Source organism: uncultured Pseudoteredinibacter sp. (assembly GCF_947500695.1).
In the GTDB taxonomy this organism is placed as follows: domain Bacteria; phylum Pseudomonadota; class Gammaproteobacteria; order Pseudomonadales; family Cellvibrionaceae; genus Pseudoteredinibacter.
The window spans coordinates 115,344-173,014 of the sequence record NZ_CANMSS010000002.1 but is presented as its reverse complement, the minus strand read 5'-3'; the positions used below and the strand labels follow the sequence as shown (position 1 = coordinate 173,014).

Genomic DNA, 57,671 nt, shown 5'->3' with positions numbered 1-57,671 from the left:
ATTGTGACCCAGTAAGCCAATGCGACTGCTAGGCAAAATGGTGAGATTGATATTCTCTACAATACTTGTTTCGCCATAGCCCAATTGTACTTTCTGCAGATTAACTAAAGTCTGTGGGAGTTTGTCCGCTACCGGAATTTGAAAGTTAAAGGGAGAATCAATGTGAGCTGGCGCAATAGCTTCCATGCGCTCTAGCTCTTTCAGGCGGCTTTGGGCTTGTTTGGCCTTAGTGGCTTTGGCGCGAAAACGGCGAACAAAATTTTCAATTTCCGCGATGCGAGTCTGTTGTTTCTCGAATGCCGCTTGTTGTTGTGCTAATCGCTCAGCTTTTTGTTTTTCATAGCTACTATAATTACCGTTGTATAGTTCCAGCTTTTGATTGTGCAAATTAACAGTGTATTGGATGACGTTGTCTAAAAAATCTCTATCGTGCGAGATTATTAGCAGTGTACCGGGGTACATCTGCAGCCATTGTTCTAGCCAAACGGTAGCATCTAGATCAAGGTGGTTTGTCGGCTCATCAAGCAATAAGAAGTCGGATGGACACATTAAAGCTTGAGCCAGATTCAAACGAATGCGCCAGCCACCAGAAAACTCATGTACTTGCTTTTGGCTGTCAGCCTGGGTGAAGCCAAGCCCGTTTAATAAAGCTTGCGCTCTAGATTCGGCACTATAGCCCTGGTGTTGCTCAATTTCGCCGTACAGTTTAGCAAGAGTTTCACCGCAGGCGGCTTCTCCCTTGGCGTTTTCTTGCTCCAGTTTAACTTCGAGCTTACGCAGGGCTTGATCGCCATCGATCACGTAGTCGATGGCTTTTCGTTCGCTATGGGCGACTTCCTGAGCCATATGGGCTAAGCGCCAATTGCTGGGTATGGAGCAGCTGCCGGTATCGGCTTGCAGCTGGCCTAGTAGTAATTTGAATAGGCTGGATTTGCCGCTGCCATTTGCTCCGATTAGGCCAATTTTTTGCCCTGGATGAACGCGCAAAGCACAATGGTCTAGCAGAAGCTTATGGCCACGCTGTAAACTTAAATCTTGTATCTCAATCATGGCGGCTATTGTACTGCTGCGGGTATTAAATGACAGACCATACTGAAAATTTGTTGTGGCAGTTTAGTCTTGCTTACTATCAGCAACCCAAAGCTGCGAAATGCTTGTTGCTGCTTCAGGACGAATATGGGGCCCAGGTCAATATTCTGCTTTGGTGCCTTTGGCAGGGCGTTGATGGGTGCCTTATCTCAGCAGAAGATTTAGAGCGTGCTTTGGCTTTAATTGATAAGCACCAAAATAACTATCTTTTACCCACGCGTGAATTGCGAAGGGCGCTCAAAAATCATCCATTTGATACGGTTTATAAGCAGGCAAAGTCTCTCGAGTTGGAGCTAGAGCGCTGGGAGCAGCAGACATTGTTTGAGCTGAAGATATCATCGGGTCGTGGCCCGGATGCTGCGCAGCAAAACCTATTAATGTATGGTGAGCATCTAATGCACCAAGAAGAGCCGGGTCAGAGCTATAGTTCAGGCCTGAATTCACAGCTAGAACAACTACTAAAGTATTTATAGCTAGACCTTGGAGGTCCTATGCGTTTGTTTCTTACCCTTATGGCTCTGATCATTGTGCTTGCTTTGGCGGCGCCATTTGTACTGAAAAGGCCGGATGGTTTGCCTTGGATGGATGCCTCGGAACTGTCCCCCGATATTGAGGTCAATGGAAGCTATGAAAAGGCTAAGTTGGAGCTGTATCGCTGGTGGCATGGCTTGCGTCGAGATATTTTAGGCGACAAGCAGTCTGGGAAAACCAAGGCTTATCGCTGGCAAGACAGTGCCGGTAACTGGCATTTATCGGATACGCCCAACCCTGCTGGAACAGCGCAAGAGCTTTGGGTAGACCCAAATGCTAACTTGATGCAGTCGGTTCCCGTGCCGGAGCCCACAGAAGAAGCTGAAAATACTACTCAAGCTGATGCAAAGGCTGTACCCTTGCCGATGACTGTAAGTCCAGGACAGGCTCAGAAGTTGATGCAAGATGCTCAGCAAATTCAAGAGCTGGTGGATAAGCGCTATCAAGAGATAGACGCTCAGACAAATAAACGAAGTCAATAAAGTTAACGATATAGTTTAATGGGGCCAAGCCCCTCACGGACCAATTAGGAAGCAATAATGAAAAAGTTCGCGATTGCCGGTGTTGCTGCCGCTGTAATGCTTGTTGCAGGTTGTAATGAGCAGGCTAAAAAAGCACCAGAACAAGAGCTGGTGCTAGACACCATGGAAAAGAAGATCAGTTATATTCTGGGCTACGATGTTGCCGGTCGCTTTAAGCAGGATGAGATGAACCTAGATGCCGCCGCTATTTCTGCGGCGGTTAAAGACATCGCTGAAGGCAAAGAGTCTCGTTTGACTCCTGAAGAGATGCAGTCAGTAATGACTCAGTACCAGGAAAAGCAAATGGCTAAACAGCAAGAAGCCATTGAGAAAGCTCGTGTTGAGAGTGAAAAAGCGGGCGAAGAAAACCTAGCTGCCGGCCAAGCTTTCCTAGCCGAAAATGCTAAGAAAGAAGGTATACAAAGCACTGAAAGTGGTTTGCAATATGAAGTGATCACCGAAGGCAGTGGCCCTAAGCCGACCACCGATGATGCCGTACAGGTACATTATGTAGGTACTTTGATTGACGGCACTGAGTTTGATAGCTCGGTTGCACGTGGCGAGCCGGCGACCTTTAAAGTGACTCAGGTAATCCCAGGCTGGACCGAAGTTCTACAGTTAATGCCAGAGGGCTCAAAGTGGAAGGTTTATATCCCATCTAACCTAGCCTATGGCCCTGGTGGTACCGGTGGTATTATTGGGCCGAACGCCACTTTGGTTTTTGAAGTTGAGTTGCTAAAAGTTAACCCTTAATGAGTTAGCTATTTGCCTCACAATAAAAAACGCCGCAGATTGCGGCGTTTTTTATGGGTAGCTGTTTTGCAATGTAGTTACACCGCCCCATTCCAAAATATCAATTTTGAAAATGACTAGGTTTTCAAAGCCTCTTCAATATTGTCATGGAAGTAGCGCAACCCCTGTTCAAATCGTCCATGAAGAAACTCCTGGCAGGCGCCTGAATACAGGCCTTGCTGGACGTCGCTGGCCATACTGAAATCTTCTTCTAAAGCTCGATACAGAATTTCATTGTTTTTGCAAAAATAGGCAATCCCTTTTTCATTAGGCGCTTTGGCTAGCAGGGTAAAGTTAATCAGTTGTGTGTGTCCGATACCATCGGGATAAACAATAGAAACGTTTATATGATCGGGCTCTATTAACAGCAATGTATTTGGGAAGAGTAGGTAGAGAAAGTTGCCGTGCTCACGAACATGCCACTCGGATTCATCTTTTTCACGTAGGCTGGTAATGGTTTTTTTAGGGTAGAGATTACGCTGCTGCAGGCCAAACTTTTTGTAACTACCAACCGTGTCTAAAAACATAAAGTCGATGGTTTCTTTATGGGTTTTTTTGACATGGTAATTTTCCATAAAAGTATCAACCGCCAGCTTCCAATTTATCGGGCGATGGAAATCTTTTGGATCAAAAACGACATGGCTGTCTAATTGATAACCTTCTAAGTCTTGAATAATGCTGTCACCCAGTAGCTTGTCGAGCTCGGTTTCAAAGCCGCCATCTTTATCGCCCACCTTAATGGGGCTTAGTCGCAACCAAATAAAACCAAAGCGCTCGGTTAAGGGGAGCTCTGTGAGACTCTTGCAGCCTTCGGGCATATTGCTGAAACCATCGCGATGGGGAATGCCGCGTAGATTGCCATTGGTTTCATAAGTCCAGGCGTGATATTGACATACTAGGGAGCGTAAGCCTTTGCCACTAGCTTCGCGGGCGAGGCGTCCGCCGCGATGTTTGCAGACATTAATAAATGCTTTCAGGCTGCCATCTTTTTGGCGTAAAACAATGAGGGGAACTTTGCAGATTTCGCGGGTAAAGTAATCACCAGCTTCCGGCAGTTGGCTGCTATGCCCTACGATGATGGGCATCTCTTTGAAGAGTTGTTCTTCTTTGGCAAATTGATCTTTTCGAGTGTAGCAGTCAACATTGATACTGGAGCACTCGCTCTGCATATCAGTACTTTTATTTTCTTCGTAAGCCAGTATTTTTTTTATTAAGTCTATTTCAGCGTGTCTTTGCATTATCAGGCGTCTCTCTTATTGTATTTGTTAGATCACTATTTTTTAAAGCCCCATAGCTCTTGCCATAAAGGCCATAGTTTGATCGAGCATCTTGTTGGGGTCCTTGTTGAGTTGTGGGCTGTCAGATAGCAACTGCACAAGGAGCTCACGAATTCCGCCCATGATCATCGGGCAGGCAACATAGGCATTGATGTTGCTGTCGATTTCGCCACGCTCTTGGGCGAGTAGGACGTTCTCAATGGCAAGCTGAAGGTGAGCGGCTAAGCGCCGGCTTTCTACGGCGGCAACGAGAGGTTCTTTTTGGCGATTTAGGAACACCACTTTGGCGAGCGGATGTTTACGAATAAAGCTGATGCTGCGTTCCACCCTCGCTCTTTCGCGACTAATCCAATCGGCGCCCGGCAGTGGGTTGATATCTATTACCCATTGATCGTATTGATCGTAGAAGTCCTCAACGGTGGCGGCAATTAGATCTGTGCGGGAGTCGAAGTAACGGTAAATCAAGCCGCTGGACACTTGTGCAGTATGGGCGACATTTGCTATCTCCAAATCGCCACCGCGCGAAGCGAGTTCTTGGGCGGCAGCCACTAAAATCCGTTGCCGTGTCTGTTTGGCTTTTTGCCCAAATGTTTTGGTTTTTGCGTCGCTGCTCATGCTATTTCCGTCAATACCATTGATCTAGTGCATCTTAAGATGATGGAATATTGCTCAAAAGTAAAGTGAATTCACTTTATTTTTGACGTTTGGTGCATGCTGGACTTTCATTGCGGGCTTGTTTATTTAGAGTTTTTGCCGGAAATGGCGTCGTTCAACTTGGTCCATTGCCCCGTAAGGGTAGTTGTACTCATAGAAATTAAACTGATTCTGGCTCATTAGCACCACACTGGAACTGCGAGTGCCATAGTGTTCGCTACGAATAAACAGTGGACTTAATAAGACTTCGAGCTCCTCTCCGACACCAGTGTCCGGTAAGTTCTCATGATGCGCCTGATCGTCGAGTAGAAGTTGGCGCAAAGATTCCTCCTCGCTGCCCTGCTCTATGCAGCTTTTCAATTTTGCTAGGCCGTTGGTCGATTTAGGCCAGGGAGCATTAAAGGGGCCATTGCTTAATCCGTAGTACCCGGCACTCAACTGACCGGCGCTTTGGCCACGATTACTGATGTGCCATAACTCAGTTTTTTTGCCAATCAGCAGATTAAAGCCGGCGTAGTCTTGTGCTTCGCCTTCTAGTTCAGAGATAAATTCTGCTGGGCTTTGTTGGCCGCTAAGAAAACGACTTACCAATTGGCCGCGTGAGGGCCCCTCATGCGGGCTTGCCACGGATTCCCGGTAATTAGTTAGTGCGGCGAAACGGCCTTGGCGGCTCAGCCCCAGCCAGCTGCCCCCCGCCTCTAAATCTCGGCCCGCCAGAATGTCGGTATGATCTTCCCAGAAATCGGCGCGCGCAGTAGCTCTTTGATAGGCTTCATCGCGATTGGCCGCTAGTATCAGAGTTTGATCGGCACTTGGGTCAAAACGAAATAGGATCAGGCACATATTAAAAGTCGTAAATTAGAAATTGCTGGTGGAGTCTAGCAGAACTAGGCACCATAATGCCCTGCATCTGCTCCTAGGGAGCATTTTCAGTCTTGGGGGTGGCATGCTGTTTTTGATTTATGCGGTTCTAGGTGTTTTCGCGGGCATCATAGCGGGCTTATTTGGTGTCGGCGGCGGCATCATTATTGTACCGGTACTTATTTATAGCTTTGGCCTGTTGGGTTTCCCTGCTGAGCATATGGTCCATATGGCAATTGCCACCTCATTAGCATGTATTGTTACCACCTCGGTTAGCTCAATTTACGCCCATCACAAAAAAGGTGCAGTTGATTGGGCCTTGGTGTCCTTGATGGTTCCTGGTATTGCCGTTGGCAGTTGGCTAGGCGGTATGACCGCTGTGGGTATCAAAGGTGAGCACTTGCAAATAATAATCGGCGTTTTTGCTCTCTATACGGCCTGGAAAATGTGGAACAAATCAAAACAGGAGCAGGTCGAAAAGTCACTTCGATGGCCTTTGCTGGTACCTGTTTCAACTGGAGTAGGCTGGGCTTCAGCAATTTTTGGCATTGGTGGCGGCTCTTTAACCGTACCTTTTTTAAGCTCTCGGGGTGTGCAGGCTCAAAAGGCTGTGGCTTGCGGAGCTGCCTTGGGCTTTCCCATCGCCTTGGTGGGAACCTTAAGCTTTATATACAGCGGTTTGGCCATTGAAGGCTTGCCTGATCAAAGCTTTGGCCTGGTGTATTGGCCGGCGTGGATAGGAATTGCTGTATTTAGCACTTTGTCGGCTCGCTTTGGTGCCCAGTTAGCCCATAAATTATCCCCGCAGTTGCTGCAACGCTGCTTTGCTGGCTTTCTTTGTCTGGTAGGGCTCAACTTTATGCTTAGTGGTATTATGGCATCCCTCTGAAACGAGTGAATGAATTTTATGCAATATCCCGATATAGACCCGGTAGCGATTAACCTATTTGGCCTCAAGGTGCACTGGTACGGCATTATGTACCTGTTAGCCTTTGCGATGGCTTGGTATCTAGGTATGCGCCGTGCCCGTAAACCTTTTTCCCCGATTGCACCAAATCAAGTGGAAGACTTGATTATGTTTGGCGCCTTCGGGGTCATTTTGGGCGGCCGTTTTGGTTACGTTTTGTTTTATCATTTTGATAAGTTTTTGGTTGACCCTTTGTGGCTGTTTCGAGTTTGGGAAGGCGGCATGTCTTTCCATGGTGGCTTGCTTGGGGTTTGTGTGGCGATTTTCTTTTACTCGCGCAAAACCAACACAACCCTGTTGCAGTTGGGCGATTTTGTCGCGCCATTGGTGCCCTTAGGTTTGGGCTTTGGCAGGATTGGTAATTTTATCGGTCAGGAATTATGGGGAAGGGTTACTGATCCCGATGCGCCATGGGCGATGTATTTTCCAAATGACCCAATGAATGCGCGCCACCCTTCCCAGTTGTACCAAGCTTTCCTTGAGGGCTTGGTTTTATTTTTGCTGCTGTTTTGGTTTTCTAAAAACCCGCGCCCAAGAGGTGCTGTCAGCGGCTTATTTTTAGTGTTGTACGGCAGCTTCCGCTTTTTGGTTGAATTTGTTCGTGAACCTGATTCTCATTTGCAGGATCAACTGTGGCTAGGATGGGTAACACGTGGCCAGCTGTTGTCGTTGCCAATGATAGCAGCTGGAATTTTGCTTATGATTTGGGCTTACAGCTGGGCCAAGAAAAAAGACCAACAACAAACAGCGCAAGTAGAAGGTTAAGCTAGAGCGCGGGAAGCTTAGATTTGTGTTTTGCTCGCAGAAGTGGGCAACAGTACTTCGTATATAGAGAACAAACTTTAATGAAACAATATCTTGATTTAATGCGCCACGTGCGTGATCACGGTACAGAAAAGAGTGATCGTACAGGGACGGGTACGAAGAGTGTATTTGGTTACCAAATGCGCTTTGATTTAAGCCAAGGTTTTCCCTTAGTTACCACCAAAAAATGCCATCTTAAATCCATCGTGCATGAGCTGCTGTGGTTTCTAAATGGCGATACTAATACAGCCTACCTAAAAGAAAATGGGGTGAGCATCTGGGATGAGTGGGCAAGCCCAGAAGGCGATTTAGGGCCTGTATATGGCTACCAATGGCGTAACTGGCCTGCCCCTAACAGCAAGAGTATTGATCAAATAAGCCAGCTAATTGACATGATTAAAAGCAAGCCAGATTCTCGCCGTCTAATCATCTCCGCTTGGAATCCGGCGGATTTGCCGGACGAAACAATGTCTCCGCAGGCCAATGTTGCTGAGGGGAGAATGGCCTTGGCCCCCTGTCATACTATGTTTCAATTTTATGTGGCTGAAGGGAAGCTTTCCTGCCAGTTATATCAACGCAGTGCCGACATCTTTTTAGGTGTGCCTTTTAACATTGCATCTTATGCTTTGTTAACCATGATGATAGCTCAGGTTTGTGATTTAAAGCCTGGTGATTTTATCCATACCTTTGGTGATGCGCATCTCTATTCGAACCATGCTGAGCAAGTTGAGCTGCAATTACAGCGCAATCCTAAAGCGCTACCTACGATTAAAATTAATTCACAGGTAAAGGATATTTTTGCGTTTAAGTTTGAAGACTTTGAGTTGCAAAACTATGATCCTGATCCTCATATTCCAGCGCCAGTTGCTATTTAAAAAGGCGCCAGTTGCTAATTAAAAAATGTGTATTAAACACTGAGATTTATTAAGGGTAATTTTCGTGAGTATTTGTTTGGTGGTCGCAGCTGCTGAAAACAATGTTATCGGCATTGATAATAAAATGCCTTGGCATCTGCCAAAGGACTTGCAGTATTTTAAACAAGTGACCATGTCGAAACCGATTATTATGGGGCGTAAAACCTTTGACTCAATCGGTCGTCCGCTACCTGGTCGAGAAAATATCGTTATCACTCGCCAGCAAGAATGGCAGCATGACGGGGTGCGTGTAGTAAATAATATTGGCGCTGCGATTGAGCTAGCTGAGCAACTTTCTCCGCACAGCGATGTCATGATTATTGGTGGTGCTGAGATATATCGTCAGTCACTGGAGCGCGCGGATAAAATTTTCCTCACTAGGGTTTACACAGAGCTTGAGGGAGATGCTTTTTTTCCGGCGTTAAATGCCGCTCAATGGCGTGAAATTTCTTGCGAAAAACATGCGGCCTGTGAGCGTAATCCGTATCCATATGCCTTCTGCGTATTGGAGCGTGTTACTTCTGGAGACAAAAATACCTAGTAACATTTTCTGAGTATTCATTCGAGATTGCTTGAAAAGTGTTCAATTGTGTTGATTTTAACCGCCCTGTGACAGGTTTAATTTATATGTTACCTTAGTGCCCGATTGCAGTTGGGTAATGTGTTACCAGGCTGATACTTAATTACACAATTTTCAGGGGAGCCGGATTAACCGTTGAATCTTGCTCCAGCCTGTTATTACAATGGCGCACTCTTGACCTCGGCAAATGGATAATTTTTATAAACCATTTGCCAGTTAGAGAACGTCGCAAACTTAGTAGACAGAAGCACCCGAGTTGGGGGAAATATGAAGAAGCAGCGATTGAAAGCCGTGGCTTTAACCACAGTGCTTTCTGCCGGCGCGCTCATGGGGAGTGTAGCCCAAGCAGATCAAACTATTGATGCCATCCTTAAGGTTGGTCAGACTAAGGCCCAATCAGGGGCACAGTCTCAACAGAAAATCGATAAAATTGCCGAGCAAACTGGCAGTTTGTTACAAGATTTCAAAACCGTAAACAAGCAAATCGAAGGTTTGCGTGTTTATAACAAGCAGTTGGAAAAGCAAATTGCTAGCCAGTTGAAGGTTATCGACAATCTGACTAACTCCATCGATCAAGTAACAGTAATGGAACGTCAGATCCAGCCACTTATCCTGCGTATGCTGGAAGGTCTAGAGCAGTTCGTTGCTTTGGATATGCCTTTCCACACCGCTGAGCGTGAAGAGCGTCTAGAGATGCTACGCAATAACCAGGAACGTGCTGATATCCCTGTATCTGAGAAGTTCCGTCAGGTTCTAGAAGCCTACAAAATCGAGTCTGAGTACGGTCGTAAAATCGATACTTACAAAGATACTCTAGAAATCGACGGTCAAGAGCGTGAAGTTAATATTCTACGCGTTGGTCGTATCGCCCTAATGTACCAAACTACTGACACCCAAAAGTCTGGCGCTTATAACGCTAGCAGCCGTCAGTGGGAAGCGATTGATTCTGGTGAATATCGTGCTGCCATCCTAAAAGGCATCAAGATCGCTAAGAAACAAGCAACAATCGACATTATGGATCTACCAATTTTGGCTCCGGAGGCTGCACAATGAAAATGACCTTCGCCAAGCGCGTTATTGCTATTGCCGCAGCGGGCATGCTGTCTGCAGGCACTGCTATGGCCCAGGACAAAGCGGCATCTTTGGATGAACTGCTGAAAATGGTTAAAGATGCCAAAGTGGCAGAAACTGCTGATCAGCGTAAGCGTGAAGCCGATTTCCGTCGCCAAAAGGCTAACCAGCAGGCTTTGTTAAATCAAGCTAGGCAGACTAAAGCCAACGAAGAAGCTCGTTCTGTTCGTTTAGAGAAAAACTACGAAGAAAACGAAGCGGCTGTTGACCAGAAACGCCAGCAGTTGCAAGAGCGTCTAGGTTCTTTGAAAGAGCTATTCGGTCATCTGACTTCTGCAGCGGGTGATTTACGTGCAAACGTTGATAACTCTCTAGTAAGTGCTCAGTACGGTGAGCGTGCTGAATTTCTTGATAATCTGATCGAGAAAATGAACAGCGCTGACCAGCTGCCTACTATCGAAGAGATTGAGCAGCTATGGTACGAAATCCAGCGTGAAACCATTGAAGGCGGTAAAGTGGCTAAGTTCACTGGTACCGTAATCAAGCCAAATGGTGATAAGGCCGACCAAGACGTTATTCGTATTGGTACTTACAACCTGCTATCTGATGGTAACTACCTAACTTTCAAAGAAGGCAAGCTAGAAGAGCTGCTGCGTCAGCCTACTGCTTTCCAAGCTGCTGCTAAAGATCTAGAGTCTGCTGCCCCTGGTACCTTTACCAAGGTTGGTGTTGACCCTACTGGTCCTTCCGGCGGTACTTACCTGGGTGCATTAATTAACAGCCCATCTATCGTTGAACGCTGGCATCAGGGTGACCTAGTTGGTTACATCATTACCGGTGTTGGTGTATTCGCAATGCTATTGGCTATCTTCCGCTTGATCGTTCTAACTGGCATGTCTGCCAAGGTTAGTGCTCAGTTGAAGTCTGACAAGGCCAACACTAACAACCCTCTGGGTCGTGTGTTGAAAGTTGCAGAAGACAATCCTGGTCTAGATGGCGAAACTTTGGAACTGAAGCTAGAAGAGGCGGTTCTAAAAGAAAAGCCTGCTATCGAATCTGGCTTGCAGCTATTGAAGATTATCTCTGCTGTGGCGCCGCTATTGGGTCTATTGGGTACCGTAACCGGTATGATCGTGACCTTCCAGGCGATTACTATCTTCGGTGCTGGTGATCCTAAGGCAATGGCCGGCGGTATCTCTGGTGCTCTAGTAACCACAGTACTAGGTCTGGTTGTAGCTATTCCTACTGTATTGATGCACACCTTGGTTAACGGTCGTGCGCAGCGTGTACTGCACATCTTAGATGAGCAAAGCGCTGGTCTAGTAGCTGAAAACGTAGAAGCTAAGTAGGAGATTGCTCATGACGGCATTAATGGATCAATTAGAAGCCATTAAGGCCTTTGTGGAGTCGGGTGGTGAGGTTCTTATCTTGATCGCCATCCTGACTTTTGTCATGTGGACACTGATTTTCGAACGTTTGTGGTATTTCAAGGGTAATCTAAAGCGCGACGTGCAAGGTGCTTTAGATACTTGGGAAGCTCGTCCAGAGCGCCAGTCTTGGAATGCCCACCAAATTCGTTATGCACTGATCTCTCGTGTTAGTGAGAATGTACGCATTAATATGAGCATGATCGAAACCCTAGTATCCCTAGCACCATTATTTGGTCTATTGGGTACGGTTTGGGGGATGATCGAAGTGTTTAACGTATTGGCCATTACTGGTGGTGGTGATGCGAAGTCCATGGCTAGTGGTGTATCCAAAGCAACAATCCCGACAATGGCGGGTATGGTTGCGGCGCTTTCGGGCGTATTTGGTAACACTCTAGTGACTCGTATTGCCGAACGCGAAAATCAGTTACTTGCCGATCACCTGACGATGGACCACTAAGCAGCCAGCCTGCTTAGTGCCCACAAGGCAGACGCTAAGTATTAATCGGTTATGTTAAGAGAGTAACCATGGCCAAAAAAAGAAAAGTTGAAGAGGAAGGCGGCATCGATTTAACACCCATGCTAGACGTGGTGTTCATCATGTTGATCTTCTTTATCGTAACGGCTTCTTTTATTAAGGAAACCGGTATCGAGATTAATCGACCTGATGCGACGACTGCAGAGCAGAAGTACAAGTCGAATATCTTGATTGCGATTAGCGACAACAATGAAATCTGGATCGACAAGAGCCGCATTGATGAGCGCCAGGTGCGTAACCGCATCGAGCAATTACGTGCGGAGAACCCGAAAGGGGGAATTGTGGTTCAGGCGGATGACAAAGCAAGCATTGAAACCCTAACGTTGGTAGTGGATGCTGCCCGTGATCTGGGTGTCACTGACGTTGCTGTGGCGACAGAGAAGAACTAGGGCAAGCTATGAATCCAATACGACTCATAATAGCCGGAGCCATTGCATTGGCAGTGACTTTTGGCTTGTTCGTTTTGATGCATACTTTGATCGCGGCGAATATGACAGAACCTGAAGAAGGTGAGGCGACTAAAATTGCCGATATTCATATGCCGGAAACTAAGATCGAGACCCGCTTCGAAACCGAAAAACCTGAGAAACCCGAAGAGCCGGACGAGCCACCACCAGAGATGCCTCAACCTGAATTCGATACCCCTGATGTTAGCCCAGACGCTATCAACATGGGTGCGCCGAAGGTACAAGCAAATCTAAATGTGGCTGGTGTTGGTGGCTTCTCTTCCGATGGTGAATACTTGCCTATCGTGAAGGTTCAGCCCCAGTATCCTCGCCGAGCGCTAAGCCGTGGTATTGAAGGTTATGTAATTGTTGAGTTTACCGTGACCAAGAGTGGTGCGGTTGCTAATCCGGTAGTTGTAGAGCATGTACCTGAAGGCTCCACCATCTTTGCTAAAGCAGCAATGAAGGCGGCCTTGAAGTTTAAGTACAAGCCACGGGTTGTTGACGGTGAGCCAATCGAGGTTCCAGGTGTACGCAACAAGATATCCTTCGCCATTGCACAATAGAATGGGTAACAACATGAAAATGACGGCTGCGGCAACAAAGCTCGTCAAACACACTCTGCTGGCGGCACCGCTTATGCTTGCCCCAGCAGTATCAAGTGTGGTGATGAAAGCTTTTAATCAAGACGCGACTTTCGGTGCGGCTTACGCTCAAGAAGCGAAGAAAAAGCCTGCCCAAAAAACGCGCAAAACACCGGCTCTTAGTCAGAAGGTGTTTAAGAAGCTAGAAGCTCCTAACCAGTTGATTAACCCTGAAAAGGGTGAACCTGACTACCGTGGTGCTATCAAGCTTTTAAATGATATCAATATCACCAAGTTTAACCGTTACGAGAAGGCTCAGGTATATAACCTGAAAGGCTATGCTTACTACAGCATGGAAGACTATCGTAATGCGATTAAAGAGTACAAATTGCTACTCTCAATGAGCCCGGATATCCCTCTAGGCCTTGAAGTGCAAACTCTTTATATCGTTGGTCAGCTTCAATTTGTATTGGAAGATACTATTGAAGCAGAGAAAACCCTTGAAAAATGGATGGCAATTGCTCCGATTATTGGTGCCGACGCCCACGCGATGCTGGGTCAGGTTTACTACACCAATAAAAAGACCAAGAAGGCCATCGGGTCCATCAATACTGCGGTAGAGATGTACGACAAAAAGGGTAGGACGCCTAAAGAGAACTGGTTCCAGATCCTAAGTGCCCTGCACTACGATGACAATAACACTAAGAAAGTTATTGAAATCCTAGAGCGTATGGTTCGCTTGTATCCGAAGAAGACTTACTGGCGCCGTTTGGCTGGTATGTACGGCTTGGATAACCGCGAAAAGGATCAGTTGTTCGCCTATGATGCTGTGTATCAAATGGGTGGCTTGACCAAAGAAAAAGAGCTGATGAACTTAGCTTATCTATATATGGGTGAAGATGTTCCCTATATGGCTGCTAAAATCATGAAAAAAGGCTTGGCGAATAAGATTATTGAGCCAACTTCTAAAAACCTAGAGGTTTATGCGACGGCATTGCGCATGTCTCAGGAGATTAAGAAGTCTATTCCAGTAATGGAACAGGCGGCGTCAAAATCTGACGGTGGTGATTTGTATGCTCGTCTGGCTGGTATTTACCTAGACAGCGACAATAACAAGAAGGCCGTTGAGGTTGGTGAGAAGGCTTTGAAGAAAGGTGGTGTGAAGCGTAAAGATCAGCTTTATATTACTTTGGGCATGGCCAATGCTAATCAAAAACGCTATGGCGCAGCTATCAAGCACTTTAAAGAGGCGGCTAAAGACAAGCGTAGCAAGAAATTTGCGAACGGTTGGATTAAGTACTGTCAAAATGAGCTTGAGCGTGAGCGTAAGCTAGCGGCTTCTTAAGCTGTTAGTTAAAGCCACAAAAAAAGCCGCTATATGCGGCTTTTTTTGTGGCTGTTACATCGTTGAATGTCAGAAACAATTCGGCACCGGATCAATAAAGCTTAACGACCATTCTCTTCCAGCGCAGTATGTCTAGGTGCAAGCTCTTTTAAAGCGCGACGATAGACTTCTTGTTTAAAGGAAACGACTTTACCAATTGGATACCAGTAATTGACCCACTTCCAGTGATCAAATTCCGCACTGCCGATTTTATTTAAGCAAACTTTACTTTCATCACAGAGCATACGAAGCAAATACCACTTCTGCTTTTGGCCGATGCATAAGGGGTTTGAGTGTCTACGGATTAGGCGCTTAGGAAGTCGATAGCGTAACCAACCACGGGTGACTGCGAGTACTTCGACATCTGACTTCTCTAATCCAACTTCTTCGTATAACTCACGAAAAAGTGCTTGTTCTGGGGATTCGTTGTCGTCTATCCCGCCTTGGGGGAATTGCCAAGCGTCTTGGCCGCCAATTCGGCGCGCCCAAAGGGCTTGACCTTTGTCATTACAAATTATGATCCCAACATTGGGACGAAAACCATCTGCGTCTATCAAGGATTGCTCCAGGGGTAGCTACAAACGCGATCAAGAGCAGGGCACGAAGGTACATTTTGCTGATCTGCGTAGCAGCCTCAAAGATTTAATTACCAACATTGTTTCATAAGTTTGACATTAGGGCCATAAGTTGAGGTAAATTTACTGTGCCTAGTAGAATGCTTTTACCCTACAATAGAGTCTTTCTACACTATTTAGAGAGCAGTACCATGACCCTTGCGCTATTTGATCTTGATAACACCCTGATTTGTGACGACAGTGATAATTTATGGGGCGAGTTTCTCGTAGGGGAAGGTTTAGTGGATGCTGCGGAATATGGCGAAAAAAATGAAAAATTCTATCAAGACTATAAGCGCGGCGAATTGGATATCTATGCCTATTTACAGTTCGTTGCTAGAGGTATTAACTCCATTGAGGCTTCCAAACGTGAATCTATAAGATCCAAGTTTATGGAAGAAAAAATAAAAAAGGTAATGTTACCCAAAGCCGCGGCTCTCTTGGATGAGCACAGGAAGCAAGGGCACACCATTATGGTAATTACCGCGACTAGTAGCTATATCACCCAGCCCATTGTTAATGCCTTGGGTATTGAGCTGTTACTGGCCCCAGAGTTGGAGCAAAAGGGCGACTATTTTACTGGTGGGGTTGTTTCAACGCCAACATTTCAGCAAGGAAAAGTAGAGAGACTTGAAACTTGGCTTGCCCAAAATAATGAATCAATATCAGGTGCATATTTCTATTCCGACTCCCACAACGACTTGCCCCTGCTAAAGGTGGTCGATAACCCTGTCGCTGTAGATCCGGATGAAAAGCTTGAAAAGTATTGCGAAAAAAATAATATTCCGGTGATCAGTCTACGATGAAAAAAAGGAATTCGGTACTTTCATTGCCATCAACACCTTTTTTGATTGTACTTTTTGTTTTGCAGTTTTGCTTACTAGGATGTAATGAAGCTCCAGAGCAGCTGCAGGGTGAAACAATAACCGAGACAAAAACGGAAAGCTTGCTGCTGAGCCAGGATGACGAATTAAAGCTAAAGAAGCTGGTGGCAGAATACTGGAAAAAGGTGAGAGTCTCAGCTTCAGATAATAGGCAAAAACTAAGCGTATTAAATGAGATGGTTGATGACTTCCTAAGTAATCCCAGTGACGAGTCGCTCACGGCTGTAAAAGAGCAGTGGATAGAGAGCTATCTCTCATATCAAGCTTTGGCCACAGTTGCTCAGTTTCATCTGTCAATGCCTAATGTATATGCTGATCAGCGTAATATCTGGTTGGCGATTGACCCTTATCCAATTGCTGTTGGCTATATAGATGATTTTGGCCCCTATAAAGGAGTGGGGATTGTTAATGATTTGCTTGTAGAGATTAATGAGACATCGGTTCGTTCTCAGCATGCAATTACAGATCCAAGTGAAGCTATACTGGGGTATTTGCCATTAGCCTTCTTACTCTGGGGCGATAATATCTCCAATGCAGAGCGTGTAGATGATTACAAAATTAATGGCAACCAAAACATTCAAAGAAGGCGGCAGCTACTAGAGGTGGTGAGTACGGCTTTGGCAAATGACGTAAAGGTTCTAGAGCAATGGTTATCAGACACTGGTCAAATTGATGTGCTCTTTTATCGCCTTCCAGTGTTGGCGCAAATTGAACTTATAAAAAGATCAAGCGCTGCATTCGCTGAGTACAGTATTCTTGCTGTATTACAGGACGAGGCTAAAGATGATTGGCGACCAGGTGAAATATGGTCGAAAGTTTTGTCTGTACAAGTAAGGCAGCTAAATGACAATATTGAATTGCTAAAAGCTGCGAACACGCTACCACTAGATATCTCGGTCGAAGCTATCGAAAATAATGAAGCATCTACAGCTCTACAAGATGATGTATTTTCAAAAAATCAGAATGCCAGGCTTATTGAGAGCTTAGAGCGGTTAGTTAATGAAGCTAAGAATTAGGCTCGACCCGTGATGTTGTTGTCGAGCCTCAATTCAAAACGGCCTAGGGTAGGTAAACCCTGGCAAAGACCGCTTTTAAGTAATCAGTTTCAGCAATAGATGGATGAACTGGATGGTCAGCGCCTTGACCGCCTTGATGGAGGATTTGGCAGTGGCGTTCCAGATGGCGAGCTGAAGCTCGAACAATATCGTTCAAGCGATCTTTAGCCAAATGCATAGAGCAAGAGCCTGAAACCAAAATGCCATCTTTACCGAGCAGTCTCATTCCTAGCTCATTTATATGTCGATAAGCGGCTTCACCTGACTTTTGATCTTTGCGCTTTTTAATAAAAGCTGGTGGATCAAGTACTACAATATCAAATCGTTCCTGAGACTGAATTAATTGTTTTAGTACTTCAATCGCTTTACCGTGGATAGTTGACACCTTATCTTCTAAGCCATTGATAGCCGCGTTTTCGGCTACCCAGTCTAGGGCCGATTCTGAGGCGTCAACACACACTACTTCACTTGCTCCGGCAAAGGCGGCCTGAACGCCCCATCCGCCAACATAGCTGAATACATCGAGTACACGTTTGCCTGGCGACAGTCGCTGTAGAAGAGCGCGATTTTCTCGATGATCATAAAACCAGCCAGTCTTTTGGCCATAGGCTATTGGCGCCAGAAAGTGGCAACCGTTTTCCTCCATCTCAACGGCTTCTGGAATATCCCCGACTGTGTCGACTGACTCAGGCAGGTTTTCCAGCTTTCTGGCACTATGATCATTACGCAATAAAATGGCTTCTGGTTTTAAAACCTTTTGCAAGGCTTGCACGATTTCTTGCTGTAGCAGATCCATGCCGGAGGTAGATATTTGTACAACCAAATAATCGCCGAAACGGTCGACGACCAAACCAGGCAGCAGATCGCTGTCTCCATAAACAAGACGGTAGTATGGCTTGGGGTAGGCTAGCTCTCTGAGTGATAAAGCTTGTTTAATACGATGGACCAATAAGGATTTATCTAAGGGGTACTTCTTTTGACGGCTGACCATGCGCGCGCAAATAAGTCCTTGCGGATTCATAGTGGCTAGCCCCAGTGACTTGCCGCCATTGCTAAGTACTTCCACTTGCTGGCCTGAACTGAATCCGTTTAAGGGACTCAGTTGGCTATTCACTTCGTTTGAATAGATCCACAGATGACCCTGTTTAAGGCGTCGGTCGGCGTTGGATTTAAGGTGTAGCGGAGCAAAGGACATGGTAGTACCTAGAAAAAAGCCCTATTATAAAGCCCGCCTACGACCCCTTGCTAGCTTTTATCGTCTTTAAAGCCAGCGAGTAGCCTGGCGCTATCGATAGCTAATAAAATCTGTTGAGCCGCTGATGGCATTCAGAAACTGATGCTCATTAAAACTTGATAAGCTAATGTCATGTTGATTGTGGACCAAGCGAGTAACAGAGGCATTGATCACCGGCTCAAAAAGCCCATAAACTTTATCTGCACCAAGGCCCATAACGATTGCGCTTACTGCTGCTATTACGCCACCGGAGGTAAATACCGCCGCGCTTTGGCCGCTGCCGTTTTGCTGCATTACGGCGTCTAAGCCTGCCTCAAAGCGGCACCTTGCTTGCGGCCAAGATTCTAAAGTGGAGCTCTGGGGTTCCTCTAGGATCCAGTACTGAAACACGGTTCTCAAGATTTTTTGGAAACTCTTTTTATCATTCATCATGTTCTTGGCATCCATTGCTAATTCTGGATGATGCCTAAGCATGGCGGGCAGCAGCTCATCTACCTGAGCATGATTGTCAAATTCATTCCAATTGGCATCGATGGTAAGGCTGGGCAGTTCAACAGCTGCTGCGCGATAAACATCGATTAAAGCTTGGGCAGTTTGTTGTTGGCGTGCAAGAGTACCACTGTAAAGGCCTTGAAACTGCTGTTCTTGTTGTAAGAAGTGCTCACCTAATAGTTTGCCTTGTTGGTATCCGAGTTCCGATAGTTGATCGTAATTATCGGTACCAAATGAGGCTTGGCCGTGCCTAACCAGAAATATTTCTGCCATGTGAACTCCGTAAAAATGGAAACCGCCTAGAGTATTCAAACTATGCCATTATAGTCAGCATGAGCTGGTTTCGTCTTAACATTTACGCGATATCCGTTGCTTTGTTAGACGCTAGTGGTGTGCTGTCATTTTTCGCTTGTAAAGATGTGCTTTCAGCCTTGGCAGATAGGTTAAAAAAGGGCAGTCTAGGTCACATGAAAAATGGTGGATACTGACATCTCAAAGCAGTCTGGCCATTTTGCACATACAGTTAAATACAGGAGCAAGTGATGGAAACCCTTAATTTTTATATAAATGGTGGATGGGTAGAGCCAAATGAGCTGAAAACCTTAGAGGTTATCAACCCTGCTAATGAAGAAAGTTGTGGTCGTATAGCTCTGGGTAATGAGCAAGATGTAAATGCTGCAGTAGCGGCGGCCAAGGCGGCTTTCCCTGCTTTCTCCCAGACTAGCCGCGAAGAGCGTATTGCTTTGCTAGAGAAAATTCTTGCCGGGCTTGCTGCACGCCAAGAAGATCTAGCACAAGCCATCACCGCTGAAATGGGGGCGCCGGCTTGGCTGTCTAAGATGGCCCAATCAGCCATGGGTGCTGCGCATTTTAATGAAACCTTGCAGCTGTTGAAAGATTATGAATTTGAAAGTAATCGTGGCAGCACTCGTTTGCGCAAAGAGCCTATTGGAGTTTGCGCGTTAATTACACCATGGAATTGGCCGCTGAATCAGATTGCCTGTAAAGTAGCTCCGGCTATAGCCGCTGGCTGTACAATGGTACTTAAGCCTTCCGAAATCGCGCCTTTCGATGCTGCGATTTTTACTGAAGTGTTGCATGAAGCTGGTGTGCCGGCTGGCGTGTTTAATATGGTTAATGGTGATGGGCCAGGTGTAGGGGCGCCACTTTCAAGCCACCCCGATGTAGATATGGTTTCTTTTACCGGTTCTACTCGTGCAGGTCGTTTAATTTCAAAAGCTGCTGCCGATGACATCAAGCGAGTATCACTAGAGCTAGGCGGCAAATCTGCGAATATTATTTTGCCGGAGGCCAATTTAGAAAAAGCAGTTTCTAAAGGTGTGCAAAGTATGATGATGAATTCGGGGCAGTCCTGTAATGCGCCGTCCAGAATGCTAGTACCTGCTGAAAAACATGCTGAGGCTGTAGCCATCGCTAAGCAAACAGCGGAAGCGCTTTCGGTGAACGATCCTTATGCTGAAGGTGTTTACCTTGGCCCGGTTTCTTCCGATGTTCAATATCAAAAAATTCAGGCATTAATTCAGCAGGGCATCGATGAGGGTGCAGAGCTTGTTGTGGGCGGAATTGGAAAGCCTGAAGGTCTAGAGCAAGGCTACTATGTGAAGCCAACGGTTTTTGCTAACGCCAATAATCAAATGACGATTGCTCGCGAAGAAATTTTCGGGCCAGTGCTCACCATGATTCCATACGGCTCTGTCGAAGAGGCTGTGGAGGTTGCCAATGATACTCCTTATGGTCTATCGGGCTATGTTTACGGTGAGACTTTAGAGGAGGCGGCCGATGTTGCTAATCAATTGCGAACAGGTAATGTTCATCTAAATGGTGCAGGCGCAGATACCAAAGGGCCTTTTGGTGGTTATAAGCAATCAGGTAATGGTCGCGAGTGGGGCGAGTTTGGTCTAGAGGAGTTTTTAGAAGTTAAAGCTGTATTTGGTGCCAATCAGTAGCGCGACTAAAAATTTAGGAGCCTAGTACTGCCTAGGTTCCTAGTTTTTAGCTCTAATTTCAATCAATGATTCTGATTTTTAAATTTTTCTGTACCAAAATCAGTATAAAGTCCTGGCTTGTCCTGTATAGATCAGTCCTTTCTAATGCTTTTGAATGACCCTGTTGGGTAGGTCTTTTATTAATAAATGTTGCTTTATAAATACCAGTCGTTTTCATTAACTGTCAGTGATTTTTTATCTTTGCGATCTCGTCATTTTTTTAATTTATCCTAAGTAATTCTGACCGAAGAGTTCCACCAAGCCAGTCATTGCTTTCCTATCCACCCCTTATCTTGACCGCTACTTTTAGCTCCTATAAATTCGCGCTAACTTAAAAATCAGGGAAGATATAAATCTAGAATAAGGAAAATAATAAAATTCTATTTGCCGTATCGAGTAGATAGAACAGGTGGTCTTGGGCTTCTATCCGTGAATTAATAAGGATTGAGCACTACATGAAAAGCAGTTCTCTCAAATTGGCAATAATCACTTTATGTATGGGTGTTGCCGATGTTTCATTTGCCGATATTACTGGCAGTATATTTAATGACTACAATGCCAATGGTGTGGATGATGGCGCTAATGAGCCTCCTATTGCTGATGTGATGGTTAGTGCCTATGGTGTTGATGGTGCAGCGGTAGGCAACTCGCCGCAGTTTACAGATTCTGTAGGTGAGTTTAATTTAACGGGAATCACCGGCCCAGTTCGCCTAGAATTTACTTTGACTGAGGCTCAGAAAAAGTTTCTATTTGCCGGCGCGGGTGAACTAAGCCAAGTTATTTTTGCCGAGGACGGCGATAATATTGACCTTCCTTTGCATAATCCTAGTTTGTTCTGCCATAGCGATCCTGACATTGCGGTGAGCTGTTTTGTTAATGGCGATTCTGCTAGCTCTGTAAACCCTAGTGATACCGTTGTCGCTGTATCTTATCTTGCAGCAAATAAATCTATGTTGGCTGCAAAACAGCAAACCGGTGCCGTTTGGGGCTTGGCTTATCAACGTGACGGCGATCGCTTATTTATGAGTTCAATGCTGAAGCGTCATTCAGCGCTAGGGCCCGCCGGAGAAGGTGTTATATATGTTCAAGAAAATGCCCTCAATAGCCCTGCGGCCCCAAGCGTCTTTAGCCGATTTTCCGATCATGGTATCAGCGTAGGTGTGGTACCCAGTAATAGTGCTAGAGGTCTTGACGGAATTGATCCGAGTGATGGCAATCATGATGCATTAGCGATCGATCTTGTCGGCAAGGTTGATCTTGGTGGTGTCAGCATGGCGGATGATCAAATCCATCTCTATACAGTTAACTTGCACGATAGAGCAGTTTATCGCTTCGATAGTAGAGATGCCTCACAAGCGCCGATAGCTTTGCCTAGCTTCCCAAATCATGACTCGGGCAGCTGCGTTAATGGCGTAGCGAGGCCTTGGGCTGTAAAAGCATACCAAGGTGACGTTTATCTAGGAGTGGTGTGCAGTGCAGAGAATGACGGGGCTAGCACTGACCTGAGTGCTGCTGTTTATCGTTTTGACGGCGGTAATTGGCATACGGCTGTCCCTGCCTTTGCCTTAGATTATCCCCGCCAGGCCCCTTACCCCGGTCAAAATGGCGCTTGGCAGCCGTGGGGAGATGAAATTACAGATTTTCGTAATCCGATTACTTCGGGTGAAAATTTCTTTTCCAAGCCTTCGCCGATTCTTTCGGATATCGAGTTTGATGATCATGGCAATATGTTACTTAATTTTTCTGATCGCACCTCTTTGCAGATGGGAGGTAGAAATTTAGGAACTAATACTGCCGATACCACAACACTTTTCTATACGGTTAGTGGCGGAGAGTTGTTGAGAGCAACAGCACTGGCTAATAAGGAGTATCAGATTGAAGTGATCAATATTGCCAGTGATGAATTTTTTTCGGGTGATGAGTTTCTAACTCCGGGTGAAGATCATCGCGAGACTGCTTTTGGCGGTGTAGCGGTTTTGAACGGCGTTGATGAATTAGTAATGACAGCACTTGATCCGGAGCGTTTGGATAGTGGAGGCTTATATTGGCTGAGTACTGCAGATGGTAGTAAAAGTCGAGTCACGGAATTGTATCGTGGCGCTGGTAATGGTTTTTCCGGTAAAAGTACTAGTCTAGGTGATTCAGAGCTAATCTGTGAGGCGGCACCTTTGCAGCTAGGTAATCGAGTTTGGTGTGATCAAAGTTCGGGCTATTCTGGAAATGACGGTAATGGTATTCAAGATCCAGGTGAGGCTGAGATTTCAGCGGTTACTTTACGCTTAAGTTGTGGCGCCGAGTTCGCTGAAATGCAAACCGATATTAATGGGCAGTATTTATTTACCGACGCAGTGTGGTCAAGCTCAGCCAATACCAGTTCCAGCATTATTCCACGTTACAGTAACTGTACTATTGCAATCGATATGCAATCAGCGCCAAATATAAATGCCATTGAATCGGTATGTGGCACCAATAATCCAACGTTGGCTAATGCGAATGCCAGTGAAGCCAATGCGCGAATGCGAGATTCAAACGGGGTGCTAAATGGCCAATGGTTAGAGGTCAATGTGGATACTTCTAACAGTACAGGCGCTTTGACGACAGGTCGATCAGGACAAAATGATCACAGTTTCGATTTTGGTTTTGCGGCTGCCATGGCGCCTGCTGGGCCAAGCGTTGCAGTTCCCCTAATGCCTTGGATGATGAAATTTCTTCTGGCTTTCGTTTTGTTTGGCTTTACACTGCGCCGCTTTAGCTAAGGTTCAATTTCTAGCCCCCTTTATTTAGGGGGCTAGGACTAGGCTCTGTTAGGACAATTGTTGCTGGCGCTCTTTATAGTAAGCAACAACATCAGTCATAGCTTGCTCGTCAAATTCTCTTAGGCCGGAAAGCACCATACGTTTTTCACCATGGCCAATTCGATCTTCGCCGGACATAACATCAAAGCCAAGTGTTACGGTGCCGCGTTTGCCGTTAACTTCGAGTTTCGACTCCGCCCCAACCAATTTGGCTTCCTTAACATCTAGGCGATCGAGCTCTAGTCTGGCGCCTTCGTAGATTACCAGCGGTCTTGCCGGGTTAATCATGACATTCTTTTCGCGCATCAGCGGTACCAGGATATGCGGAAAGGTCAATCCAGAATAGGCGACATAAGACTCGCTAATGCTGCTGATTAAATCCTCGTCGTTGGAATGCTCGCCTTCTTCAAAAAGTTTGAGATAGCATTTGCCATTGTCAGCGATAAGCTCATTGCTGCCATCTTCATTGCTTTGTAGGCTAAGCAGAATTCCATCACTTACCATATCGGTAAAATCTACCGCCATGCTCTTACTTAGGCCCACCTTGGCAAGGCTGATGGCAAAGAGTAGATCGCCAGGAACGCAGAAACGTTTTGCGTCGACATCGTGTATGGGGTTGAAATCATTGGCGATGAATTTTGCAAAGTTACTGGCTTGCTCGCGGCTAAAGCTGAATTGCTCAGAATTCTCCGCGTGGGGGGTGAAGTATTGCTGGATTTGCATATAATTTTATACTGTTGTTCAAAACAGCCCATTATACACATTTAGCGCCCCAGATTCCCCTAGGGCTATCGCTTTGCCATCAGCACTTAGGCACAGATATATGAGCCACGATTATCAACTGTACTTCTCTCGATTATGTCAAGGGCTCTATGAGCAGAAGGAGTTTTGGCAGGCACAGGCATTTCGAAAGCCAAGCTTGTCATGGCAAGCTGAAAACCAAGCTCTGAGCTCTGCCTTATTGAGCCTTGATGAGTTTGGTTTAGCTCAGCTGGAAAACGATGTGGCTAGTTTGGGGAAATTCCTAAGTCCATACATTTCTGGTTTGGATGAGTTGATAGATATTGCAGGTGGCATTGAAATTTGTCCCGCGGAACTTCCGGATTTAGGGAAAGAAATGCGTTTTTTTCCCAGTCATATTCCAGGTCGAAAATGGCAGCAAATCAGGTATTTTCATCAAGCGGCTCCGGCAAAAGCCGAGCGCTTGGTAGATTGGTGTTGCGGAAAAGGGCACTTAGGGCGCTTTCTCGCGCTTACTGAATCGTGCCCTGTGCTTGGCTTAGAATGGGATCAGAGCCTAGTAGATGCCGGCAATGAATTGGCCAATAGTTTGTCGGCAGGTGAGCTTTCAATAGTGCCTTGCGATGTGTTGGAGGCAGCAGCAGGGGGATGGCTTGCTGCTGGTGATCATGTTTTTGCACTGCATGCCTGTGGCGATCTACATCGCCGAATGCTGCAGCTAGCCGAGCAGCAACAGCTTGAAGCTGTCTCCTTGGTGCCATGTTGCTATCAAAAAATATCAGCCGATCAACACAGTTTTTTGTCAGCTGCCGCCGAAAAGGCAGAGCTAACTTTACGGCGCCGAGATTTACATACGATAGTCCAAGAGACTGTTACAGCCCCGAAGGCGGTGCAAAAAAAGCGAGTTCAATTGCAGCAGTGGCGCTTGGGCTTTGATGTCTTGCAACGTGATCTCCGAGGGATAGATGCCTATCTCAGTACACCTTCCTTACCGCAATCCAGTTTGCAGTTGGGTTTCGAAGGCTTTTGTCGTTTATTGGCTGACAAGCGCCAATTACAGCTGCCTGCTGAGGTGGATTGGAAGCGTTATCAAACGCTTGGGCTTAAGCGCTTTAATGATGCACGTCGCTTGGACCTAGCTCGATTGGTATTTCGGCGCCCTTTAGAGCTTGCTGTGGTTTTGGATCAGTTGTTGTATTTGCAGGAGAATGGCTTTTCTGTAGAGTTGCTGCAGTTTTGCCCCAAACACCTTAGCCCCAGAAATTTACTGATTAATGCATGGCGTGATTAAGCCTGGCGACAGTCAGACAACGATAAAATAAGCTGACTGTTAAAAACGCTAATTTTAGATAAGGATAAAATGTGAATCAGAACCGATTTTGGAAGCAAGCCTTTAGCGTAGTATTGATACTGTTGGTCTACGGTCTATATCAGTTTTCCCTTAAGCAAAATGCGCTCAGTGTTGATGGTGATGATCTTGCTAGCCTTCAGCAAGCCGTACAAGCTAAGCGCAGCAAGGTATGGTTTAACGAAACACGATTTACGGTATACAAGTTATTGCCCGATGATACTAAAGGCAGTCAGCATCAGCGCTTCCTGGTAAGGCGGGAGGGTTTGCCGAGCTTATTAGTGGCTCACAATATCGATTTGGCTCCCAGGGCCCCTTTACGGGCAGGGCAAACTTTGTTTATAAAGGGACGTTACGAGTGGAATAAAAAAGGTGGTGTTATCCATTGGACTCACCACGACCCGAGAGGAGTGCAGCCTGGTGGCTGGCTTCGTGTGGGTGAAGATAAATACCAATAACATATCGCCCCAGAGGCAAATAGGAATTTTAGGCTCATGCAAAAAACCATTTTGAGTACTGTTTTGGCTTTTAGTGCAGCGTTAAGTCAGGCTGCCGATTTTCAAGTTAAAGAGCTGGCGACAGGTTTAGATCGCCCGTGGGGCATGAGCTTTATTAATGATGATGAAGTGTTGGTGACGGAGAAAGGAGGCACCGCCAAGCGCGTAGATCTGCGCTCCGGGAAGTCGCAAGTGGTAACGGGTTTGCCAAATGACATTTATGTCTATGGACAGGGTGGTTTGCTCGATGTGCAAAATCATGGCAATGGCTATAGTTATTTCACCTACAGCAAGCGCAGTGACGAGTCGGGTATGCATGGCCGTACAGCGCTGGCTCGCGCGAAATTGTCGGGCAATAAACTGCTGGCTTGGGAAGATTTGTTAGTGACTGAGTCCGACAGCAATACCGGCCGTCACTATGGCAGTCGCATTGTATTTGATGGCAATGGAGCTTTGTTTTTTTCAGTCGGCGATCGCGCTAAGCGTCAGCCGGCACAAGATAACAGTAACCACATTGGGACTGTGCTAAGAGTTGGTTTGGATGGTAAAGCCTTAGCGGATAACCCGTTTTATAATCATGCCAATAGCAAAGCCGAGATCTACAGCTTTGGTCACCGCAACCCGCAGGGCTTGGCTTTTGACAGCCAGGGTCAGCTATGGGAAATCGAGCACGGTCCGCGTGGTGGGGACGAGATTAACAAAGTGATGGCGGGCGAGAATTACGGTTGGCCTACAGTATCTTTCGGTAAGGAATATCGTGAAGACAAAATGGTAGGTGAGGCGACCAGTAAAGAGGGCATGGTCGATGCCGCTAAGGTGTATGTGCCTAGTATTGCCCCCAGCAGTTTGATGATTTATTCCGGAAAGGCTTTCCCAGAGTGGAAAGATAACTTCTTCGCTGGAGCCCTCGCGCAGACTCATATCAACCGGTTAAGCTTGTCGGCTAATGGCAGCCTAGAGGAGCAAGAGCGCTTGCTAGATGATAGTAATGAGCGCATTCGCTATGTGACCGAAGGCCCTCAGGGCTATATCTATTTACTTACTGATACTGGCAAGCTAATGGAGCTGTCTCCAGCACGAACTAAAGACTAAAAATCTTAATACTGAAACGCTGCGTACCCTAAGACGCAGTGTTTCAGCTGTGCTTATTAAGTTCTGGTTTCTTAGAATTAATCACTACAAAATGTCTAGGTTTTAGTTCAAAAAAGATATATTGCCCGAATTTTGGGGATTTATTCTTGTCTGGCTCAGGTTTTTAGCCAACCCTACCAAATACGCTTTCTTTCGCTCTTAGATTAGCAGGACTCCCTAGCTGGCTCGGTGCTAAGCTCTAAATACAATAATTTGCAGCACTCTTTGCGCACATGAAGCGCTCAAGGAATCACTTGAGTAAGTGTGCGCCAGTGAGTTTACGGAGGCAAAAATGAGTAGCGCAAGCGATGTGAAGCCTAATCTGATGCATAAAGCACAGTTTATCGAAGGTCATGACTTACCCATTCCTACCTTAAGCATTCTCAATGCTGATGGCAGTATCCAGGCTGGTGCCGAAGCGCCAGAAATGGATCAAGAAACCGCCATTAAACTTTACCGCAATATGGTTTACATCCGTGTTTTGGATGAGCGCATGATCAGTGCTCAACGCCAAGGGCGTTTGAGTTTCTATCTGACCTGTGCGGGCGAAGAGGCTGCGGTTACTGGTACCGCAGCGGCGTTCTCCATGAAGGATATGATCATGGGGCAGTATCGTGAGCAAGCGGCAATTCGCTGGCGTGGCTTTACTACAGAGCAGTTTATGAACCAGCTGCTGAGTAATGAAGATGATCTGGGTAAAGGTCGTCAGATGCCTGTGCATTACGGCTCCAATGAGCTGAATTTTATGACAATCAGCTCGCCTCTCGGAACACAGATTCCGCAAGCTGCCGGTTATGCCTATGCGCAAAAGTTGCAGGGAAATCAAGCGTGCACACTCTGCTACTTTGGTGAAGGCGCGGCATCGGAAGGTGATTTCCACGCCGGATTAAATATGGCGGCGGTATTAAATTGCCCGGTCGTTTTTGTCTGTCGCAATAACGGCTACGCCATCTCCACTCCAGCTGAAGAGCAGTTTAAAGGTGATGGTATTGCTCCTCGTGGTGTAGGTTATGGTATTAAGACCATTCGCGTAGATGGCAATGACATCTTAGCGGTTTATACCGCGTCGATTGAAGCGCGTCGCATCGCTCTGGAAAATAACGAGCCAGTGCTTGTTGAAACCATGAGTTACCGTTTAGGTGCCCACTCTACTTCCGATGATCCAAGTGGTTATCGTAGTAAAGACGAAGAAGACAAGTGGCGAGAAAAAGATCCTATCGAGCGTATGCAAAATTGGCTGGAGTCCAAAGGCTGGTGGAATGGTGAAGAAGAAAAAGCCATTCTAGAAGGCTACCGTAAGGAAGTACTGGACGCGTTGAAGCGCGTAGAGAAAAAGCCGATGCCTGGTATTGATGAGTTGATCACGGATGTCTACGACACCCCGCCGGCGCACTTGCAAAAACAATACGCAGAATTAAAAGAGCATATCGCTAAATACCCAGAGAATTATCCTGTCGCAGGAGGTGCAAAACATGGCTAAGATGAATTTACTACAGGCCATTAATAATGCCCTAGATACCGCGATGGCTGCTGATGACAGTATGATCTGTCTGGGCGAAGATGTGGGCAAGTTCGGTGGTGTATTCCGTGCGACCAGCCATCTGCAAGAAAAATATGGTAAGGCCCGTTGTTTTAACACGCCGTTGACCGAGCAGGGTATTGCCGGTTTTGCGATTGGTATGGCTGCTCAAGGTTCGACTGCCGTTGCCGAGATTCAATTCGCTGATTATATTTTTCCAGCTTTCGATCAGATCGTAAATGAGGCTGCAAAATTTCGTTATCGTTCGGGTAATGAATTTAATGTTGGCAGTTTGGTATTCCGCACCCCTTATGGTGGCGGTATCGCTGGTGGCTTGTACCACTCGCAGTCTCCGGAGGCTTATTTCTGTCACACCCCCGGTCTTAAAGTGCTGATGCCATCTAATCCGTATCAAGCCAAAGGTTTGCTGCTTTCCGCTATTCGCGATCCAAACCCTGTCTTGTTCTTTGAGCCTAAGCGCTTGTACCGTGCTTCTGAAGGTGATGTGCCTGAAGAAGATTACGAGATTCCAATTGGTAAAGCGGAAGTAGTACGTAGCGGTAGTGACATAACTTTGCTGGGCTGGGGTGCACAAATGACCGAGATGCATAAGGCAGCCGATAAAGCTGCAGAAGAAGGTATCTCTTGTGAAGTGATTGATTTACGTTCCCTGCTGCCCTGGGATGTAGAAACCGTAGCTAACTCGGTAAGCAAAACTGGCCGATTAGTTATAGCCCATGAGGCCACTCACACTGGTGGTTTCGGCGGCGAAATTGCAGCAACGATTCAGCAAGAATGCTTCCTTTCACTTGAGTCGCCAATTGCGCGTGTGACAGGCTTAGACACACCTTTCCCTCTGGCTCATGAAAAAGAATACTTGCCAGATTATCTAAAAGTATATGAAGCCCTAGTGGCCAGCTTGAACTACTGAGGTGCTGACAAATGATTAAAGATTTTATTCTGCCAGATATCGGTGAAGGTATCGTTGAGTGTGAGGTTATCGAGTGGAAGGTAGCCGAAGGCGATATGATCGAAGAAGATCAGATCGTTGCTGATGTAAGTACAGATAAAGCCATCGTAGAAATCCCCTCAATGTACACCGGTAAAGTGGTTAAGCTGCATTACCAGCAGGGTGATATTGCAAAGGTGCATAGCCCACTGTTTGCTATCGAACTAGATGGAGAGGCTAGTGAAGCTCCAGCGGAAACAACGAGCAGCACCGAAACTCAAGCGGTACAACAAAATACCGCGGTGACGGAAAGTGCTGAAAAGCCAGCTGCCGTCGAAAACTCGGGCAAAGTGCTTAGCACCCCGGCAGTACGAAAAATTGCCCGTGAAAACGACTTGGATTTGGCGCTTGTATCAGGCACCGGTAAAAATGGCCGTGTACTGAAAGAAGATGTTCTTAACTATTTAGATGGCGGATCGACGGCTGCAGTACCAGCTGCCAATGCTAACGTTTCCTTGACTGCCGATATGGTTGATCGCGTTGAGTCCATTAAAGGTGTGCGCGCGGTAATGGGCGCAAGAATGGCCGAATCTGTATCTACCATTCCTCACTTCACTTATGCGGAAGAGTTTGATGTCACAGAGCTAATTAAGTTGCGCTTAAAGCTCAAGGCTATGTATGGCAGTGATGAACTGAGAATCACAATGATGCCGCTGTTTATTAAAGCGCTTTCTTTGGCAATCAAAGAATTCCCAATTATGAATAGCCGCGTAAATGATGTCTTCACCGAGCTGACCTATTTGGCTGAACATAACATTGGTATGGCTGTAGATGGTAAAACCGGATTGCTAGTGCCGAACATTAAAAATGTTCAAAGCTTAAGCTTGCTAGATGTTGCTGCTGAGGTAACTCGTCTAACGGCCGAAGCGCGCAGTGGAAAAATCAGCCCAGCCGATTTAAGTGGCGGTTCCATCACTATTTCAAATGTCGGTGCGATTGGCGGCACCGTGGCAACCCCAATCATTAACAAGCCCGAAGTCGCTATTGTGGCCTTGGGTCGGGTACAAGAGCTGCCGCGTTTTAATGCCAATGGCGAAGTTGAAGCCCGTCAAATTATGACGGTAAGCTGGTCGGGTGATCATCGCGTGATTGATGGCGGCACCATTTCTCGTTTCAATAATTTGTGGAAACAATACTTGGAACAACCTGCGACTATGTTAGCGTCTATGGTTTAAGCTGGGGCCACCTAGGTAGAATGTTGTGATAGGGCGGCTAGCATAGTTCCCCTATCACGATGTTCCAAATAGGGTGTTTAAAAGTTGAGGCGATTGCCTTCAATCCCGATGCAAGATTCTATGGCCTGGATTTGTAAGTTGTAAAAACCTCCTAGCAGAATGTCATGAAGTGGGGCGGCCTCCCAGGGGCGTCTCCGACTCGGAGGAGGAGCCGAGCTAGCATGGATGCTGTTTTTTGCGACCCTGGGAGGCCGCCCCACTTCATGGCAGGCGGTCAGATTTGCAATTGCTAACCTGCTTAAGCTGCTTAAAGTTAATAGCTTCGATTAAGTCCTCAAAAGCTCCCTGTGCTATGATGAAAAAAATCAGACTTTAGAATAAACCCATGAGCTTAATCGAAAGCGATCAACTCCAGCATTTCTACATCAACGAAGAGCAATCCTTCTACTTGCTCTCCCATCGTGATGCACAAAAACTCAAAGACTGGCTAAGCCTCTGCCAACAACAACTCGAACGCCTCGGCTACCTTAATATTGAACTGCTTGGCAAAGGCGCCTATGGCTTTGCCTTTAGCGGCACAGCCGCCAATGGCGAAGAATACGTCTTTAAATTTGCACGTATAACCTTACCCGTCGCCGTGCAAGAAAGACTTGAAGAAGAAGGCTATATGCTGTCCCAAGTGCAGCATCCCAATGTCCCAAGCTTTATCGAATTTACCCGTGTACGCAGCCAATCGATCTTAATGATGAGCCGAGCGCAGGGAGTAAACTTAGAGGATTACGCAAGACAGCATGGCCGCCTAGATATCAAATTATTGCTAAGCATTACCGAACAAATGGTTGATGTATTGCAACACCTAAGAGATAGCGCCAAAAAACGAGACAGGGCCCCATTGGTGCACGGTGATATCAAACCTTCAAATATTGTCCTAGACCCAAACACCGGGCAAATCAGCCTCATCGACTGGGGAGCGGCGGTTTATGGCCAGCTAGATCATCAAGGTCATCATAGTGGAAACGGTGGTCTTACGGCACTCAGCTCGGATTTGCATCAAACCAATGCCAAGCTCGGAGATATCTATTTTATTGGTGAAGAGCAGTTAGAAGGTCAGCTTAGCTCGCCGCGTTTTGACGAGCAGGGTTTGGCAGGAACCTTATACGCCTTAGCATCGGGGCAAGGTAGTCGCTTTGGTAGCAAGGTCATTTCTCCGCTGGCACTAGGTCTGCCTGAAGAGTTTGCAAAAACCTTAAACAATATGATGTCTGAAGATGCGCAACTTCGGCGCAAAGCGGGTGACTACCTCTTCAAAAATATCCAACACATGAACAAGCTGGCCATTCATGATCATAATCGCAATGAGCAATATGCCCTGTTACCGATTTGGGTCGCGTCGGAAGATCAAGCTATTGAAACAGTAGTGTATAGCTCGCGTAAATCGTTTTTACGACAAGAAGTTGATATCGAAAAACTAGAAGATATTAATAATGCCGAGCTTGAAAAGTATTATAAGAATTACCTTTCAGGCATGGCGGATACCGAAAAAGCGTTTGTAACTGCGGTATCGCATCTCAGTCATTATCCGATCGTTGGTGGATTGGCAATGCATTGGGACGAAGAGGGTATTCATATTGATTCCAGCCTGCGGCTCTATGATCGCAGTATGGCACCGGCACTAAACTCCGCGGTTAATAATATTGTGCACCTAGGGCGAGCTATCAATAAAAAAGGTGTGTTTAAAAGCTGTATTTTTGATGCCAAGCAAACACTGCACATTGAAAGGTTGAGTGCAGATAGCCCCTTTGTAGCCAGCGGTGATATGCGTATTAACTTTGATGTCAGTGATGAGGTGGTGCTAGAAGAAGAGAGTCGCCTTCATTCCTACTTTGAAGATGGTGACGATCCAGATGAAATGCTGCAACTGCCAGAAGAGATCATGGAGGTATTGGCCCATATGAATACTCTTCATCATACTGGTTGTATTATCTTTGAAAGTGTCGAGTTGGATTTAAAGATACATAATTATTTAAATCTACTGGATGCCAGTAAAGTCGATGAGTTTCAGGCTTGTCTAGATAAGATATTAGAAAATATTCATTTAATCGATGGTTTAGGGGTTTCTGGTTTTATGAAGCTCCCCTATAAAGACACCAAGTTCTTCACCAAGCAAGAGCAGCTGACGAATAGCTTTTATATGCATCCTGCTCAGCGTGCTTAAGCGACTTTACTTATCTATTTTAGCTAAAACGACGCAGCTACTTTAATAATAAGCCGGCTAATTAAAGCAAGGCCTACCAATTAAAATGCATGTCTTACCTAGATTAACTTATTGGTAGAAGCTGCTATTGATTGTCTAAATGCTGACTAGATTCGCACTACAGATATCCAATAACGGTTCCGAATTAAAAGCATGCGGGGTACAGAAACGTAATTAATCTATTCCAATTCTTTAAAGGATGAGCTATTGCTTATGGTCACATATAAATCTCAAAATCATTGATTATAGCCGTAAGTTATGGCCCTAAATTACGATTGCGGTTAACCCAGCAGCTCCATTGTTTGCTGTTGTTCGCTTATCCAGGCGCTAAACTTCTCAAGGTCGAGTATTTGGATGTGACGATAGCCTTTTTTGATTAAGCCCAGCTCGGTGAGCTGTTTAAGAGATGTTGAAACGACCATGCGGCTGACGCCTAGTTGGGTGGCGATATCATCCTGGCTAAGGTGTCGGTTTTCGATCTTTCCTTCCTCGAGGTTTATGGCATAGATCATCTTTGCTACCCGAACAAGAACAGGTAAGCGCTTAGCATCATCTAAGGCCTCCAGACTTAGATGAAGTCGGGTTGATAGCGACTGCAGCAAACCTAAAGCAATAGCCGGTTCAGTATTTAAGGCCCGCTTGAGTTTTGTTGGGCTGATATATCCAATCTTAGTTTCCCCCTTGGCCTCTGAAGTGTGTGTCCGCGGCAGCTGTGAGAATACCGTAAATTCGCCAAAGCTCTCGTGGCGCTTTAACAGCTTGCTAAGGAAATAGCGGCCATCGCTACCATAGTTGCCTACTTTTACAGATCCCTCTAAAACAACGCAAAGCCCAGCTTTCCTTTCGCCCCGAGCATGAATGATTTCACCGTCTTGGTAGCTTTTCACTTTAAATAGCGGCTCTAGCAAAGCCATGCAGCTGCTTGAAAGTGAGCCGAGAGATTCCTGTGGCATATTGCCGCCTAATATTTGTCCATTAATGACAATTGTAAATTAGTTTACATTTATACCTTGCTCTGCGTGCTATAACAATCATCAAATGAAGGAGAGTGGTATGACCCTAAAAAATATCAAGACAAAAGCAATGCTGCTGGGCATTAGTGGTTTATTGCTGGCCTGCGGAGCAGAGAACAATGACGGTGTGGCTGTGCACGATGCTAAGGCTAGCCAGTTCACAATAGCTAAAAACAAAGCCGTGGCGGAGCAGCTTGCCTTAGATGATAAACGCGATTTTGAGCAGGCCAAGCGCGGTCTTATCGCAAGAGACGACAATTTAGAAATTAAAAACGCTGATGGCGAAGTGATTTGGCGAATGAATGACTATGACTTCATTCAAGGAGCAGCTCCAGATACGGTAAACCCTAGCCTTTGGCGTCAGGCCAGCCTGAATAATCTGCACGGCCTTTATCAAGTTGCTGAGGGGATTTATCAGCTGCGCGGCTATGACCTTTCCAATATGACCTTGATTGAAGGTCAGACTGGATGGATTGTGGTGGACCCGCTCACTACAAAAGAAACGGCGGCAGCGGCTTTGGCTTTTGCTCGCAAGCATCTAGGTGATAAGGCGGTTACGGGTTTAATTATGACCCATAGCCATGTTGACCATTTTGGTGGTGCCCTGGCAGTTGTTGATCCTGAGCAGGCCGCAAGCATTCCAATCATAGCGCCTGAAAATTTTATGGAAGAAGCTACCAGCGAAAATATTCTGGCTGGCCCGACCATGGGGCGTCGAGCAGTTTATATGTATGGCCGAGATTTACCTAAAAATATTTATGGTCATGTCGATACGGGCTTAGGTAAAGCACCTGCCTTTGGTACTGTCGGCATCGTACAGCCAAGTGTGCTTGTATCAAAAACTGGCCAAAGTCATACCGTCGATGGTGTGGACATTGAATTTCAATACACCCCTAATTCAGAGGCGCCTGCAGAGCTGACATTCTACCTGCCTAAACAAAAAGCTTTCTGTGGCGCCGAACTCCTATCGAGAAATATGCACAACCTCTACACTTTACGTGGTGCTAAGGTACGCGATGCCTTAGCTTGGAGCGATTATATTGAAGAAGCGCGTAACTTGTTTTCAGAGTCACAGATTTACTTTGCCAGCCACCATTGGCCAATATGGGGCAGTGAAGAAATCGATAGTTTCTTAAAAGGTCAGCGCGATACTTACAAATATATTCACGACCAAACTTTGCGTTTGGCTTACAAAGGCTTAACGCCGAAAGAAATTGCAGAGCAAATAGAGTTGCCCAAAAGCTTGTCGGCTAATTTTTCTAATCGCGGCTACTACGGAACGACGAGCCACAATTCTAAAGCCGTTTATCAAGCGTATTTTGGTTGGTACGATGCTAACCCTGCTAATTTAAATCCCCTCCCGCCCGAAGCGGCTGCAGAAAAGTATGTTCGTGCAATGGGCGGCGAGGCGGCTGTTTTAGAGCAGGCTCGGCAAGCGGTTTCGGAAGGTGAGTATCGCTGGGCTGCAGAATTACTGAATCATTTGGTGTTCGCTAATCGCAGTGAAGAGGCAAAGCAACTTTTAGCTGAGGCCTATGCCCAATTGGCTTATCAGGCTGAATCTGGTCCATGGCGTGATGCGTACCTGTCTGCAGCTTTGGAGTTGGGGCAGGGTAAAAGCTCAACCATGATTAGTTTGGCTTCAGCGAAGGACTTAATGAAGCATGCGCCCGTGGAAGAGTTTTTCTCAGCGATGGCAGCTCAATTAAATGGCCCGGAAGCAGAAGGAGTCGAGCTTAGTCTCAAAGTTAACTTCACTGATCTTCAGCAGAGCTACTTTTTATGGATAGAAAATTCGGTGCTTCATTATCGTATTACGAAGCAAGGTGAAGAAGCGGATGCTACTTTAAATATATCCCATGGTTTGTTTTTAGATGTGATTTTGGGAACCGTAAAGCTTGCTGGACTACTGACATCGGATCAGTTGAGTCTTGAAGGAAGCCGTATTGATCTAATGCGTTTCTTCGCCCTGCTAGATAAAAACGAAGAGCCTTTTGCCATTGTTGAGCCTTAGGATGTGAACTCAAACTTTTTAATCCTAAACCGTGGAGCCTTAACAAGCTCCACGGTTTGCTCATCAGCGCTCTAATTGATGAATAAAACCATTAGAAGCAATGGCATAGTAGGTCCGCTTGGCGCTGGCAAAGGCAACATCCTGGATGGCGGCACTTGTTGGCTTCCAGGCGTCTCGTTTCAGTACGCCCCATTCAGCCAAAGTCTTCATGGACTTGGTATCCCAAAGTTGTACTCGTTGATCGGGGCGGCCAACTAATAAATAGCGTCCACTTGAAGAAAATCGTGCGGCGCTAAAGCGCAAGCCTCGTTTAATCTTTTCGGCTGACAGTGGAATCTCACCAATGGCTTTGCCATTGCTGGTATTCCATACCACGGCTTTATCATATTTTGCAGCGGAAAGAGCGCGGTCGCCTTTAGGGCTTAATCTGACTAGCTGCACGTCTTCTTCATGCTGCATAGTCTGCAAGGCTTTGCCTGAAGCGACACTCCACAAAGTCGAGCTACGATCTTCAGATCCGGTAAGGGCCAGTTTTCCATCAGCGCTTAAGTCGACACTGCGTACTCGGCCTGAGTGATTAAAGCGTCGCTTAACACCGCCACGTTTGCTATCAAAGATCACTGCGCTATGATCGGCCATGCCGAGCAGAGCGTATTCACCATTGGGTGCCAAGGCAATGGAAAGCACTTCGCCTGGGGCTGTCCAAAAACGGAAGGCTTCACCGCTTTCAACTTGCCACAAGACCAAGCTATGGGAATCGCTGGTCATGGCCCAGTTGCCCTCAGGTGAGAAGGCGGCGGCCACTAAAGTAGTTTTCTCTTTGCTGTGGTTCCAGTCGTACAGGCGCTCTTTTTTTAACACCCGCCACAAGCTGCCGCCGTGATTAATTGAGCCGATAATAGCGCGGCTGCCATTGTTTGAAAGCCTGCCCATGTGACTACCCTGTACGGCAACTTCAAAGCTGACTTTAGGCTCAGGAAGAGGCTCGCAAGCGCTGAGGGTTAGAAGCGTAGCGATAACAAGAGATGTGCGAATTGCGGCACGCAGCATGGCGGTTTCCTAGTTGTTAAACCTATGCCTACTGTAGCGGCCGCATGTCTGAAAAGTACAGTTTTTGCGGTACCGGTCTTACGGTACTGGTCAAGCGGCAGCGGTTAGGCTGCCTGCTCACGATGGGCATCGTGCATAACACTTACCATGCTATCTTCAACGAAGAAGCGTTTTTCTAGGCACAGCCCCAATTTGGACAAATCACGAGCTAAGCTATCGAGATTATCCAGCTGGGTGTAACGCTGATCGAAATCTAAAACGACCTCAGTGCAATTTTGCAGTTGTTTATAGAGTCGGCTGCCGAGAAGCAGAGCTTCCTTATCTTGATAGCGCTTGGATTCGGTCTCAAGTTGTTCGTAGACCTCGAAATGACCAGTGGAGACATAATCCATCAAGCTTTGGCAGAAGCGGCGTAGACGTGCTTTCAGAGCAGGGCTCTCCATGTCATCTAAGCGCTGGCACAGTGCGGAGTATTCCACCAGTAGTTGTTTTCGTGCTTCAAACCAACCGTCCAATGTACGGTTAACGCCGCCCCATAATTCCTGATGTGTTCTGCAATGCTCGAGCATATGTCACCTCTGCTTCTTCATATTTGCCGATAACTGCTCGCTTGCGAATTTAGGATGTTCAAGCGGCTGTAGCGTCGACTTTTTCGATCTTGTTATTTAAAAGTAGAAGACGAACGGTCGGCTCGCAAGAAAGTGTGAGCTAGTTCTTAGATCAGTCTGGGATAAAAATGAGTGACGTCCAAAATTTCTTAAAATTATGGTTAATAATTGCCCTGTGTGTCAGTTATTTGAACAATCAGATGCCAAAGTAGCTAATAGCGTAAGGCAGGGTCAACGCGGTGAATGCGCCAGTTAAGCCCATGGCTAAGCTGGCAAACGCGCCACAAGAAGGGCTTTTCTCAAAGGCGACCGCGGTGCCAATACCGTGGGCATTGAGGCCCAGTACTATGCCTTGTAGGCGAGGGTCGCGAAGGCCGCAAAAGTAAAACGCTATCGGGGCCAGCAAGGCACCGATGATTCCAGTGGCCACTACCACACCGGTGGTAAGCGTGCTAATACCGTGGATTTTATCGCTGATACCTAGGGCGATGGGTGTGGTGACCGACTTGCTGGCGATAGAGCGTAAAACTTCACCTTCGGCCCCTATCAGGCCTGCTAGCAACACAGCGCTAGCTGCAGCAATTGTAGCGCCAAGGGCTACGGTTATCAGCACTGGGCGCGCCAAGAGGCGGATATGGCGAAACTCTTGGTACAAGGGAATAGCCAATGCAACGGTTGCCGGGCCCAATAAAAAATAAAATAGCTGGCTGCCATCTCGGTATTGCTGATAACTGATATCGAAGTGGTTGAGCGCGGCTGCAATTATACAGCCGGCGATGACGACAGGGTGAAGCAGCATAAGTCGGCCGCTGCGTTGATAGCAAAACTGGCCAAATTGGTAGGCGCCTAAAGTCAGTATTATGGCGCTCAATTGGCTCAGTTGACTGTTTTCAGTAAAACCTACAAAGGCCTGTTGCAGCTCCTCAATCATTGGACTTCACCTGGCTCTTTACTATCCAGCTGCTGAGCAAAAGGCTAATGAAAGTACCTACCACCATGGCGGCAGCAATCGCTGGCCATTGCGCTAATACTTGCTCGCTTAAAAAAAAGATACCGACACCGGCGGGAAGAAAAAGCAGGCTTAGGTGTTGTACCAGCATGTGGCTGCTTTGTTGCAAGTCACTAGAGACTTTTTGGCGGATGAGTAGTGCAAGTAATAGCAGTAGCATGCCGATTACAGGCCCAGGTATCGGAGCCTGAGTGGCTAAGCTGATCCATTCACCTAGCCACTGAAAGAAAAATAATACCAGTAAACCTCTAACCATTGTTGGCTCAAGCGCGCCTTAACGGCGCAAGAATTGCCAAACGTTGAACAGGGCTAGGCCAATAAAGGCGACTAAAACCCAGCCAGGCATACTCAGGCCGAATAGGCTCCACATAACCTCACCGCAGTTGCCGTCACCCATCAGTAGGATCTCTAAGGCTTCCATAAAGGGGAAGGTTTCAAACATATAGCTAAGGCCTGGTCCACAAGACGGTAGCTGATCGGGCGGTAAACCTTGTAGGTATAAATGACGGCCAGAGAAGCCGCTACCGGCAAGAGCCATGAGGAAACCGCCAGCAGCATACAGCTTGCGGCCTGTCCCGGCGGGATTATGGATAAACGCGGCAAGGGCAAACAAGCCAACAGCCACAACAAAGATGCGTTGAGTGATGCAAAGAGGGCACGGCGCTAGGCCCATTATTTCTTGAAAGCCTAAAGCAATTAAGATCAGCGCAACACAGCCGATAAAGATTATTAGGTTGGTCATGCGAGGATTGGGTAGTGGCATGTCTGCGAAATCCCGAAGTTTGACTAAAATTACAGGCAAGGGCCCATATCCAAAGGGCCGCCAGTTTACCATATATAGGGCAGCTGTTTGGACCTAAGTGCCGCAGAGCAGTTCCCCAGCGTAATTTGAGGATTATATGAACATCTTATTTGCTGGCCTGGCCAAAAAAGCAGCATCCGCGTTTCTGGCGATCACTATGGCAATGTTGCTAGCCGTATCAACGGCAGTAGCCCAGGATGAAGAAGCTATCGGCCCGGCTGGGCCTTTCTATGTGCCACTACAGCCGGCTTTTGTGCTCAACTATGGTGGCCAAGGACGCCTAAAGTATTTGCGTGCTGAAATCTCTGTGAGGGTTGATTCCATTCATGTAGCCAACTCTGTACGCCATCATCTGCCCTATATTCGCAACAATATAGTGATGTTATTTAGCCGCCAAACCGAAGAGGCCATCAATAGCTTGGATGGTCGCGAGACAATGCGGAAAAAGGCGCTGGAAGAGGTTCGCCGTATCTTATTAAAAGAAGATAAAACCAAAAAAGGCGTAGAAGATTTGTTCTTTACTAATTTTGTAGTTCAAAAATAGAGAACTCAGAAATAAAGAGTTCAGAAATAAAGAACTTAGAAGCGATAAGCCGATCTGACAAGTAAAAAGAATTCGCCTTATAGCGGTTGCCACTGTTGATAGTGGTAACCATGGCTAGCTAGCCTAGTCCCAGCCCAGTGTTTAATCTCTCTAAAGCACTGCTCAAAAAGCTGCTCAATTTCTGAGTATATAGACATCCATTCATCGTAAGCACCAGCCATTAGCTTCGGGCGGCTTAACCGTTGTGCGACTCGATCTAGTGCGACCTTAATGGTTTCTTTGTCTTGGTAAATCTCAAACAGCTTCGCTTCAATACAACGTTGGCTAAAGCGCTTAAAATTATCGGGGGCCAATTGGCAGTCACTCATCTTAGGATAAAGCGCAGCGGAAAATTCAGTTAAGCTGGTTTTGCAATGTTGCAACCAGTGTTTAGCTAGGTAATGATCGAAGCAGATATCCACAATGATCCCAGAAATGCGTCGATACTTTTTATCAAACAGGCTGGCGCAGCTGCGAAAGCTCTCAAGGGAATCGCTATAGGCATCGATAGCGCGATGGTGTTGAATGCCAAATCGGATATTGTCGAATTGCAATAGGGTGGGCTTGTGGATACGGTTTTTTGTAGCGCTATCTTCTTGGCTATAGATAGGGCCCTTGACAAAGTCGCCTAGTAATCCGCCCAGCTGAACTTCGGTGTTGTCACCAGAAAGAAAAGCATGGGCAAGATAGTTCACAGTCGACTTTGATCTTTGGTTTATTCGAAAGGTTTATACTGGGCGTAGAAATTAGCCAGATAGCTTTCAAAATCGATATCTTCTTCCGCTTCAATTTTCTTTTGATCCGCTAAAGAATTAACAGCCAAAGTTTCATAGCGATCAAGGTCATTGCCGCTTAGAGGGTTGTTTAAGAAACTCTGTTGGTGCTGTTCGGCAAGATCCATCGCAACGCGGAAAAAGGTTTTGTCCTCATCCTTCATGGTTTGCAATAATTTGCCAGACGGCGTGAGAGCAGGGTCTTTTACGACTGTTAACTGCTCCTTTAGAGCTTGGCTATGGCCTTCCATTTTATAAGCACTATCAAGCAGTTCAGCAATAGGTTGCATTTGTTCAATAAGCTCGCTGCCCCATTCGCTAATGCTCTTTTCGCCTTCTGCGGTCTGTAGCTTCATTTCTGGATCACGGCCGCGATAAACCGTAAGTTTTTGGTTTTCCTGCATGCGTTGATATTCAGCGCAGTCAGTTTTCGGGCTGTCTTTTAGCAAGCAGAACAGTAAGAAAGTATCGAGAAAATGAATTTGCTCTTGGGTAATGCCAATCGGCGAATATGGATTTACGTCTAAACAGCGAACCTCGATATATTCCACGCCACGTTGATGCAAGGCACTCAGGGCTGTTTCACCTGATCTTGCGGTGCGCTTAGGGCGAATAGTGCTGTAAAACTCATTTTCAATTTGCAGCAAGCTAGAATTTAACTGCTGGTAGTCACCATTGACATCAACCGTACCGATTTTGTCATATGGCTCATAAGGCGTGTTGATCGCCTCGGTCAGCGTGTGTAGGTAATTGTCCAGCTCGTTGTAGCACACCAATAAGGATTTTTGTGCATTGCTTTGGTAGCCAAGGTCACCCATGCGTAATGATGTCGCGAATGGCGCGTGTAAACTGTGATCGTCTTTACCAAAGGCCTGCAGGTTATGAGGCTGATCTTTGACAAAGCTGCGACACACCGCTGGCGATGCACCAAACAAATACAGTAGTAGCCAAAAATATCGACGGAAGTTTCGAATCAAATCAAAATAGCGTTCGGTTTTGTATTGCTGTAAATCCAAACTGCTATTTTCTTGAGTGTGCAACATCGCCCAGAAGGCACTTGGCAAAGAAAAATTATAATGAATGCCGGCAATGGTTTGCATCTTGCGGCCATAGCGATGGCCTAAGCCGTAGCGGTAATAGGTTTTCATGCGGCCGACATTGGAATTGCCATAGCGTGCTACAGGCACTTCTTCATTGCTACCAAGCATACATGGCATACTGGTCGCCCAAAGTAATTCATCTTGAATTTGCTGGGCCGTAAAACGGTGTTGCTGTTCAAGTTGCTTGAGAACTTCGTCCAAGCGGTGAGAGGGTGCGGTAATAAACTCTAGCAGAGCTTCACTGAAGTCGGTTGTGATTTGCGGATGAGTTAGTGCAGACCCTAAGGTTTCAGGGTGCTCTTGCTGGGACAAATTGCCGTCCGGCTGAATGCGTAAGCTCTCTTTTTCGATACCCCTGAGGATGCCGGTAATCAGTGGGCGATTGGCCTTATCGTTTAAGGCTTCAAGTAGGGTGCTATCTAAACTCACGGTACAACCTCAAGGTAAATTTCTTGCGTGCGCAGCGGATACTATTAATCGTTGCTGGCCATCTCATTAGCGTTAACTTCGGCGTTGCTTGCTTCCCCTTTTTCTTCGGGGACGTTGCTCTGTGCTTCAGTTTGTTCTTCTGGCAGCTCAATCTTAGGCTCGGGCAAACTATCGGGGTCCAATATCGGGTGGCGTTTTTCGCTCAGTTGGCAGTCGACGATGCTGATTCGCTGAGTATAGTCCTTGGAATTGACCTCAACCATTTGATTCAAAGCTTCGTCTCGATGCGGGCTGCGATAGAGCACGCTGGCGTCGCGACCATCAAGCCATTCTTTTTGTTTGCTTAAAAAATAACCGTCCTGGTTTTGCAGGATAAAAACTTGGCTCATTGCTGTTTCTCATTTGCCATATATTCAGCCTTATAGATAAGGGCAGTGTAGCGATTATCAAGTACTGGCTCTAGTGCCGAGCATGGATTTCATCGTGCATATTTGTGTTCTGTCGCTTGCGAATGCGCAGTGGGCGGTGCTTTCAATCTTTTGCTGAATATGTTTAGGTAGATTTAAGTAATAATAAAAGACCCCTTATATGTACTCTCGCAGCGCTCGAAAAGCCGCATTTTCACCTGTTTCCCCCCTCTTTATCTGTTTTGCCCTGTTTATTGTCAGTTTGCTCTTTCATGCCCGTGTTTCCGCCAGCGTTGATGAGCAAATTAACACTGTCTTGGCACCCATGGCGGATGGTCTAGCGGCCATTGTGTTCTACGCTGTGCCGATAGCCGGGGTGGAGCTACCGCTAATTGTGGTATGGCTGGTAATGGCTGCGCTGCTTTTTACTTTGTATCTTGGCTTTATCAATGCGCGGGGCTTTACCTTAGCTTGGCGATTGGCCTTTGGGCAATATGCCGATCCAAAAAGCCCTGGTGATATCTCGCCCTTTAAGGCGGTTGCCACGGCGGTATCGGGCACGGTTGGGGTCGGCAATATCGGTGGTGTGGCTGTTGCCATTATGGCGGGTGGGCCAGGAGCGACTTTCTGGCTAATATTGGCTGGGCTTTTAGGTATGTCGACCAAGCTGGTCGAATGTACATTGGCCGTGAAATATCGCTCCTACCACGAGGACGGTACGGTTGCGGGTGGCCCGATGTACTACCTTAACAGAGGGTTGGCTAAGCGCGGTTGGCATAAGTTAGGACGTTCCTTGGGTGCCTTCTATGCTGTCGCCATTGTTATCGGTTGTATGGGCATTGGTAATATGTTCCAGTCCAATCAGGCCTATGTGCAGTTTGTTAATGTCAGTGGTGGTGATACTAGTTGGTTTGCTGATCGGGCCTGGTTGTTTGGTCTGCTGCTTGCCGCTATTGTCGCGGCGGTCATTATTGGTGGTATTCAGTCTATTTCAAGGGTAACCGGTAAATTGGTGCCCTTTATGGCAGTGCTATACACGGTTTCCTGTGTATTAATTCTCGCCTACCATGCCGATAGAGTTTTGCCAGCATTTGTATTAATTTTTGAAGGTGCCTTTAGTCCGGAAGGTATTTCGGGTGGTATGTTGGGTGTAATGATTATCGGTTTTCAGCGTGCTTTGTTTTCGAACGAAGCGGGTTTGGGGTCGGCCTCAATCGCCCATGCTGCAGTAAAAACCAATCACCCAGCTTCAGAGGGTTTGGTGTCTCTACTTGAGCCCTTCATTGATACTGTTGTTATTTGTACGCTATCTTCTCTGGTGATCATTACTACAGTCTATGGCTCGCCGCTAATGGAATCGGGTTTAGAAGGTGTAGCGCTCACTTCGGCAGCTTTCGAATCTACTGTATCGTGGTCACCTTATCCTCTAGCGATTGCCGCTTTGTTATTTGCATTCTCTACGATGATTTCTTGGGCCTACTACGGTCGCCAAGCTTGGCAATATTTGGTGGGTGATAAGCCCGTACTCGTTCAACTTTTCAATTTGGTTTTCTGTGGCTTTGTCGCTTTAGGTTGCGTGATGCAACTGGAAGCCGTGCTGAAGTTTTCAGATGCTTTGGTATTCTTAATTGCCGTGCCGAATATTATTGGCCTGTTAATTATGTTGCCTGAGGTTAAAGCTGAATTAGGCAGTTATTTAAAAGCCATTAAAAATGGTGAGATTGAGCGCTGATTGCTTTGCGATTATTGATCAAGGGCTTGGCCGAAACCAAGCCTTACAAAAATAGCATTTAGCGATAAAGCCAACGCAACAGCAAACATGGAAAATAATCCAAGTTTGCTGATCGGGCGATTTAAATCTGCTTCAAAGGATTCATTGAAAAAGCCATAGCTTATAGAAATAAAACTCAAAAAGCTCAAGCCTGAAGCGATAATTATTAGCGGGAATATTGGTTTCCAAACGGCTGTAATAGAAGCAAACGCTAAATGGAAACAAGCCAGCAAAAGCGTATAAATATGCGCTGATCGAAAGAGCATGCGCGGGCCATCAGGCATATCCTGCAAGGCATTGTGAGCCTGCATCATATACATGCCTTGCCCCAAAAACAGCAATATACCAATGCTGCCAACTAAACAATGTAGCGCTAACAAGGTTTGGGGGAGTGATTTCAAAGCGATCCTCGCATACAAAAATAGGTGGCCCTTGGCCACCTATTATAAGTGCTGATTGCAAGCTCAGCTAGATAGCGAGCTTGCTTTAATCAAATAGATCAGGCTGTTCTTTGCTGATGACATCGTACAACGGCTTGAAACTAAACCAACCGGCTAGTTCGCTACCTACGGTGCCATGGGTTTGTTTGGCATGCTCGGGGCTAATCAATTTTGGTGTGCCGGCCGCTTCCGCCATCAATTGTGCCTGACAGCTGCGCTCCATGGTGATATACCACCAGGCGGCAGACTCAACTGATTGCCCTACGGTTAGTAAACCATGGTTCTGCAAGATAATCGCTTTTTTGTCGCCTAAGGCCTGGCCAATTCGCTCGCCTTCATCAAGATCTAAAACTACCCCGGTAAACTCTCCAAGCAATGCATGATCTTCGTAAAACGCGCAAGAATCCTGGGTGATGGGATCTAAAAGTCGACCAAGGCTAGACCAGCTTTTACCGTAAACAGAGTGAGCGTGAGCAGCGGCTATTACATCTGGGCGTGCGGCATGTACTCTTGAATGAATAGTGAAAGCGGCACCGTTTAGCAGGCCCTGACCCTCGACTACATTACCTTCGTGATCTACCAACAAGAGATCGGAAACTTTCATTTGCTTAAAAGATACACCCATAGGGTTTACCCAAAAGTGATCTAAGCGCTCTGGGTCGCGTACGGTAATATGGCCAGCTACGCCTTCGTCAAAGCCAAAGCGGCCGAATAGACGAAAAGCTGCTGCTAATTTTTGCTTACGCTGAAGGCGCTCTTCTTCAACCGGTAGGGCATCAGAACCAGGGATACCCATGCCATCATTGTTCATCACGATGTCGTTAACTTGATCATTCATAGTGCTTTTATCTCTTGTTATGTTCTTAGCGCTTAGCGCCTACGATCTATGGTTGTTTCAATACGGTTGGCCTAATAAATACCAGTATCTACCTTAGGTATCAAAAAAGCTGTCATCCAGGCGACAAAATCATCATTAGTGATGACGCCACAGAGTAAGGTTTCTTCTAGGCTATGACTATCTAGACAAGAATAAAAAGGGGAAATCATGAAAAAGACAATCGCAATTGCCTTGGCTACGGCTGCCATCGGTGGCTGTGACTCAATGTCGGGGCAATCTTCAAGCGCCGAGACCGAGCGCGCTATAGCGGCTGCACAGCAACTTCAAGCACTAAACTCAATGCTCTATGTGGATACCAAACAGCTAAGGAAAGCTGCTAGGCAGCAAGATTCGCTAAGTAAAGAAGAGCGTGATGCTTTGCCCTTGTCTGGTATGACCTTGGTGGTTAAAGACAATATCCATGTTGCTGGGATGCCCAATACGGCAGGCACTGAAGCTTTGAAGGATTTTGTGCCGAGCAAAGACGCAGGGGTGGTTAAGCGCCTGCGCGATGCTGGGGCCTTGATTGTCGGCAAGAGTAATCTGCATGAGTTGGCTTATGGCATAACCAGCAATAACTATTTTACCGGAGCGGTGCAGAACCCTGCTAAGCCCGACTATTTTGCCGGTGGCAGTAGTGGCGGTACGGCGGCGGCTATTGCCGGTGGAATCGTTAGGGCAGGCCTTGGCACTGATACCGGTGGCTCAACACGCATTCCAGCAGCCTTGACAGGCATTGTTGGCTTTCGTCCGTCACTAGGGCGCTACCCTGCTGATGGTTTGACCATGATTTCCAATACCCGTGATACAGTCGGTCCCATGGCCATTGATGTTGCGACAGTGGCGCTATTAGATGCCGTCTTGGCGGCGAAAGGCTCTGCGCAATTAGTAGATCTCAGCTCACAGCCTATTAGGCTGGGGGTGGCGCGTGACTACTTCTATCAAAACTTAGAGCCCGAAGTAGAGGCAGGCATCGACAAGGCGCTGGCCTTGTTAGAGCAAGCGAATATTAGCTTGGTAGAAATATCAGCGAATCAATTAGCCGAGTTAAATCATCAGGTTAGCTTTCCTGTGGTGCTGCACGAAACCGCACAATTGTTGCCGAAGTACCTTCGTGATCATGAAATTTCTAGCTCGGTTGAGGAGCTTGTTGAATCAATTAAAAGCCCGGATGTGAAGCAAGTGGTAGGGCAGGCACTTGCAGGTGCTGTCAGTGCGGAACAGTATCAACAGGCGATCGAGCTGCATCGACCAGCCTTACAGGCTTATTATCAACAGCTTTTTGATGACAATAAAATTGACGCTTTAATCTTCCCAACCACTGCTTTGACGGCTCGCCCTATAAAAGGCAGTGAAGAAACCGTCACGGCAAAGGAAGATGGTAGCGGCGCTTTGTTAGCAACTTTCCCTAGCTACATTCAAAACACGGACCCGGCCAGTAATGTAGGTAGCCCCGGCATTTCCATTCCCGCAGGAGTTTCGGCTCTAGGCTTGCCCATGGCTGTTGAGCTTGATGGCCCCATTGGTAGTGACCGCAAATTATTAGCGATTGCGGCCCGCGTCGAGAAAATCCTAAAACCCCTAAACCGCTAGTTTGGCATAGAGAAATGGCGCATCCCCCCTCAGCTGCTAGCATCAAATAGCAGGCAGAGTGTTTTATTCAAATTATTTTGGAGGGGGTTTTGCCAAGCGGTGTTATTGACACTAGGACGGCCGACGATTCAGCAAAGAGCTGTCAACAATAATGATAATTCGAGATGATGAGGACAACATAATGAAACACCCTTTAGCCGTAGCAATTCGCCGCGCGGCGGCGGTAACAGCCATGAGCGCTGTTTCCCTAAGTGCATTGGCACAAATTGAAGAAGTTGTGGTCACGGCTCAGCACCGCGCTGAAAACGTGCAGGATATTCCAATTGCGGTAACTGCACTTGGCGCTGATGAAATTAAAAAATCCGATATTTTTGATGCCGGCAGTATTGCTCAACATACTCCGGGTTTATCGTTCAGTGAGTTTTCTCCGGGTCAGGCGATTCCATCTTTGCGAGGTATTTCCTCGGTTGATGACGGTGCCGGTCTGGACAACTCTGTAGCCCTATTTTTAGATGGCGTGTACATCGGCCGTGGTGCCAGTATTAACTTCGACATGTTCGACTTAGAGCGTGTAGAAGTATTGCGTGGTCCGCAGGGTACACTATTTGGTCGTAACGCTATTGGTGGTGCTATCAACGTAGTATCCGCTAAGCCGACAGATGAAACCAAACTAAAAGCCGGCATGACGGTAGGTAACGAAGGTATTTTGCGTTATCAAGGTTTGGTGAGCGGCGCTTTAAGTGACAATGTGTTCGGTAAAATCAGTGTTAACCATCGTGAGCATGATGGCTATGTTGATAACGTTCTACTGGGTACTGAGTTACAAGACGAAGATCAAACTTCTATTCGCGCGCAATTGCGTGTTGAAGCTGAAAGTTCAGACTGGTTGCTTTCCGTAGATACCATGGAAGACAGCCGCGCTGATATGGGCCGCACTGGTGTTAATGATAACGCACCACTAAGTGCCATTATGGCAGCAAATGGCGTAACTGGTCCGCGTCAAAATGCGGCATCACGTGATGGTTATTCAGAGCGTGAAGCTAGCGGTATTAGCTTGCAGGGTGATATCGAATTCGATACCGGTACACTAACCACCATTACTGCATTCCGTACGGCTGAAACTGATTGGTCAATGGCCTCTGTGGGCGCTCCACTTGGTGCGCTAGGTTTGCCTTTCGATGAAGTGATGGACGATATCAAAGAAGATATCGATACCTTCTCTCAAGAATTACGTTGGACATCAAACCTTGATGGTAATTTTAACTACACCGCAGGTTTGTATTTCTTCACCGAAGAAACCGATCGAACTGAAATCTTCCGTATTACCAAAGCCGGCAGCTTCGATGGCTTTAGAGCTACCGATGTAGGCAGTCAGGAAATTATTGGTAACGAATACGCATTTACCGGTAACGAAACTACCAGTTATGCGGCCTACTGGCAGGGTACTTGGGAGTTCAGTGAGCAGCTGCACCTAACCTTGGGTGCGCGTTACACCGTTGATGAAAAAGATTACAAAGCCGTATCTGTTAACTGTGATTTAGTGCGTGATAATGATCCATCGATTATTGGCACACAGTTTGAAAACTTCGCGCCTTGTGGCGGTGTTGGTGGCAGTTTGAACATTATTGCTGAAGCCTTCGAAGTTAATCCAAGTGATGACTGGAACGATTTTTCTCCTAAGATCGCCATGCAGTACTTCCCGAATGACAATATGATGTTCTTTGCGTCGGCATCGAAAGGTTATAAGTCTGGTGGCTTTGCTGGTTCGCAAGGTGTTGAGTCTTCGGCCTCTACCCCGGTAGATCCTGAAACCGCATTAAACTATGAAGTTGGCTTTAAAGGCGACTTTATGGATAACAGTTTGCGCATGAACGTAACGGCCTTCTACACCGATTATGAAGATCTACAGGTCGTTCGTTTTGGCCCTGTACCGGGTTCAAGTTTTGGTACTTTCTTGACTACCAATATCGGTGAAGCTGAAATTACGGGTGCTGAGCTGGAAGTTACTTGGTATCCGACCGAAAACTTCTACATCAAAGGCTTCTACGCCTATATGGATAGTGAAGTTAGCGATCTAATTATTGAAACCACTAGTGGTATTGTTGATGCCTCTGGTAAAGGTCTGCGCTCTGCGCCACCAAATAGCTCTAACTTATCCTTTAACTACAATGTGCCCATGGAAAATGGCGCGATGGATTTTCGTTTAGAATACAGCTACTCGGATGAGCAGCGCGGTGACTACATCGATGACCGTATCACTTTGGATGCTTATGAGTTGTGGGATGCGCGCGCCGCATGGACGTCAGCTGATGAGCAATGGGAAGTGGCCTTATGGGGTAAGAACTTAATGGATGAGGATTACATTTCTCACCAGTATGTTATTGGCCCTGGTGGTATCGGTGTATGGGGTGCGCCACGCACCTACGGTCTAACCGTTAACTACTCTATGTAATAGAACTTCGGCTGGCGTAATGCTCTCCCTCTTGGTGCCAGTCGAAGCTTTTGAAAAAGTCGATTTCGTTGTGTATTTAGCCCAGTCAATTTGATTGGGCTTTTTTTTAGCTATAAAAACCTACTTTGTTTGTATTGCATCATTAGATACTTCATAAATAATTTAGCTGAGCGATAAGCCATATAAAAATAAGTTGGGAATTAAAAATGAAAAGTGCATTAAGTCTAGCTCTAATCTCTATGGGGCTTGTTTCATCTTGTGGATCACCCGAATTAAGTAGTCCTCAGCTTGCCAAGGAAGCTAGCCAATCAGCTGTCGAAATTATTCGAGATGAATACGGTACACCGCATATTTATGGTGAAGATAATTATGGGGTTTATTATGGCTATGGCTATGCCATTGCTGAAGATCGCTTGTATCAAATGGAAATGCTAAGAAGGACCGTGTTGGGGCAAGTCTCAGAAGTGCTAGGTGATAAGTATCTCAGTTTAGATGAACACATTCGTCGCAGCTACAATCTAGCTGATGTTCAGCGTCAATTGGCTGAGGTAGCTTCGGAGGAGCGCTCATTATTGGAAGCCTATGCCCAGGGCTTTAATGCCAGAGTAGAGGAGGTGTTAGCCAATAAAAATGAGCTATTACCTCTAGAGTTTAAAGAAAATGACTTCTTACCCAAGCAATGGCAAGCATATGATGTTGCCATGATTTTTGCAGGTGCAATCGCACATCGTTATTCTGATTTTAGCTCGGAGCGGGATAATCTAGCCTTATGGCAGAGCTTGCGCAATCAGCATGGCGAAGAAAAAGCCTGGGATATATTCAATGCCTCTAAATGGCTCCTGGATCACGATTCGCCCACTACGGTGCCTCGAGATGGTGACGTCGAATTACAGGGTAACAAGCTACCTAAATACCTTAATAAGTTAGCAGCAGTTGGCAAAACCTCACGCGTCGCGGTAAACCAGAATGGCGAGTTTCAGGGTATAACAAATGATCCTGCCATAGCTGAAAGTTTTGAAACTTTAATTGCTAAGAATGGATTTACGGTTAGCGCGGAATTCTCTCCGGCCAGTAACTTTTGGTCTGTTTCCTCCGCTAAAACTGAGGGCGCTAATGGCGTTTTGCTCAATGGCCCACAATTTGGTTGGAGCTTGCCTTCCTATGTGAATGGAATTGGCCTGCATGGTGGTGACTTTGAAGTGGCCGGAAACACCTTGCTGGGCTTGCCCGCATTGTTGTTTGCCCATAACAATAAAATTGCCTGGGGAAGTACGGCCGGCTTAAGTGATCAGGTTGATGAATACATCCTTAAACTTAACCCAGAAAACCCAGAGCAATACTGGCACAAAGGTGAATACAAGAACTTCCAAAGCTGGGAAGAAACCATCCATGTGAAAGGTGGTGCTAATCACAAGTTAAAGGCAAGGAAGTCGGCACAAGGTATGGTAATGATTCACCTACCTGAAGAAGGTGTGGCAGTAAGTAGGGCGCGAGCTTGGGAAGGTAAAGAGCTAGCAACGCTTTTGAGCTGGATTGAACTTTCTAAGAAAGATTCTATTCACGATGCTAAAAAAGCGGTAGAGGGTGTGGCTACCAACATTAATTTTTACTACATGGATATCAAAGGCAATATCGCCTACACCCATGGCGGTAATTATCCCCAGCGCGTTGCTGGACATGATCCTCGTTTACCCGTGCCGGGCGATGGCTCTTACGATTGGTTAGGTATGCGCCCTTATAGCGAAAACCCAAGCGTTGAAAACCCGGCACAGGCTTACATCAGTAACTGGAATAACCGCCCATCTGCTGACTGGGTAGTCTCTGATCTTTGGCCTTTAACCTGGGGCCGGGCACATCGCGTACAACACATTAACCAGCAGTTGGAAAGCCAGGCGACATTCACCCCGGAGGAAGTTTGGGCTATTAATAAGAAAGTTAGTTATCGCGATTCTAGCCTGCCTTATTTGTTACCATACCTGCAAAAAGCTTTATCAAAAAGCAAGCTAAATGATATCGAAAGGGCAGCGTTGAAAACCCTGGAATCTTGGGATCAGAACTGGATAGCTGATGAGCAGGGTAACTATCCCGCGGCCGCTGCGATAGCGGAAAACTTCGTAAGTACGCTAGTAAAAAATGCGATTCACGATGATGTGGGTGATGATTTCTTTTATCTCTATAGCGCCACCGGCTACCCGACCGTAAAATTGGGGCCATCCATGTTGGTGGGCAGTGGCACGCGAGCCTTAATAAAAAATCTAGATGCGCTTGCCTCCAATCAAGAGCCTATTTACGATTTCTTTTCTGGGCAATCCGAGCAAGTATTACAGCGTAGCTTTCGCGAAGCTGTGAAGCGCTTGATGCAACAGCAGGGCTTGACGGTAAGCGCATGGAAGATTCCTTCGCCGACAATGGAATGGCTGGGAGTCAACTTTAGAGGGGTGCCGCAAGCTGCTAAGCGTCCTGTAGTAGAGATTCCGGAGTATGCGAATCGGGGCAGTGAGAATAACTTATTTATAGCTCGCGGCGATCGCTTCGAGGCCTATGATTCTATTCCGCCGGGCCAGAGTGGTTTTGTGAATACCGCAGGTGAGGAAGATCCCCACTATCGAGATCAGTTGGAAATGTTTTCTCAATTTAAATATAAGAAGATTCCGGCCAGTAAAGATGAGATCTTGCAATCCAAGCATAAAATAAAACTGCTTGTGGTAAATAAGTAGTAACCCAAAAGAAAAAGGCCGTTTAAAAACGGCCTTTTTTATTACTCGCTACCCAGTAGATTCACTAAAATTTGAGATGTGGGCTGGGTTTGGTTCATACTGTAAAAGTGCAAGCCTGGAGCGCCGTTATCAAGCAGCATTTCACAAAGGTCAGATACCAGATCAATACCAAAAGAAATAATACTCTCTTGATCATCACCAAAGTCTTCTAAGCGTCTAGCCATCCAACGAGGAATCTCTGCGCCACAATTGGCACTAAAGCGGGCGAGATTTTGATAATTAATTATCGGCATAATACCCGGGATAATTGGCTGATCGATGCCTGCTGCCTGACACTGATCCACAAAATAAAAGTAAGAATCAGGATTATAAAAATACTGGGTTATAGCGCTGCTGGCGCCGGCATCAAACTTGCCTTTTAGATACTCAATATCTTTTTTATAACTGCGTGCTTCTGGGTGGATCTCTGGGTAAGCCGCCACTTCAATATGGAAGTGATCGCCAAAATGCTCACGAATAAAGCTCACTAGCTGGTTGGCATAAACCAGCTGAGAGGCACCGCCCATGCCGGAAGGCATGTCACCGCGCAGGGCCACGATGCGTTTTACACCGCCTTCTTTGTATTCTTGCAGCAGCTGCTTAATGGTGTCTTCGTCATCGCCACCAAAGGATAGATGCGGCGCTGTATCGAAGCCAGTGTTGATAGAATCCAACACAATGCCCTTGGTGCTATCGCGGGTAGATCCCCCGGCACCATAGGTGACTGAATAGAACTCTGGTTGGAATAAGGCCAGCTCTTCTTGTACAGCCTTTAATTTCTCTTTTCCTTTTTGAGTTTTTGGTGGGAAAAACTCAAAGCTAACAGGAATATGCTCATTGCTCATGGTATTTGGCCTGTTTATTTTGAACAGTGCTCGATAATCGCTGCTTCTGTTTTTACACAGAAGCAGCGAAGCTGTTATTGCTAAGCTCAGTAATTGTATTAGTACCTAGCTCGGTACTTATTTTAGTACTTATAAGATTCTGGCTTGAATGGACCGTCAACTTCAACGCTAATATAATCAGCCTGGGTTTGGGTTAGTTTGGTAATCACGCCACCAAAACCCGCAACCATATCGGCCGCTACTTCCTCGTCCAGTTTCTTCGGCAACACTTTAACGTAAAGTGCATCTTTCTTTTCGCCTTCCATTAAATCGGCGAATTTGCGCTCCCACAAATAAATTTGTGCTAGCACTTGGTTAGCGAAAGAACCATCCATAATGCGTGATGGGTGGCCAGTAGCATTACCCAAGTTCACCAAACGACCTTCAGAAAGCAGCAGCAAATGATCCTTTTCAGCTTTATTGCGGTAAATTTTGTGAACCTGTGGTTTAACTTCTTCCCACTCCCAGTTTTCACGCATATAAGCAGTGTCGATTTCATTATCGAAGTGGCCAATGTTACACACTACAGCACCGTTCTTTAGGCTCTGAAGCATATTGGCATCACAAACATTGGTGTTTCCTGTGGTGGTAACAATCAGGTCGGTAGTGCCTAGTAATTCTTTATTGATGCAGCTAAGTTCGCCGGTATTCACACCGTCGATATAAGGCGAAACAATCTCAAAGCCATCCATGCAGGCTTGCATTGCGCAGATAGGGTCAATTTCAGTAACTTTAACGATCATGCCTTCTTGGCGCAAAGAAGCTGCAGAGCCTTTACCTACATCGCCGTAACCTACTACAAGCGCTTTTTTGCCGCTTAATAGGTGGTCTACGCCGCGTTTGATGGCATCATTCAAAGAGTGACGACAACCGTACTTGTTATCGTTTTTCGATTTGGTAACAGAGTCGTTAACATTGATAGCTGGAACTTTTAGCTCGCCTTTTTCTAACATCTCAACCAAGCGGTGTACACCGGTGGTGGTTTCTTCAGAAATACCGTGGATGCTGTCCAATACTTGCGGATACTTTTCGTGGCACATTTGGGTTAGGTCGCCGCCATCATCTAGGATGATGTTGGAATCCCAAAGCTTGTCACTGTCTTTTTCGGCTAGAATAGTTTGCTCGATACACCACCAGAACTCTTCCTCGGTTTCACCTTTCCAGGCAAAAACAGGAATGCCAGCTGCGGCGATAGCAGCGGCAGCGTGATCTTGGGTAGAGAAAATATTACAAGATGACCAGCGTACATCAGCGCCTAGCTCAACTAGGGTTTCGATAAGTACGGCAGTTTGGATGGTCATATGAATACAACCCATAATCTTGGCGCCCGCCAAAGGTTGTGAATCTTTGTACTTGCGACGCAAAGCCATCAATGCCGGCATTTCGCCTTCAGCAATTTCAATCTCTTTGCGGCCCCACTCGGCCAAGCTGATGTCAGCAACTTTATAATCAGTAAATTCGCTCATGTCTTTTCTCTCAAATATTATTGGCTAAGGGCTGCTTTTAAAGCATCCACTTTGTCTGTTTTTTCCCAGGTGAAGGCGGTGAAAGTATCTTTTTTACTTTCGCCGTTTTCTATCCACTCGTAACTGTGCTCAAACGGTTCGCGGCCAAAATGACCGTAGGCTGCGGTGAGCTGATACATTGGGTGCTGTAGGTCTAATACCTTGGTGATAGCGTATGGACGAAGATCGAAGACCTCGCGAATTGCGGTAATCAATTGCTCGTCACTCACTTTACCAGTACCAAAAGTATTCACCGAAATAGAAGTTGGTTCGGCAACACCGATAGCGTAGGACACCTGAATTTCGCAGCGATCAGCTAAGCCAGCAGCAACAACGTTTTTAGCAACATAGCGGCCTGCATAAGCTGCTGAGCGATCTACTTTGGATGGGTCTTTACCAGAGAAAGCACCACCACCGTGGCGAGCCATGCCGCCATAGGTATCTACAATAATTTTACGCCCAGTTAGACCAGCATCACCTACTGGGCCACCAATGACGAAATTGCCTGTTGGGTTGATGTGATACTGAGTGTCTTCATGCAATAACTCTGCTGGAAGAACATGTTTAATAATGTTCTCTAGAACAGCTTCACGGATATCTTCTTGGCTAATCTCGGGGTTGTGCTGGGTCGATAAAACGACTGCATCAACGGCTACTGGTTTGCCATCTTCATAGCGCAAGGTAACTTGTGACTTTGCGTCTGGACGCAACCAAGGTAAGACACCGTCTTTACGAAGTTGAGCTTGGCGCTCTACTAAGCGGTGCGAGTAGTAAACCGGCGCTGGCATCAGCGTTGGTGTTTCATTGGTGGCATAACCAAACATGAGGCCCTGGTCGCCGGCACCTTGGTCTTCTGGTTTGGCACGGTCGACACCTTGGTTAATATCCACAGATTGTTTACCAATGGCGTTGATCACCGCGCAGCTATCACCGTCGTAGCCCACATCAGAGCTGTTATAGCCGATGTCTTTAATCACATCACGAATAATGTCTTCCAGATCGACATAGCAGCTCGTGGTTAGCTCACCTGCGACGATGGCCATACCGGTTTTCACCAAAGTTTCGACGGCTACGCGCGCGTCTTTATCACGCGCGATAATGGCGTCCAAAATGGCATCGGAAATCTGATCGGCCATTTTATCCGGGTGACCTTCGGATACTGATTCCGAAGTAAAAATGCTGTACTCAGACATAACTCATTTCCTAAACTCATGGCCTTAGGCCAAAACGATTCGCAGGGCTGGAGATACAATTATTAGTATCAAGCCTGTGCGGGTTTTATAAATTCACGTATTTGAATTTGAAAGCCATTGCGCAACGCAAAGTAAATGCTTTGGCCTTCTTCAAGGCCGGCTTCTGCGCTCCACTGACTTAAATCCTGGGGTTCAAAACCTAGCCATAAATCACCACAGGCTTCTTGAGCCCAAGCCTGATCGTGACGGCATAGATCAGTAACCAGCAGAACCCCACCGCTGGCCAAACTACTGGCTAAATCACTAAAAATTTGAGCTGGTGATGGGGTGTGGTGCAAAACCATATTGACGACTATGCATTGCGCGGCAATGTCTAGTTCGTGCAAGCGTCTTGTGTCACCTAACACTAACTCAACGTTATTCAGCCCTTTTGAATGTACCAGTTGACGTGAGGTCTCCAGCATGGCTGGGCTGTTATCTAGTGCAAAAACGGTATCAAATCGCTCTGCCAAAAAGGGCAAAAACTCTCCTTCACCGGGGCCGAGCTCAAGGGCTAGTCGATTTTCGCCTGTCTTATCAAAAGGTGCGGCCAATAAGGCTTCCGCAACCTGCTCCTGGTAGACCGGGAAGCTTGCAATTAAGTCGGCTTGTTCACGAAACTTGCCGGCATTTTCGGTGAAAAACTTGCGAGAAGCGGTTTCGCGCTCGCTTTGAATTTCATCTAAGCGGGCTTGTAACTCTGGCTCTAGTGGCAAGCTATCGACACTGATAAATAAGCGCCTTTGGGCTTCGCCTAATAGTGGGTCAACACTGGTGAGCGCACGGCGATAGAAGATTGAATTGCCTTCGCGCCGAGTTGCGACCAAGCCCGCTGAGGCAAGCACCTTTAAATGGTGGCTCATACTGGACTGCTTCAATTCGAAAATTGAAACCAGCTCTAACACCCCATAGGAATCTCTGGCTAGCACGCGTAAAACCTCGAGACGCAAAGGGTCCGCCGCAGCCTTTAATAGGGCGGCTAACTGCTCAGCGGGGCGTTCTTGAGGGTTCTCATCACTAGACATAATGGGGAGTGTAGCAGTGCATTTTATCTATATCAAAATATTTCGATATAGATTTGTATAAATTTTGTTTGACCTTGCCGGGTGTAGGTGCTAATTTTTTAGCATGATGCTAAAAAATTAGCACCTTGATGAAAGCCTGAATAGCTAAGGGCTT

Annotated in this window: 53 protein-coding genes (1 of these 53 only partly in view); 30 read left to right on the top strand and 23 right to left on the bottom strand. The window is 46.5% G+C overall.

Annotated features, from left to right (window positions below; genetic code table 11):
* Positions 1-1,050: the 5' portion of an ATP-binding cassette domain-containing protein gene (locus Q1A08_RS04505; RefSeq protein WP_299770256.1), read on the bottom strand. 849 nt of this gene lie to the left of the window's left edge; the window shows 1,050 of its 1,899 coding nt (coding positions 1-1,050); the start codon lies at positions 1,048-1,050; its stop codon lies beyond the left edge, outside the window.
* Positions 1,051-1,079: 29 nt separating this feature from the next.
* On the opposite strand from Q1A08_RS04505, the gene Q1A08_RS04500 reads away from it, so the two are divergent.
* The 3 genes from Q1A08_RS04500 to Q1A08_RS04490 are packed head-to-tail and all read left to right on the top strand — an operon-like array spanning position 1,080 to position 2,894.
* Positions 1,080-1,562 carry a TIGR02444 family protein gene (locus Q1A08_RS04500; protein ID WP_299770254.1) on the top strand — a complete coding sequence of 161 codons (483 nt, stop codon included), beginning with the start codon at positions 1,080-1,082 and terminating at the stop codon, positions 1,560-1,562.
* Between the two features lie 18 nt (positions 1,563-1,580).
* Positions 1,581-2,102, top strand: a complete 522-nt coding sequence (locus Q1A08_RS04495; protein ID WP_299770252.1) for a DUF4124 domain-containing protein — start codon at positions 1,581-1,583, stop codon at positions 2,100-2,102.
* A gap of 57 nt (positions 2,103-2,159) precedes the next feature.
* The gene (locus tag Q1A08_RS04490; RefSeq protein WP_299770249.1) at positions 2,160-2,894 is read left to right on the top strand and encodes an FKBP-type peptidyl-prolyl cis-trans isomerase; all 735 of its coding nucleotides are present in this window, start codon (positions 2,160-2,162) and stop codon (positions 2,892-2,894) included.
* A gap of 116 nt (positions 2,895-3,010) precedes the next feature.
* Here the strand turns inward: Q1A08_RS04490 and Q1A08_RS04485 are convergent, their stop codons facing one another.
* The 3 genes from Q1A08_RS04485 to Q1A08_RS04475 form a co-directional block, all read right to left on the bottom strand.
* Complete coding sequence (locus tag Q1A08_RS04485; RefSeq protein WP_299770247.1) at positions 3,011-4,171, bottom strand: SRPBCC family protein; 1,161 nt, start codon at positions 4,169-4,171, stop codon at positions 3,011-3,013.
* 42 nt (positions 4,172-4,213) lie between these two features.
* The gene (locus Q1A08_RS04480) at positions 4,214-4,825 is read right to left on the bottom strand and encodes a TetR/AcrR family transcriptional regulator (RefSeq protein ID WP_299770245.1); all 612 of its coding nucleotides are present in this window, start codon (positions 4,823-4,825) and stop codon (positions 4,214-4,216) included.
* A 126-nt stretch (positions 4,826-4,951) separates the two neighbouring features.
* Entirely contained in the window at positions 4,952-5,707 is a 756-nt protein-coding gene (locus Q1A08_RS04475) for an NRDE family protein (protein WP_299770243.1), read from the bottom strand.
* Between the two features lie 103 nt (positions 5,708-5,810).
* Here Q1A08_RS04475 and Q1A08_RS04470 point away from each other — a divergent pair, with 103 nt between their 5' ends.
* From Q1A08_RS04470 to Q1A08_RS04425, 10 genes are all read left to right on the top strand, one after another.
* Complete coding sequence (locus tag Q1A08_RS04470) at positions 5,811-6,614, top strand: sulfite exporter TauE/SafE family protein (protein WP_299770242.1); 804 nt, start codon at positions 5,811-5,813, stop codon at positions 6,612-6,614.
* Between the two features lie 18 nt (positions 6,615-6,632).
* On the top strand, positions 6,633-7,457 hold the full coding sequence (gene lgt, locus Q1A08_RS04465; RefSeq protein WP_299771096.1) for a prolipoprotein diacylglyceryl transferase: 825 nt from the start codon (positions 6,633-6,635) through the stop codon (positions 7,455-7,457).
* An 80-nt stretch (positions 7,458-7,537) separates the two neighbouring features.
* Positions 7,538-8,371 (top strand): thymidylate synthase, encoded by an 834-nt coding sequence (locus Q1A08_RS04460; protein WP_299770240.1) that lies wholly within the window; start codon positions 7,538-7,540, stop codon positions 8,369-8,371.
* A gap of 64 nt (positions 8,372-8,435) precedes the next feature.
* Positions 8,436-8,951, top strand: coding sequence for a dihydrofolate reductase (locus Q1A08_RS04455; RefSeq protein ID WP_299770238.1), 516 nt, complete (start codon positions 8,436-8,438; stop codon positions 8,949-8,951).
* 306 nt (positions 8,952-9,257) lie between these two features.
* Positions 9,258-10,043: a DUF3450 domain-containing protein gene (locus Q1A08_RS04450; RefSeq protein ID WP_299770235.1), complete on the top strand. Its 786-nt coding sequence runs from the start codon at positions 9,258-9,260 to the stop codon at positions 10,041-10,043.
* Entirely contained in the window at positions 10,040-11,410 is a 1,371-nt protein-coding gene (locus tag Q1A08_RS04445; protein WP_299770234.1) for a MotA/TolQ/ExbB proton channel family protein, read from the top strand. The genes Q1A08_RS04450 and Q1A08_RS04445 overlap by 4 nt, the downstream gene beginning before the upstream one ends.
* Positions 11,411-11,420: 10 nt before the next feature.
* The gene (locus Q1A08_RS04440; protein WP_299770232.1) at positions 11,421-11,948 is read left to right on the top strand and encodes a MotA/TolQ/ExbB proton channel family protein; all 528 of its coding nucleotides are present in this window, start codon (positions 11,421-11,423) and stop codon (positions 11,946-11,948) included.
* Positions 11,949-12,016: 68 nt separating this feature from the next.
* The gene (locus Q1A08_RS04435) at positions 12,017-12,415 is read left to right on the top strand and encodes a biopolymer transporter ExbD (protein ID WP_299770230.1); all 399 of its coding nucleotides are present in this window, start codon (positions 12,017-12,019) and stop codon (positions 12,413-12,415) included.
* A gap of 8 nt (positions 12,416-12,423) precedes the next feature.
* Positions 12,424-13,038: a TonB family protein gene (locus Q1A08_RS04430; protein ID WP_299770228.1), complete on the top strand. Its 615-nt coding sequence runs from the start codon at positions 12,424-12,426 to the stop codon at positions 13,036-13,038.
* 13 nt (positions 13,039-13,051) lie between these two features.
* Positions 13,052-14,401: a tetratricopeptide repeat protein gene (locus Q1A08_RS04425; RefSeq protein WP_299770226.1), complete on the top strand. Its 1,350-nt coding sequence runs from the start codon at positions 13,052-13,054 to the stop codon at positions 14,399-14,401.
* Positions 14,402-14,502: 101 nt separating this feature from the next.
* Here Q1A08_RS04425 and rppH read toward each other — a convergent pair whose 3' ends face one another.
* Entirely contained in the window at positions 14,503-14,997 is a 495-nt protein-coding gene (gene rppH / locus Q1A08_RS04420) for an RNA pyrophosphohydrolase (RefSeq protein WP_299770224.1), read from the bottom strand.
* Positions 14,998-15,206: 209 nt separating this feature from the next.
* On the opposite strand from rppH, the gene Q1A08_RS04415 reads away from it, so the two are divergent.
* Positions 15,207-15,860, top strand: a complete 654-nt coding sequence (locus Q1A08_RS04415) for an HAD family hydrolase (RefSeq protein WP_299770222.1) — start codon at positions 15,207-15,209, stop codon at positions 15,858-15,860.
* Positions 15,857-16,954 (top strand): imelysin family protein, encoded by a 1,098-nt coding sequence (locus Q1A08_RS04410; RefSeq protein WP_299770219.1) that lies wholly within the window; start codon positions 15,857-15,859, stop codon positions 16,952-16,954. Before Q1A08_RS04415 ends, Q1A08_RS04410 begins: the two co-directional genes overlap by 4 nt.
* 43 nt (positions 16,955-16,997) lie before the next feature.
* On the opposite strand, the gene Q1A08_RS04405 is transcribed toward Q1A08_RS04410, so the two are convergent.
* Positions 16,998-18,188, bottom strand: a complete 1,191-nt coding sequence (locus Q1A08_RS04405) for a class I SAM-dependent rRNA methyltransferase (RefSeq protein WP_299770217.1) — start codon at positions 18,186-18,188, stop codon at positions 16,998-17,000.
* A gap of 90 nt (positions 18,189-18,278) precedes the next feature.
* Positions 18,279-18,992 carry a histidine phosphatase family protein gene (locus tag Q1A08_RS04400; RefSeq protein ID WP_299770215.1) on the bottom strand — a complete coding sequence of 238 codons (714 nt, stop codon included), beginning with the start codon at positions 18,990-18,992 and terminating at the stop codon, positions 18,279-18,281.
* A gap of 269 nt (positions 18,993-19,261) precedes the next feature.
* On the opposite strand from Q1A08_RS04400, the gene Q1A08_RS04395 reads away from it, so the two are divergent.
* Together Q1A08_RS04395 and Q1A08_RS04390 are read left to right on the top strand one after the other, a co-directional pair.
* Positions 19,262-20,686: an aldehyde dehydrogenase family protein gene (locus Q1A08_RS04395; RefSeq protein WP_299770213.1), complete on the top strand. Its 1,425-nt coding sequence runs from the start codon at positions 19,262-19,264 to the stop codon at positions 20,684-20,686.
* A gap of 494 nt (positions 20,687-21,180) precedes the next feature.
* A complete protein-coding gene (locus Q1A08_RS04390; protein ID WP_299770212.1) occupies positions 21,181-23,481 on the top strand; it encodes an SdrD B-like domain-containing protein in 2,301 nt (766 codons plus the stop codon).
* 48 nt (positions 23,482-23,529) lie between these two features.
* Here the strand turns inward: Q1A08_RS04390 and Q1A08_RS04385 are convergent, their stop codons facing one another.
* A complete protein-coding gene (locus Q1A08_RS04385; RefSeq protein ID WP_299770211.1) occupies positions 23,530-24,243 on the bottom strand; it encodes a DUF3581 family protein in 714 nt (237 codons plus the stop codon).
* A gap of 100 nt (positions 24,244-24,343) precedes the next feature.
* On the opposite strand from Q1A08_RS04385, the gene Q1A08_RS04380 reads away from it, so the two are divergent.
* From Q1A08_RS04380 to Q1A08_RS04350, 7 genes are all read left to right on the top strand, one after another.
* Positions 24,344-25,552 (top strand): methyltransferase, encoded by a 1,209-nt coding sequence (locus Q1A08_RS04380; protein ID WP_299770209.1) that lies wholly within the window; start codon positions 24,344-24,346, stop codon positions 25,550-25,552.
* Between the two features lie 71 nt (positions 25,553-25,623).
* Positions 25,624-26,067, top strand: coding sequence for a DUF3465 domain-containing protein (locus Q1A08_RS04375; protein WP_299770207.1), 444 nt, complete (start codon positions 25,624-25,626; stop codon positions 26,065-26,067).
* 36 nt (positions 26,068-26,103) lie between these two features.
* Positions 26,104-27,198, top strand: a complete 1,095-nt coding sequence (locus Q1A08_RS04370) for a PQQ-dependent sugar dehydrogenase (protein ID WP_299770204.1) — start codon at positions 26,104-26,106, stop codon at positions 27,196-27,198.
* A 331-nt stretch (positions 27,199-27,529) separates the two neighbouring features.
* A complete protein-coding gene (locus Q1A08_RS04365; RefSeq protein ID WP_299770202.1) occupies positions 27,530-28,717 on the top strand; it encodes a thiamine pyrophosphate-dependent dehydrogenase E1 component subunit alpha in 1,188 nt (395 codons plus the stop codon).
* A complete protein-coding gene (locus Q1A08_RS04360; protein ID WP_299770200.1) occupies positions 28,710-29,687 on the top strand; it encodes an alpha-ketoacid dehydrogenase subunit beta in 978 nt (325 codons plus the stop codon). Before Q1A08_RS04365 ends, Q1A08_RS04360 begins: the two co-directional genes overlap by 8 nt.
* Positions 29,688-29,698: 11 nt before the next feature.
* Positions 29,699-30,940 (top strand): 2-oxo acid dehydrogenase subunit E2, encoded by a 1,242-nt coding sequence (locus Q1A08_RS04355; protein ID WP_299770198.1) that lies wholly within the window; start codon positions 29,699-29,701, stop codon positions 30,938-30,940.
* A gap of 385 nt (positions 30,941-31,325) precedes the next feature.
* Complete coding sequence (locus tag Q1A08_RS04350; protein ID WP_299770195.1) at positions 31,326-33,155, top strand: protein kinase; 1,830 nt, start codon at positions 31,326-31,328, stop codon at positions 33,153-33,155.
* A 320-nt stretch (positions 33,156-33,475) separates the two neighbouring features.
* Here Q1A08_RS04350 and Q1A08_RS04345 read toward each other — a convergent pair whose 3' ends face one another.
* Positions 33,476-34,147: a Crp/Fnr family transcriptional regulator gene (locus Q1A08_RS04345; RefSeq protein WP_299770193.1), complete on the bottom strand. Its 672-nt coding sequence runs from the start codon at positions 34,145-34,147 to the stop codon at positions 33,476-33,478.
* Positions 34,148-34,247: 100 nt separating this feature from the next.
* Here Q1A08_RS04345 and Q1A08_RS04340 point away from each other — a divergent pair, with 100 nt between their 5' ends.
* Positions 34,248-36,221, top strand: coding sequence for an alkyl sulfatase dimerization domain-containing protein (locus tag Q1A08_RS04340; protein ID WP_299770191.1), 1,974 nt, complete (start codon positions 34,248-34,250; stop codon positions 36,219-36,221).
* Positions 36,222-36,284: 63 nt separating this feature from the next.
* Here Q1A08_RS04340 and Q1A08_RS04335 read toward each other — a convergent pair whose 3' ends face one another.
* The 5 genes from Q1A08_RS04335 to Q1A08_RS04315 all read right to left on the bottom strand — a co-directional run bounded on the left by Q1A08_RS04335 (position 36,285) and on the right by Q1A08_RS04315 (position 39,651).
* Positions 36,285-37,271, bottom strand: coding sequence for a hypothetical protein (locus Q1A08_RS04335; protein WP_299770188.1), 987 nt, complete (start codon positions 37,269-37,271; stop codon positions 36,285-36,287).
* Between the two features lie 104 nt (positions 37,272-37,375).
* Positions 37,376-37,840 carry a sigma D regulator gene (gene rsd / locus Q1A08_RS04330; protein ID WP_299770186.1) on the bottom strand — a complete coding sequence of 155 codons (465 nt, stop codon included), beginning with the start codon at positions 37,838-37,840 and terminating at the stop codon, positions 37,376-37,378.
* 235 nt (positions 37,841-38,075) lie between these two features.
* Positions 38,076-38,810, bottom strand: coding sequence for an LrgB family protein (locus Q1A08_RS04325; protein ID WP_299770184.1), 735 nt, complete (start codon positions 38,808-38,810; stop codon positions 38,076-38,078).
* On the bottom strand, positions 38,803-39,144 hold the full coding sequence (locus tag Q1A08_RS04320) for a CidA/LrgA family protein (protein WP_299770182.1): 342 nt from the start codon (positions 39,142-39,144) through the stop codon (positions 38,803-38,805). Before Q1A08_RS04320 ends, Q1A08_RS04325 begins: the two co-directional genes overlap by 8 nt.
* A gap of 18 nt (positions 39,145-39,162) precedes the next feature.
* Complete coding sequence (locus Q1A08_RS04315; RefSeq protein ID WP_299770181.1) at positions 39,163-39,651, bottom strand: disulfide bond formation protein B; 489 nt, start codon at positions 39,649-39,651, stop codon at positions 39,163-39,165.
* 136 nt (positions 39,652-39,787) lie between these two features.
* Between Q1A08_RS04315 and Q1A08_RS04310 the strand changes: the two genes are divergently transcribed.
* Complete coding sequence (locus Q1A08_RS04310) at positions 39,788-40,234, top strand: flagellar basal body-associated FliL family protein (RefSeq protein WP_299770179.1); 447 nt, start codon at positions 39,788-39,790, stop codon at positions 40,232-40,234.
* Positions 40,235-40,311: 77 nt separating this feature from the next.
* On the opposite strand, the gene Q1A08_RS04305 is transcribed toward Q1A08_RS04310, so the two are convergent.
* From Q1A08_RS04305 to Q1A08_RS04295, 3 genes are read right to left on the bottom strand one after another with little or no spacing between them, the layout of a single operon-like run.
* Positions 40,312-40,968: an ACP phosphodiesterase gene (locus Q1A08_RS04305; protein ID WP_299770177.1), complete on the bottom strand. Its 657-nt coding sequence runs from the start codon at positions 40,966-40,968 to the stop codon at positions 40,312-40,314.
* 20 nt (positions 40,969-40,988) lie between these two features.
* Entirely contained in the window at positions 40,989-42,575 is a 1,587-nt protein-coding gene (gene gshA, locus Q1A08_RS04300) for a glutamate--cysteine ligase (RefSeq protein ID WP_299770176.1), read from the bottom strand.
* 44 nt (positions 42,576-42,619) lie between these two features.
* Entirely contained in the window at positions 42,620-42,964 is a 345-nt protein-coding gene (locus tag Q1A08_RS04295) for a hypothetical protein (protein ID WP_299770174.1), read from the bottom strand.
* A 199-nt stretch (positions 42,965-43,163) separates the two neighbouring features.
* Here Q1A08_RS04295 and Q1A08_RS04290 point away from each other — a divergent pair, with 199 nt between their 5' ends.
* On the top strand, positions 43,164-44,714 hold the full coding sequence (locus Q1A08_RS04290) for an alanine/glycine:cation symporter family protein (RefSeq protein WP_299770171.1): 1,551 nt from the start codon (positions 43,164-43,166) through the stop codon (positions 44,712-44,714).
* Between the two features lie 11 nt (positions 44,715-44,725).
* Here Q1A08_RS04290 and Q1A08_RS04285 read toward each other — a convergent pair whose 3' ends face one another.
* Both Q1A08_RS04285 and Q1A08_RS04280 read right to left on the bottom strand, forming a co-directional pair.
* Complete coding sequence (locus Q1A08_RS04285; RefSeq protein ID WP_299770169.1) at positions 44,726-45,154, bottom strand: hypothetical protein; 429 nt, start codon at positions 45,152-45,154, stop codon at positions 44,726-44,728.
* 85 nt (positions 45,155-45,239) lie between these two features.
* On the bottom strand, positions 45,240-46,031 hold the full coding sequence (locus tag Q1A08_RS04280) for a class II aldolase/adducin family protein (protein WP_299770167.1): 792 nt from the start codon (positions 46,029-46,031) through the stop codon (positions 45,240-45,242).
* 207 nt (positions 46,032-46,238) lie between these two features.
* Between Q1A08_RS04280 and iaaH the strand changes: the two genes are divergently transcribed.
* The 3 genes from iaaH (at position 46,239) to Q1A08_RS04265 (ending at position 52,832) form a co-directional block, all read left to right on the top strand.
* A complete protein-coding gene (iaaH, locus tag Q1A08_RS04275) occupies positions 46,239-47,663 on the top strand; it encodes an indoleacetamide hydrolase (protein WP_299770165.1) in 1,425 nt (474 codons plus the stop codon).
* 181 nt (positions 47,664-47,844) lie between these two features.
* Positions 47,845-50,115 (top strand): TonB-dependent receptor, encoded by a 2,271-nt coding sequence (locus Q1A08_RS04270; RefSeq protein WP_299770164.1) that lies wholly within the window; start codon positions 47,845-47,847, stop codon positions 50,113-50,115.
* 206 nt (positions 50,116-50,321) lie between these two features.
* The gene (locus Q1A08_RS04265; RefSeq protein ID WP_299770162.1) at positions 50,322-52,832 is read left to right on the top strand and encodes a penicillin acylase family protein; all 2,511 of its coding nucleotides are present in this window, start codon (positions 50,322-50,324) and stop codon (positions 52,830-52,832) included.
* A 41-nt stretch (positions 52,833-52,873) separates the two neighbouring features.
* Here Q1A08_RS04265 and metF read toward each other — a convergent pair whose 3' ends face one another.
* The 4 genes from metF to Q1A08_RS04245 form a co-directional block, all read right to left on the bottom strand.
* Complete coding sequence (metF, locus tag Q1A08_RS04260; RefSeq protein ID WP_299770160.1) at positions 52,874-53,716, bottom strand: methylenetetrahydrofolate reductase [NAD(P)H]; 843 nt, start codon at positions 53,714-53,716, stop codon at positions 52,874-52,876.
* Positions 53,717-53,838: 122 nt separating this feature from the next.
* Positions 53,839-55,221: an adenosylhomocysteinase gene (gene ahcY, locus Q1A08_RS04255; protein WP_299770158.1), complete on the bottom strand. Its 1,383-nt coding sequence runs from the start codon at positions 55,219-55,221 to the stop codon at positions 53,839-53,841.
* 17 nt (positions 55,222-55,238) lie between these two features.
* Positions 55,239-56,453: a methionine adenosyltransferase gene (gene metK, locus Q1A08_RS04250; RefSeq protein WP_299770156.1), complete on the bottom strand. Its 1,215-nt coding sequence runs from the start codon at positions 56,451-56,453 to the stop codon at positions 55,239-55,241.
* Between the two features lie 68 nt (positions 56,454-56,521).
* A complete protein-coding gene (locus tag Q1A08_RS04245) occupies positions 56,522-57,517 on the bottom strand; it encodes a metalloregulator ArsR/SmtB family transcription factor (RefSeq protein ID WP_299770155.1) in 996 nt (331 codons plus the stop codon).
* Between the last annotated feature and the right edge of the window lie 154 nt (positions 57,518-57,671).

Coding starts and splice junctions, on each gene's coding strand:
- Q1A08_RS04500 (WP_299770254.1), top strand. CDS start 1,080: ATGACAGACCATACTGAAAATTTGTTGTGGCAGTTTAGTCTTGCTTAC.
- Q1A08_RS04495 (WP_299770252.1), top strand. CDS start 1,581: ATGCGTTTGTTTCTTACCCTTATGGCTCTGATCATTGTGCTTGCTTTG.
- Q1A08_RS04490 (WP_299770249.1), top strand. CDS start 2,160: ATGAAAAAGTTCGCGATTGCCGGTGTTGCTGCCGCTGTAATGCTTGTT.
- Q1A08_RS04485 (WP_299770247.1), bottom strand. CDS start 4,171: ATGCAAAGACACGCTGAAATAGACTTAATAAAAAAAATACTGGCTTAC.
- Q1A08_RS04480 (WP_299770245.1), bottom strand. CDS start 4,825: ATGAGCAGCGACGCAAAAACCAAAACATTTGGGCAAAAAGCCAAACAG.
- Q1A08_RS04475 (WP_299770243.1), bottom strand. CDS start 5,707: ATGTGCCTGATCCTATTTCGTTTTGACCCAAGTGCCGATCAAACTCTG.
- Q1A08_RS04470 (WP_299770242.1), top strand. CDS start 5,811: ATGCTGTTTTTGATTTATGCGGTTCTAGGTGTTTTCGCGGGCATCATA.
- lgt (WP_299771096.1), top strand. CDS start 6,633: ATGCAATATCCCGATATAGACCCGGTAGCGATTAACCTATTTGGCCTC.
- Q1A08_RS04460 (WP_299770240.1), top strand. CDS start 7,538: ATGAAACAATATCTTGATTTAATGCGCCACGTGCGTGATCACGGTACA.
- Q1A08_RS04450 (WP_299770235.1), top strand. CDS start 9,258: ATGAAGAAGCAGCGATTGAAAGCCGTGGCTTTAACCACAGTGCTTTCT.
- Q1A08_RS04445 (WP_299770234.1), top strand. CDS start 10,040: ATGAAAATGACCTTCGCCAAGCGCGTTATTGCTATTGCCGCAGCGGGC.
- Q1A08_RS04440 (WP_299770232.1), top strand. CDS start 11,421: ATGACGGCATTAATGGATCAATTAGAAGCCATTAAGGCCTTTGTGGAG.
- Q1A08_RS04435 (WP_299770230.1), top strand. CDS start 12,017: ATGGCCAAAAAAAGAAAAGTTGAAGAGGAAGGCGGCATCGATTTAACA.
- Q1A08_RS04430 (WP_299770228.1), top strand. CDS start 12,424: ATGAATCCAATACGACTCATAATAGCCGGAGCCATTGCATTGGCAGTG.
- Q1A08_RS04425 (WP_299770226.1), top strand. CDS start 13,052: ATGAAAATGACGGCTGCGGCAACAAAGCTCGTCAAACACACTCTGCTG.
- Q1A08_RS04415 (WP_299770222.1), top strand. CDS start 15,207: ATGACCCTTGCGCTATTTGATCTTGATAACACCCTGATTTGTGACGAC.
- Q1A08_RS04410 (WP_299770219.1), top strand. CDS start 15,857: ATGAAAAAAAGGAATTCGGTACTTTCATTGCCATCAACACCTTTTTTG.
- Q1A08_RS04405 (WP_299770217.1), bottom strand. CDS start 18,188: ATGTCCTTTGCTCCGCTACACCTTAAATCCAACGCCGACCGACGCCTT.
- Q1A08_RS04400 (WP_299770215.1), bottom strand. CDS start 18,992: ATGGCAGAAATATTTCTGGTTAGGCACGGCCAAGCCTCATTTGGTACC.
- Q1A08_RS04395 (WP_299770213.1), top strand. CDS start 19,262: ATGGAAACCCTTAATTTTTATATAAATGGTGGATGGGTAGAGCCAAAT.
- Q1A08_RS04390 (WP_299770212.1), top strand. CDS start 21,181: ATGAAAAGCAGTTCTCTCAAATTGGCAATAATCACTTTATGTATGGGT.
- Q1A08_RS04385 (WP_299770211.1), bottom strand. CDS start 24,243: ATGCAAATCCAGCAATACTTCACCCCCCACGCGGAGAATTCTGAGCAA.
- Q1A08_RS04380 (WP_299770209.1), top strand. CDS start 24,344: ATGAGCCACGATTATCAACTGTACTTCTCTCGATTATGTCAAGGGCTC.
- Q1A08_RS04370 (WP_299770204.1), top strand. CDS start 26,104: ATGCAAAAAACCATTTTGAGTACTGTTTTGGCTTTTAGTGCAGCGTTA.
- Q1A08_RS04365 (WP_299770202.1), top strand. CDS start 27,530: ATGAGTAGCGCAAGCGATGTGAAGCCTAATCTGATGCATAAAGCACAG.
- Q1A08_RS04360 (WP_299770200.1), top strand. CDS start 28,710: ATGGCTAAGATGAATTTACTACAGGCCATTAATAATGCCCTAGATACC.
- Q1A08_RS04355 (WP_299770198.1), top strand. CDS start 29,699: ATGATTAAAGATTTTATTCTGCCAGATATCGGTGAAGGTATCGTTGAG.
- Q1A08_RS04350 (WP_299770195.1), top strand. CDS start 31,326: ATGAGCTTAATCGAAAGCGATCAACTCCAGCATTTCTACATCAACGAA.
- Q1A08_RS04345 (WP_299770193.1), bottom strand. CDS start 34,147: ATGCCACAGGAATCTCTCGGCTCACTTTCAAGCAGCTGCATGGCTTTG.
- Q1A08_RS04340 (WP_299770191.1), top strand. CDS start 34,248: ATGACCCTAAAAAATATCAAGACAAAAGCAATGCTGCTGGGCATTAGT.
- Q1A08_RS04335 (WP_299770188.1), bottom strand. CDS start 37,271: ATGCTGCGTGCCGCAATTCGCACATCTCTTGTTATCGCTACGCTTCTA.
- rsd (WP_299770186.1), bottom strand. CDS start 37,840: ATGCTCGAGCATTGCAGAACACATCAGGAATTATGGGGCGGCGTTAAC.
- Q1A08_RS04325 (WP_299770184.1), bottom strand. CDS start 38,810: ATGATTGAGGAGCTGCAACAGGCCTTTGTAGGTTTTACTGAAAACAGT.
- Q1A08_RS04320 (WP_299770182.1), bottom strand. CDS start 39,144: ATGGTTAGAGGTTTACTGGTATTATTTTTCTTTCAGTGGCTAGGTGAA.
- Q1A08_RS04315 (WP_299770181.1), bottom strand. CDS start 39,651: ATGCCACTACCCAATCCTCGCATGACCAACCTAATAATCTTTATCGGC.
- Q1A08_RS04310 (WP_299770179.1), top strand. CDS start 39,788: ATGAACATCTTATTTGCTGGCCTGGCCAAAAAAGCAGCATCCGCGTTT.
- Q1A08_RS04295 (WP_299770174.1), bottom strand. CDS start 42,964: ATGAGCCAAGTTTTTATCCTGCAAAACCAGGACGGTTATTTTTTAAGC.
- Q1A08_RS04290 (WP_299770171.1), top strand. CDS start 43,164: ATGTACTCTCGCAGCGCTCGAAAAGCCGCATTTTCACCTGTTTCCCCC.
- Q1A08_RS04280 (WP_299770167.1), bottom strand. CDS start 46,031: ATGAATGATCAAGTTAACGACATCGTGATGAACAATGATGGCATGGGT.
- iaaH (WP_299770165.1), top strand. CDS start 46,239: ATGAAAAAGACAATCGCAATTGCCTTGGCTACGGCTGCCATCGGTGGC.
- Q1A08_RS04270 (WP_299770164.1), top strand. CDS start 47,845: ATGAAACACCCTTTAGCCGTAGCAATTCGCCGCGCGGCGGCGGTAACA.
- Q1A08_RS04265 (WP_299770162.1), top strand. CDS start 50,322: ATGAAAAGTGCATTAAGTCTAGCTCTAATCTCTATGGGGCTTGTTTCA.
- metF (WP_299770160.1), bottom strand. CDS start 53,716: ATGAGCAATGAGCATATTCCTGTTAGCTTTGAGTTTTTCCCACCAAAA.
- ahcY (WP_299770158.1), bottom strand. CDS start 55,221: ATGAGCGAATTTACTGATTATAAAGTTGCTGACATCAGCTTGGCCGAG.
- metK (WP_299770156.1), bottom strand. CDS start 56,453: ATGTCTGAGTACAGCATTTTTACTTCGGAATCAGTATCCGAAGGTCAC.
- Q1A08_RS04245 (WP_299770155.1), bottom strand. CDS start 57,517: ATGTCTAGTGATGAGAACCCTCAAGAACGCCCCGCTGAGCAGTTAGCC.